The organism is Paenarthrobacter sp. E2MeOHC11 (assembly GCF_058744955.1).
This window is the reverse complement of the sequence record NZ_CP196673.1, coordinates 4,456,174-4,513,244: the sequence shown is the minus strand read 5'-3', so window position 1 is coordinate 4,513,244 and position 57,071 is coordinate 4,456,174. Positions and strand designations below refer to the sequence as shown.

54 protein-coding genes and 1 pseudogene (2 of these 55 only partly in view) are annotated in these 57,071 nt (G+C 61.4%); 26 read left to right on the top strand and 29 right to left on the bottom strand.

Annotation, left to right across the window (positions count from 1 at the left end; all coding sequences use genetic code 11):
- From ACSSVG_RS20925 to ACSSVG_RS20895, 7 genes are all read left to right on the top strand, one after another.
- Positions 1-1,148: the 3' portion of a helix-turn-helix transcriptional regulator gene (locus ACSSVG_RS20925; RefSeq protein ID WP_492416101.1), read on the top strand. 871 nt of this gene lie to the left of the window's left edge; only the last 1,148 of its 2,019 coding nucleotides appear in the window; its start codon lies off the left edge, out of view; it ends in the stop codon at positions 1,146-1,148.
- A 9-nt stretch (positions 1,149-1,157) separates the two neighbouring features.
- The gene (locus ACSSVG_RS20920; protein WP_492416099.1) at positions 1,158-1,508 is read left to right on the top strand and encodes a hypothetical protein; all 351 of its coding nucleotides are present in this window, start codon (positions 1,158-1,160) and stop codon (positions 1,506-1,508) included.
- 36 nt (positions 1,509-1,544) lie between these two features.
- A complete protein-coding gene (gene tatA / locus ACSSVG_RS20915) occupies positions 1,545-1,814 on the top strand; it encodes a Sec-independent protein translocase subunit TatA (protein ID WP_231340135.1) in 270 nt (89 codons plus the stop codon).
- Between the two features lie 6 nt (positions 1,815-1,820).
- Positions 1,821-2,657, top strand: coding sequence for a twin-arginine translocase subunit TatC (gene tatC / locus ACSSVG_RS20910; protein WP_231340134.1), 837 nt, complete (start codon positions 1,821-1,823; stop codon positions 2,655-2,657).
- Positions 2,658-2,681: 24 nt separating this feature from the next.
- On the top strand, positions 2,682-5,657 hold the full coding sequence (locus ACSSVG_RS20905; RefSeq protein ID WP_492416096.1) for a DEAD/DEAH box helicase: 2,976 nt from the start codon (positions 2,682-2,684) through the stop codon (positions 5,655-5,657).
- A gap of 50 nt (positions 5,658-5,707) precedes the next feature.
- Complete coding sequence (locus ACSSVG_RS20900; protein ID WP_492416094.1) at positions 5,708-7,372, top strand: amidohydrolase; 1,665 nt, start codon at positions 5,708-5,710, stop codon at positions 7,370-7,372.
- A 430-nt stretch (positions 7,373-7,802) separates the two neighbouring features.
- Positions 7,803-8,546, top strand: a complete 744-nt coding sequence (locus tag ACSSVG_RS20895) for a polyprenol monophosphomannose synthase (protein WP_231340131.1) — start codon at positions 7,803-7,805, stop codon at positions 8,544-8,546.
- A 71-nt stretch (positions 8,547-8,617) separates the two neighbouring features.
- Here ACSSVG_RS20895 and ACSSVG_RS20890 read toward each other — a convergent pair whose 3' ends face one another.
- The 4 genes from ACSSVG_RS20890 to ACSSVG_RS20875 form a co-directional block, all read right to left on the bottom strand.
- Entirely contained in the window at positions 8,618-8,965 is a 348-nt protein-coding gene (locus ACSSVG_RS20890; protein ID WP_011774875.1) for an RNA polymerase-binding protein RbpA, read from the bottom strand.
- Positions 8,966-9,220: 255 nt separating this feature from the next.
- Positions 9,221-10,198, bottom strand: a complete 978-nt coding sequence (locus ACSSVG_RS20885; RefSeq protein ID WP_231340130.1) for an SPFH domain-containing protein — start codon at positions 10,196-10,198, stop codon at positions 9,221-9,223.
- Between the two features lie 92 nt (positions 10,199-10,290).
- On the bottom strand, positions 10,291-10,752 hold the full coding sequence (locus ACSSVG_RS20880; RefSeq protein ID WP_231340129.1) for an NfeD family protein: 462 nt from the start codon (positions 10,750-10,752) through the stop codon (positions 10,291-10,293).
- 80 nt (positions 10,753-10,832) lie between these two features.
- A complete protein-coding gene (locus tag ACSSVG_RS20875; RefSeq protein ID WP_231340128.1) occupies positions 10,833-11,675 on the bottom strand; it encodes a methyltransferase domain-containing protein in 843 nt (280 codons plus the stop codon).
- Between the two features lie 69 nt (positions 11,676-11,744).
- Between ACSSVG_RS20875 and ACSSVG_RS20870 the strand changes: the two genes are divergently transcribed.
- Positions 11,745-13,766 carry a S9 family peptidase gene (locus ACSSVG_RS20870; protein WP_492416090.1) on the top strand — a complete coding sequence of 674 codons (2,022 nt, stop codon included), beginning with the start codon at positions 11,745-11,747 and terminating at the stop codon, positions 13,764-13,766.
- An 11-nt stretch (positions 13,767-13,777) separates the two neighbouring features.
- On the opposite strand, the gene ACSSVG_RS20865 is transcribed toward ACSSVG_RS20870, so the two are convergent.
- Positions 13,778-14,452 (bottom strand): peptide deformylase, encoded by a 675-nt coding sequence (locus ACSSVG_RS20865; protein ID WP_231340126.1) that lies wholly within the window; start codon positions 14,450-14,452, stop codon positions 13,778-13,780.
- Between the two features lie 51 nt (positions 14,453-14,503).
- Between ACSSVG_RS20865 and ACSSVG_RS20860 the strand changes: the two genes are divergently transcribed.
- Positions 14,504-14,914, top strand: a complete 411-nt coding sequence (locus ACSSVG_RS20860; RefSeq protein ID WP_492416088.1) for a nuclear transport factor 2 family protein — start codon at positions 14,504-14,506, stop codon at positions 14,912-14,914.
- On the opposite strand, the gene ACSSVG_RS20855 is transcribed toward ACSSVG_RS20860, so the two are convergent.
- From ACSSVG_RS20855 to ACSSVG_RS20845, 3 genes are read right to left on the bottom strand one after another with little or no spacing between them, the layout of a single operon-like run.
- Positions 14,911-16,041, bottom strand: coding sequence for an FAD-dependent oxidoreductase (locus ACSSVG_RS20855; protein WP_492416086.1), 1,131 nt, complete (start codon positions 16,039-16,041; stop codon positions 14,911-14,913). The two genes, ACSSVG_RS20860 and ACSSVG_RS20855, sit on opposite strands and share 4 nt — an antisense overlap.
- Positions 16,034-16,771, bottom strand: coding sequence for a class I SAM-dependent methyltransferase (locus ACSSVG_RS20850; RefSeq protein ID WP_492416084.1), 738 nt, complete (start codon positions 16,769-16,771; stop codon positions 16,034-16,036). Before ACSSVG_RS20850 ends, ACSSVG_RS20855 begins: the two co-directional genes overlap by 8 nt.
- Complete coding sequence (locus ACSSVG_RS20845; protein ID WP_231340122.1) at positions 16,768-17,904, bottom strand: type III polyketide synthase; 1,137 nt, start codon at positions 17,902-17,904, stop codon at positions 16,768-16,770. Before ACSSVG_RS20845 ends, ACSSVG_RS20850 begins: the two co-directional genes overlap by 4 nt.
- A gap of 131 nt (positions 17,905-18,035) precedes the next feature.
- On the opposite strand from ACSSVG_RS20845, the gene ACSSVG_RS20840 reads away from it, so the two are divergent.
- Positions 18,036-20,429, top strand: a complete 2,394-nt coding sequence (locus ACSSVG_RS20840; protein ID WP_492416082.1) for an ATP-binding cassette domain-containing protein — start codon at positions 18,036-18,038, stop codon at positions 20,427-20,429.
- 75 nt (positions 20,430-20,504) lie between these two features.
- On the opposite strand, the gene ACSSVG_RS20835 is transcribed toward ACSSVG_RS20840, so the two are convergent.
- Positions 20,505-21,713 carry an FAD-dependent oxidoreductase gene (locus ACSSVG_RS20835; protein WP_492416080.1) on the bottom strand — a complete coding sequence of 403 codons (1,209 nt, stop codon included), beginning with the start codon at positions 21,711-21,713 and terminating at the stop codon, positions 20,505-20,507.
- Positions 21,714-21,817: 104 nt separating this feature from the next.
- Here ACSSVG_RS20835 and ACSSVG_RS20830 point away from each other — a divergent pair, with 104 nt between their 5' ends.
- The 4 genes and pseudogenes from ACSSVG_RS20830 to ACSSVG_RS20815 all read left to right on the top strand — a co-directional run bounded on the left by ACSSVG_RS20830 (position 21,818) and on the right by ACSSVG_RS20815 (position 25,574).
- A complete protein-coding gene (locus ACSSVG_RS20830; protein ID WP_231340119.1) occupies positions 21,818-22,300 on the top strand; it encodes a MarR family transcriptional regulator in 483 nt (160 codons plus the stop codon).
- Between the two features lie 326 nt (positions 22,301-22,626).
- A pseudogene (locus tag ACSSVG_RS20825) lies at positions 22,627-23,724 on the top strand (tyrosine-type recombinase/integrase).
- A gap of 5 nt (positions 23,725-23,729) precedes the next feature.
- Entirely contained in the window at positions 23,730-24,062 is a 333-nt protein-coding gene (locus ACSSVG_RS20820; protein ID WP_492416078.1) for a helix-turn-helix domain-containing protein, read from the top strand.
- Between the two features lie 342 nt (positions 24,063-24,404).
- Positions 24,405-25,574, top strand: a complete 1,170-nt coding sequence (locus ACSSVG_RS20815) for a site-specific integrase (RefSeq protein WP_492416076.1) — start codon at positions 24,405-24,407, stop codon at positions 25,572-25,574.
- Between the two features lie 18 nt (positions 25,575-25,592).
- Here ACSSVG_RS20815 and ACSSVG_RS20810 read toward each other — a convergent pair whose 3' ends face one another.
- From ACSSVG_RS20810 to ACSSVG_RS20795, 4 genes are all read right to left on the bottom strand, one after another.
- Entirely contained in the window at positions 25,593-25,826 is a 234-nt protein-coding gene (locus tag ACSSVG_RS20810) for a hypothetical protein (RefSeq protein WP_492416074.1), read from the bottom strand.
- Positions 25,827-25,984: 158 nt separating this feature from the next.
- Positions 25,985-26,413, bottom strand: coding sequence for a VOC family protein (locus tag ACSSVG_RS20805; RefSeq protein ID WP_492416072.1), 429 nt, complete (start codon positions 26,411-26,413; stop codon positions 25,985-25,987).
- Between the two features lie 74 nt (positions 26,414-26,487).
- The gene (locus ACSSVG_RS20800) at positions 26,488-26,943 is read right to left on the bottom strand and encodes a VOC family protein (protein WP_492416070.1); all 456 of its coding nucleotides are present in this window, start codon (positions 26,941-26,943) and stop codon (positions 26,488-26,490) included.
- A 142-nt stretch (positions 26,944-27,085) separates the two neighbouring features.
- Positions 27,086-27,463, bottom strand: a complete 378-nt coding sequence (locus tag ACSSVG_RS20795) for a VOC family protein (protein ID WP_231340116.1) — start codon at positions 27,461-27,463, stop codon at positions 27,086-27,088.
- Positions 27,464-27,589: 126 nt separating this feature from the next.
- Between ACSSVG_RS20795 and ACSSVG_RS20790 the strand changes: the two genes are divergently transcribed.
- Positions 27,590-27,979 carry a DUF3054 domain-containing protein gene (locus tag ACSSVG_RS20790; protein ID WP_492416068.1) on the top strand — a complete coding sequence of 130 codons (390 nt, stop codon included), beginning with the start codon at positions 27,590-27,592 and terminating at the stop codon, positions 27,977-27,979.
- A gap of 72 nt (positions 27,980-28,051) precedes the next feature.
- Complete coding sequence (locus tag ACSSVG_RS20785; RefSeq protein ID WP_144648325.1) at positions 28,052-28,330, top strand: Lrp/AsnC family transcriptional regulator; 279 nt, start codon at positions 28,052-28,054, stop codon at positions 28,328-28,330.
- 36 nt (positions 28,331-28,366) lie between these two features.
- On the opposite strand, the gene trpD is transcribed toward ACSSVG_RS20785, so the two are convergent.
- On the bottom strand, positions 28,367-29,425 hold the full coding sequence (trpD, locus tag ACSSVG_RS20780) for an anthranilate phosphoribosyltransferase (RefSeq protein ID WP_231340114.1): 1,059 nt from the start codon (positions 29,423-29,425) through the stop codon (positions 28,367-28,369).
- Between the two features lie 148 nt (positions 29,426-29,573).
- On the opposite strand from trpD, the gene ctaE reads away from it, so the two are divergent.
- From ctaE to qcrB, 4 genes are all read left to right on the top strand, one after another.
- Positions 29,574-30,212: an aa3-type cytochrome oxidase subunit III gene (gene ctaE, locus ACSSVG_RS20775; RefSeq protein ID WP_090821562.1), complete on the top strand. Its 639-nt coding sequence runs from the start codon at positions 29,574-29,576 to the stop codon at positions 30,210-30,212.
- An 88-nt stretch (positions 30,213-30,300) separates the two neighbouring features.
- A complete protein-coding gene (gene qcrC, locus ACSSVG_RS20770; protein ID WP_231340113.1) occupies positions 30,301-31,089 on the top strand; it encodes a cytochrome bc1 complex diheme cytochrome c subunit in 789 nt (262 codons plus the stop codon).
- 97 nt (positions 31,090-31,186) lie between these two features.
- The gene (gene qcrA, locus ACSSVG_RS20765) at positions 31,187-32,257 is read left to right on the top strand and encodes a cytochrome bc1 complex Rieske iron-sulfur subunit (protein ID WP_231340112.1); all 1,071 of its coding nucleotides are present in this window, start codon (positions 31,187-31,189) and stop codon (positions 32,255-32,257) included.
- The gene (gene qcrB, locus ACSSVG_RS20760; RefSeq protein ID WP_492416064.1) at positions 32,235-33,908 is read left to right on the top strand and encodes a cytochrome bc1 complex cytochrome b subunit; all 1,674 of its coding nucleotides are present in this window, start codon (positions 32,235-32,237) and stop codon (positions 33,906-33,908) included. The genes qcrA and qcrB overlap by 23 nt, the downstream gene beginning before the upstream one ends.
- Positions 33,909-34,032: 124 nt before the next feature.
- On the opposite strand, the gene ACSSVG_RS20755 is transcribed toward qcrB, so the two are convergent.
- Complete coding sequence (locus tag ACSSVG_RS20755; protein ID WP_231340110.1) at positions 34,033-34,821, bottom strand: GntR family transcriptional regulator; 789 nt, start codon at positions 34,819-34,821, stop codon at positions 34,033-34,035.
- Between the two features lie 155 nt (positions 34,822-34,976).
- On the opposite strand from ACSSVG_RS20755, the gene ACSSVG_RS20750 reads away from it, so the two are divergent.
- Positions 34,977-35,270, top strand: a complete 294-nt coding sequence (locus ACSSVG_RS20750; protein WP_231340109.1) for an HPr family phosphocarrier protein — start codon at positions 34,977-34,979, stop codon at positions 35,268-35,270.
- A gap of 110 nt (positions 35,271-35,380) precedes the next feature.
- Here the strand turns inward: ACSSVG_RS20750 and ACSSVG_RS20745 are convergent, their stop codons facing one another.
- The 5 genes from ACSSVG_RS20745 to ACSSVG_RS20725 all read right to left on the bottom strand — a co-directional run bounded on the left by ACSSVG_RS20745 (position 35,381) and on the right by ACSSVG_RS20725 (position 40,566).
- Positions 35,381-35,782 carry a cytochrome c oxidase subunit 4 gene (locus ACSSVG_RS20745; RefSeq protein ID WP_231342844.1) on the bottom strand — a complete coding sequence of 134 codons (402 nt, stop codon included), beginning with the start codon at positions 35,780-35,782 and terminating at the stop codon, positions 35,381-35,383.
- The gene (ctaD, locus tag ACSSVG_RS20740; RefSeq protein WP_159699372.1) at positions 35,779-37,503 is read right to left on the bottom strand and encodes an aa3-type cytochrome oxidase subunit I; all 1,725 of its coding nucleotides are present in this window, start codon (positions 37,501-37,503) and stop codon (positions 35,779-35,781) included. The genes ACSSVG_RS20745 and ctaD overlap by 4 nt, the downstream gene beginning before the upstream one ends.
- A 10-nt stretch (positions 37,504-37,513) precedes the next feature.
- Positions 37,514-38,386: an aa3-type cytochrome oxidase subunit II gene (ctaC, locus tag ACSSVG_RS20735; RefSeq protein ID WP_159699369.1), complete on the bottom strand. Its 873-nt coding sequence runs from the start codon at positions 38,384-38,386 to the stop codon at positions 37,514-37,516.
- 184 nt (positions 38,387-38,570) lie between these two features.
- Entirely contained in the window at positions 38,571-38,960 is a 390-nt protein-coding gene (locus tag ACSSVG_RS20730) for a HesB/IscA family protein (RefSeq protein WP_090821577.1), read from the bottom strand.
- A gap of 172 nt (positions 38,961-39,132) precedes the next feature.
- Positions 39,133-40,566, bottom strand: coding sequence for a dipeptidase (locus ACSSVG_RS20725; protein WP_231342847.1), 1,434 nt, complete (start codon positions 40,564-40,566; stop codon positions 39,133-39,135).
- Between the two features lie 115 nt (positions 40,567-40,681).
- Here ACSSVG_RS20725 and ACSSVG_RS20720 point away from each other — a divergent pair, with 115 nt between their 5' ends.
- Positions 40,682-41,275: a DUF3043 domain-containing protein gene (locus tag ACSSVG_RS20720; RefSeq protein ID WP_231342849.1), complete on the top strand. Its 594-nt coding sequence runs from the start codon at positions 40,682-40,684 to the stop codon at positions 41,273-41,275.
- A 74-nt stretch (positions 41,276-41,349) separates the two neighbouring features.
- On the opposite strand, the gene ACSSVG_RS20715 is transcribed toward ACSSVG_RS20720, so the two are convergent.
- Complete coding sequence (locus tag ACSSVG_RS20715; protein WP_231342851.1) at positions 41,350-42,429, bottom strand: quinone-dependent dihydroorotate dehydrogenase; 1,080 nt, start codon at positions 42,427-42,429, stop codon at positions 41,350-41,352.
- Positions 42,430-42,497: 68 nt separating this feature from the next.
- Between ACSSVG_RS20715 and ACSSVG_RS20710 the strand changes: the two genes are divergently transcribed.
- From ACSSVG_RS20710 to ACSSVG_RS20700, 3 genes are read left to right on the top strand one after another with little or no spacing between them, the layout of a single operon-like run.
- On the top strand, positions 42,498-44,180 hold the full coding sequence (locus ACSSVG_RS20710; RefSeq protein ID WP_231342852.1) for an FAD-binding dehydrogenase: 1,683 nt from the start codon (positions 42,498-42,500) through the stop codon (positions 44,178-44,180).
- 9 nt (positions 44,181-44,189) lie between these two features.
- Positions 44,190-45,215 (top strand): alpha/beta hydrolase, encoded by a 1,026-nt coding sequence (locus ACSSVG_RS20705; RefSeq protein WP_231342853.1) that lies wholly within the window; start codon positions 44,190-44,192, stop codon positions 45,213-45,215.
- Entirely contained in the window at positions 45,212-46,285 is a 1,074-nt protein-coding gene (locus ACSSVG_RS20700) for an alpha/beta hydrolase (RefSeq protein WP_492416059.1), read from the top strand. Before ACSSVG_RS20705 ends, ACSSVG_RS20700 begins: the two co-directional genes overlap by 4 nt.
- Before the next feature lie 15 nt (positions 46,286-46,300).
- Here the strand turns inward: ACSSVG_RS20700 and ACSSVG_RS20695 are convergent, their stop codons facing one another.
- From ACSSVG_RS20695 to leuA, 3 genes are all read right to left on the bottom strand, one after another.
- Complete coding sequence (locus ACSSVG_RS20695) at positions 46,301-47,125, bottom strand: isoprenyl transferase (RefSeq protein WP_492416057.1); 825 nt, start codon at positions 47,123-47,125, stop codon at positions 46,301-46,303.
- 2 nt (positions 47,126-47,127) lie between these two features.
- The gene (recO, locus tag ACSSVG_RS20690) at positions 47,128-47,880 is read right to left on the bottom strand and encodes a DNA repair protein RecO (protein WP_231342857.1); all 753 of its coding nucleotides are present in this window, start codon (positions 47,878-47,880) and stop codon (positions 47,128-47,130) included.
- Positions 47,881-47,965: 85 nt separating this feature from the next.
- A complete protein-coding gene (gene leuA, locus ACSSVG_RS20685; RefSeq protein WP_231342860.1) occupies positions 47,966-49,705 on the bottom strand; it encodes a 2-isopropylmalate synthase in 1,740 nt (579 codons plus the stop codon).
- Between the two features lie 248 nt (positions 49,706-49,953).
- Between leuA and ACSSVG_RS20680 the strand changes: the two genes are divergently transcribed.
- A complete protein-coding gene (locus tag ACSSVG_RS20680) occupies positions 49,954-51,906 on the top strand; it encodes a M13 family metallopeptidase (RefSeq protein ID WP_492416055.1) in 1,953 nt (650 codons plus the stop codon).
- 68 nt (positions 51,907-51,974) lie between these two features.
- On the opposite strand, the gene ACSSVG_RS20675 is transcribed toward ACSSVG_RS20680, so the two are convergent.
- The 5 genes from ACSSVG_RS20675 to ACSSVG_RS20655 all read right to left on the bottom strand — a co-directional run.
- On the bottom strand, positions 51,975-53,534 hold the full coding sequence (locus ACSSVG_RS20675; RefSeq protein WP_253468289.1) for an LCP family protein: 1,560 nt from the start codon (positions 53,532-53,534) through the stop codon (positions 51,975-51,977).
- A 105-nt stretch (positions 53,535-53,639) separates the two neighbouring features.
- Positions 53,640-54,602, bottom strand: a complete 963-nt coding sequence (gene era, locus ACSSVG_RS20670) for a GTPase Era (protein WP_159699334.1) — start codon at positions 54,600-54,602, stop codon at positions 53,640-53,642.
- Complete coding sequence (locus ACSSVG_RS20665) at positions 54,586-55,917, bottom strand: hemolysin family protein (RefSeq protein ID WP_492416052.1); 1,332 nt, start codon at positions 55,915-55,917, stop codon at positions 54,586-54,588. Before ACSSVG_RS20665 ends, era begins: the two co-directional genes overlap by 17 nt.
- On the bottom strand, positions 55,914-56,387 hold the full coding sequence (gene ybeY / locus ACSSVG_RS20660) for an rRNA maturation RNase YbeY (protein ID WP_089595199.1): 474 nt from the start codon (positions 56,385-56,387) through the stop codon (positions 55,914-55,916). Before ybeY ends, ACSSVG_RS20665 begins: the two co-directional genes overlap by 4 nt.
- Positions 56,384-57,071: the 3' portion of a PhoH family protein gene (locus tag ACSSVG_RS20655; protein WP_492416049.1), read on the bottom strand. Its footprint extends 395 nt past the window's final position; only the last 688 of its 1,083 coding nucleotides appear in the window; the start codon falls outside the window, past its right edge; the stop codon is at positions 56,384-56,386. Before ACSSVG_RS20655 ends, ybeY begins: the two co-directional genes overlap by 4 nt.

The following is a 57,071-nucleotide window of genomic DNA, read 5'->3' as shown; positions in this document are numbered from 1 at the left end:
AGGAACTGGCCTCTTACGGCCCCCACGTGAAGGTGAGCGGTCCGGAGGAGCTGCGCGCCGCCGTCGTGCGTCGACTCCAGGGTGCGGTGAACTTCGACGCCGAACCGTCCGTACCCGTTGGGTTCCCTGACTCTGAGCGGTTGCCACGCGCCCGAAAGCGGACTTCCGAGGATCAGCTGGCCCGGATGCTCCAGTTGGTTCCCTTCCTGGTCCATCACCAGGGCTTGCACATCCAGGAAGTCGCAGACCATTTTGGCATCACCCGCAAGGCCCTGATCGACGACCTCAAGATCCTTATCTGCTCGGGGCTCCCGGAGGGTTATCCCGACGATCTCCTGGACATCCAGTGGGAGAACGACCACGTCTATATCTCTGAGCACCTGGACCTGAACCGGCCGGTGCGCTTCAGCGAGGAGGAGGCCGCGGCGCTGCTGACTGGCTTGGAAATGCTGGGGGACCTGCCCGCCCTGGCCGGCATGTCCGAGGACGGGCCCGGCAGCGCCCTGGAATCGGTGACCATTAAGCTAACCGGCGCAGCGGGACAGGCCGGGCGTTTGGCGGGCTCCGTAGCCGGCCAATCAGTGGCGCCCGAACAGTCCCATGCTTTCGCCACCATTACCCAGGCGATCAGGGACAGCCAACAACTCCGGCTACGGTACTTCTCCCGGCAGCGGGACGAACTGACGGAGCGGGATGTGGATCCCTTGCGGCTCTATTCCCTGGACAACACCTGGTACTTCGAAGCCTACTGCCACAGTAAGGCCGGCATCAGGAACTTCCGGCTGGACAGGGTGGAACTAGTGGAACCCAACGGCCGTCCGGCGTCCGGCACGGCAACGGCCGGACTGGATTTTCCGGCCCGGCTGTTCACGCCCAGCGACGATGACGTCCTGGTCCTCCTGCAGCTCACCCGCCAGGGCGCCGGGCTGGCGGATGACTATTACGCCGAGCGAACAGCACAACTGCCCGACGGCGGGCTTCTGGCCGAAGTGCGGTTTGGCGATGCGGGCTGGCTCCCGATGTTCGTGGCACAGCATGGTGGATCTGCGCGGATTCTCGCCCCGGATTCACTGCGTGGGGAAGCCCGCACGTATCTCGACGCAGCCCTTTCCCAGTACGGCGATCCTTCCGACCGCCCGGCTGGCTAGACTGTTCAGATGCCTTGGTGGTTCTGGATCCTGTTGTGGATCGCGCTCATAGCCCTTTCGTTGCTGCTTCACCTGACACTGGGGTACCGCCTGTTCAGGAAATTCATGTCAACTGTTCATGAATTGGGCGATGCGGGTAAACGTTTCAGCAAACGTGGGCCCGACGCGGAAACCTCCGACGTTGAAACAACGGACGCGCGCGCCGAACCAGGCTCCGCAATTTTTGCCTCCCCGGATCAGATGCGTCATGATTACCTGACGGCCAAAGCCTTCCGCCAGGAAGTTCGTCGCCAGAAGCGCGTCAAGCGCAAAGCAGAGCGGGGTCAGCCCCAATCCCTGCACGACATTGAATTCAGATAGACGTAGGATGTATCCAAAAGGAAAGGACCTCCCCACATGAGGCTCGAAGGCTGGCATCTCATCATCATCATCGTCCTGGCTCTGGTGCTCTTCGCAGCGCCGAAGCTGCCGTCCATGGCGCGCAGTATTGGGCAGTCGATGCGTATTTTCAAGTCTGAAGTCCGGGAAATGAAGAAGGATGGTTCTTCCGAAACGAAAGACTCCCAGGACGCTTCCGACGCCGTCGAAGGCAAGGTAGTAGGCCACCCGGACGCCAAGGCCAAGAACAACGGCGAGACTGACGTTCCGCCCTCCAACCGCGTCTAAAGAGAAGTGGTAGAAACGAAGGGGCGCAAGGCCAACCCCGAAGCCCGGATGGCGCTCCTTGACCACCTCAAGGAGCTTAAGAACCGGCTCTTCAAGGCTGCTATCGGTATCATCCTGGGTACCGTGGTGGGCTTCATTGTCTACCAGCCGCTCTTGGAGGCCTTGATCAAGCCGATCAAGGACCTCAACGAGAAAGAGGGCCGCGCCGCGACCCTGAACTTTGACGGCGTTGCCAGTTCATTCGACCTTATGGTCCAGGTTTCGGTCTTTCTTGGCGTGATCTTGTCAAGCCCTGTATGGATCTACCAGCTCTGGGCCTTTATTGTGCCCGGGCTGCACAAGAAGGAACGGCGCTTGGCATTGTCGTTCGTGGCAGCAGCGGTTCCCCTTTTCGTTGGTGGTGTCCTCCTTGCCTGGCTGGTGCTGCCCAACGCTGTTCGTGTGCTGACCGATTTCACTCCATCGGGTGGGTCAAACTTCATCAGTGCTGAGATCTACCTGGCGTTCGTTCTTCGGCTCCTGCTGGCTTTCGGCATTGCGTTCCTTGTCCCGGTGGTTCTGGTGGGCCTGAACCTTGCTGGAATCGTCAAGGGCAAGCAACTGGTCAAGAGTTGGCGGATCACCATCTTCCTGGTGTGCCTGTTCGCTGCGATGGCTGCTCCCGGCGCCGATGCCATGAGCATGTTCTACCTCGCAGCTCCCATGCTGCTTCTGTTCTTCGCGGCCATCGGCGTCTGCCTCTGGAACGACCGGCGCCGTGAACGTCGGGCCCTCAAACGGGCAGCTGAGACCGAAGCCAACGCAGACATCGCCACCCCGGCAACGGATCTGGAGAATCTCTAGACGTTGGGCCACTAGGCTTGATGTATGTCCTCAATTTCCGGGTCTCAATCTCCATCAGACCGCTATCAAGCGGCAGCCCAGCGGGCAGCTGAGTCGAAAACGTACCTTGGCGCCTTTGCCCGGTCCCTGGACTTCGACCTGGACGACTTCCAGCGTGAGGCGTGCAGGTCGCTCCAGGAGGGCCGCGGCGTCCTGGTAGCAGCCCCGACGGGTGCAGGTAAAACGATAGTTGGCGAGTTTGCCATTTATCTGGCCTTGGAGCGGGGACTTAAGGCCTTCTACACCACCCCCATCAAAGCGTTGAGCAACCAGAAGTTCTCGGAACTGGCGGCCAAGTACGGGGCAGAGAATGTCGGCCTGCTGACAGGCGACACCACCATCAACGGCGAGGCTCCAGTGGTGGTCATGACCACCGAAGTCCTTCGGAACATGCTGTATGCCGATTCAGAGACCCTGGGTGACCTTGGTTTTGTAGTGATGGACGAGGTCCATTACCTGGCCGACCGCTTCCGCGGGGCCGTCTGGGAAGAAGTCATCATTCATTTGCCCAGCGAGGTGCAGGTTGCCTCGCTCAGTGCCACTGTCTCCAACGCCGAAGAGTTCGGAGCCTGGCTGGATACCGTCAGGGGCGACACCGACGTCATCGTTTCGGAGCACCGTCCGGTGCCACTGTGGCAGCACGTCATGGTGGGTCGGGAAATAGTGGATCTCTTCGCTGGCGACACCACCTTTGACGAGATCGCGCCCCAGGCCCCTGGCACACCGGAAACCGAAGTGCCGGACCTTTCCGAGGCTGATGAAGTGGTGGACGAACCAGTGGCCGCTGACCGCAGGAACGCCGTCGCCAACCGCTCGTCTTCCCTCAAGGTCCGCCAGGCAGTCACCGGCCCGGAGTTCGAAGTCAATCCGGACCTGTTGGCCATGGCCCGTTCTGAGAGCCGCATGAACATGGGCGGCCGCTTCGGCCATGGTGGGCGTAGCCGTAGGCGCCAGGACCGCTATCGCGATGAGCGGCAGCAGTCAGAGCAGCGCAGCCCTGTCAGGAAGGCCAGCCGCCCACAGGTCATCGAGAGCCTCAGGCGCCAGGATCTCCTGCCGGCCATCACGTTCATTTTCTCCAGGGCCGGCTGCGACGCCGCAGTGGCGCAGTGTGCTGCATCCGGACTGTGGCTGACAACAGAGCGGGAACAGCAAATCATCGCCCAGCGAGTGGACGAGGCCAGCCACGAAATTCCCGCCGATGATCTCGATGTCCTCGGTTTCTGGGGTTGGCGCGACGGACTTGTCAGGGGCTTTGCCGCCCATCACGCAGGCATGCTTCCGACGTTCAAGGAAGTGGTGGAAAAGCTCTTTGCCGACGGCCTGGTCAAGGCCGTCTTCGCCACCGAAACGCTGGCCCTTGGGGTTAACATGCCGGCCCGTTGCGTGGTCCTGGAAAAACTGGAAAAGTTCAACGGGGAAGCCCACGTCAACATCACCGCGGGGGAGTACACCCAACTTACCGGTCGCGCCGGACGCCGGGGCATCGACGTCGAGGGCCATGCAGTTGTGTTGTGGCAACCGGGAACGGACCCTGCCGCTGTGGCCGGACTGGCCTCACGCCGCACGTACCCCCTGAACTCCAGCTTCAGGCCCACCTACAACATGAGCATCAACCTGATTGCCCAGTTCGGCCGCGGGCGCGCCCGCGAAATCCTGGAGTCCTCCTTCGCGCAATTTCAGGCCGACCGCTCCGTAGTGGGTCTTGCCCGGCAGGTTCGTGGACGTGAAGAGTCGCTGGCGGGTTATGCCAAATCCATGCAGTGCCATCTCGGCGACTTCACCGAATATGCGAAGCTCCGCCGCGAACTCAGTGACGCCGAGAATTTCGCTGCACGCGATCACCAGCGTGCCCGAAAGTCCCATGTTGCCGATTCCCTGGCCCGGTTGATTCCCGGCGACGTCATCAGCATCTACAGCGGCAGGCTGGCCGGGCATGCAGTGGTCCTTGACGTGGACCGAAACGCCCGTGAGCCCCGTCCGTCGGTCCTCACTTCGGACAACCAGCTCCGTCGGATCGGTGTCCACGACCTTGAAGGCCCGGTATCGCCGGTGACCCGGATCCGCATTCCGAAATCCTTCAACGCCAAGGTCCCGAAGGCCCGTCGCGACCTTGCCTCGTCCATGCGCCACGCCATCAGCGAAGACGCACCACACAGTCGCCGCAACAGCAGGCATGAGGACTTCGGCCTCGGAGCCCGCCTGCCGGACCAGGAAAAGAAGATTGCCGATCTGAGGCGCGAGCTCCGGGCCCACCCGTGCCATGGCTGCAGCGAACGTGAAGACCACGCACGGTGGTCGGAGCGGTGGTGGAAACTTCGCAAGGAAACCGACGGGCTTGTCCGCCAAATCCAAGGCCGCACCAACACCATCGCCAAGACGTTCGACCGTGTGTGTGATGTCCTGTCAGCATATGGCTACCTGGAGACGAACGACGCCGGCCAGGTCACCATCAGCCCCGACGGTCAGCGGCTGCGCAGGATCTACGGCGAAAAGGACCTGCTCATCTCCCAGTCGGTCCGCCGCGGTGCCATCAACGATCTCGATGCCGCTGAGCTGGCGTCCCTGGCCAGCACCTTGGTGTACCAAGCCAAACGCGAAGACCGCGGGCTGCGGCCAAAGATGCCCACCATTTCGCTGGAATCGGCTGTGGACATCATCATCCGCGAATGGTCCCAACTGGAGGACACCGAGGAGCACAACAGGCTTCCCTTGACCGGCGAACCGGAGCTCGGCCTGATGTGGCCAATGTATAAATGGGCCAAAGGCCGTCATCTTCAGGACGTCCTCAGCGGGACTGATCTCGCTGCCGGTGATTTCGTCCGTTGGGCCAAGCAGGTGGTGGATCTGCTCGACCAGCTGGCCAAAATCCCGCAGCTGGACCCCCGCGTGGCACGGCTCTGCCGGGAATCCATTGACTTGGTCCGCCGCGGCGTCGTGGCCTACTCCACGGTGGCCTAGCCCACGTCTTTATCTGATTTACTGCTTTCAATGCTCAAGGAGCCCAACCAATGAACCAGCCAGGCGCGCCTGCCGGCGGAAACCGCAACGCAAAGGACCGCCGGGTCACCATGTACCGCAACGGTTCGATCTATACCGCCGCTGATCCGTTCGCCACCGCCATGGTGGTGGACGGCGATACCGTTGCCTGGGTAGGTTCCGAGCAGGCAGCTACCTCCATCGCCGACTCGTCGATGGAGATTATCGATCTCCGAGGCGCCCTCCTGGCTCCGGGTTTTGTTGATTCCCACGCGCACCTGACCGAAACCGGCCTCGCATTGTCGGGCCTGAACCTCACCGCCGCCCGTTCGGCCAAGGAACTCCTCGACGCCGTCGCTGCTGCCGCTGCCGGAGGTTCCGGCAGCGTCCTGGGACACGGCTGGGACGAGACAGCATGGGACGACTCCACTTTGCCTACCCTCGATGAGCTCGAGCGGGCAGCCGGCGGGCGGCTGGTCTACCTCTCACGCATCGATGTCCACTCCGCCTTGGTCTCCCCGTCACTGGCCGTAGCAGCTGACTTGGACGGCATGGACGGGTTCTCCGGCAGCTCACGGGTGGTGCGTGCCGCACATTCTGCCGCACGGCTTGCAGCACGGCACTTCCCTGCGTCGGAACGACGTGCTTACCAGCAACGAGCCCTTCAGGAAGCGGCTTCCCACGGTTATGTCGCATTGGCTGAAATGTCGGCGCCCCACATCTGCGGACCAGATGACCTCCGGATGGCTGCCTCTTGGAATGACGACGGAAGCAGCCCGGAGATCCTCCCGTATTGGGGTGAGCTGGCTTCATCGGCAGAGCACGCCCAAAGCATCATCGACGGTTTGGGTACAAGGGTCCTGGGCCTCGCGGGGGACCTCAACATGGATGGTTCCATTGGCTCCCGAACCGCGGCCCTCATGGACGACTATGCGGATGCGCCAGGGCACCGGGGCAGCTTGTATCTCTCAGTGGATGATGCGGCCCGACACCTTGCCGCTACGTCCCAACTGGGCATCCAGGCAGGCTTCCGTGTCATCGGCGATGCTGGCCTCGATGCAGTCCTTGGAGCGTTGGATGCAGCAGCGGCCGAGGTGGGAGAGCAGCGTATTCGAGCCGCGGGCCACCGACTTGAACACGTTGAGATGGCCGATCAATCGGCCATCGACAGACTGGCCAAGTACTCCATCACCGTCAGCGTCCAGCCGGGTTTTGATGCCGCATGGGGCGCTGCAGGCGGACTCTATGACCAGCGACTGGGCGGCCGGAGCAAAGCCATGAATCCTTTCGCTTCCTTCTATGCAAGCGGAGTGCCGATTGCGTTTGGCAGCGACAGCCCTGTCACGTCCTTGAGGCCGTGGTCCAGTGTTCGGGCGTGCCTGGAGCACAACAACCCGGAGCAGCGGATTTCTGCCAGGGCTGCATTCCTGGGCCACACCCGGGCGGGCTGGCGGGCTGCGAAGCACCGAAACCCCCTGATGGGCCAACTGGTGCCGGGTGCACCTGCCAGCTTTGCCGTGTGGGAAGTCGAAGAACTCATGGTTCAGGTGGCAGACAGCCGCGTACAGTCCTGGAGCACGGACCCCCGGGCGCGGACGCCGCTGCTGCCTGCGCTGGACACCGGCAGCGATCCCCGCTGCTTGCAGACGGTCCGTGAGGGCCAAGAGCTGTTCGCCCACGAAAACCTCCGCGCCTAGCCCGATCATTTTCCTGCCCCGGGAGGGTCACTGAACTGGGCAGACACATGGAACCGCAGGTCACCGGCCGGTTGACAGTGTGGGGGGAGTCCGTAGCATTGAGGCTCAACGGACAATCAACGCAGCGGCAAAAGCCGGGGCTTGGGGGTTCGGCCGTGGCCGGAACACGTTCATGGTGGCGGCAAACAGGTGGGCAGGTCCGCAGCGACCCAGAAAACAGTTCGTCAGGGATTCTATGCCCGGCGCCACTGGTCCTGGGCTTGTGGACCTGCCCGCGGCATTCCGGTCCCTCTCCACGCCAGTGCCTGTGTCCGACACCACAGCCGCTCAAGGAGTGCCCGCCGGCGTCCTATAATGGAGAGTTGCGCCAGAATGCCAGCCGCCAGGCTGGTCCGGCACACTGACCGCTCCATCAAGGAAAGGCCTCTTCTTGCGTGTCCTGACGATCATTCCCACCTACAACGAGCTCGAATCGCTCCCCGTGACACTGGGACGGCTGCGCGCAGCTGTTCCCGAGTCTGATGTTCTGGTGGTTGACGACAACAGCCCTGACGGCACGGGACAGCTTGCCGACGAGTTCGCCGCAGCGGATACCCAGGTGCACGTCCTGCACCGTAAGGGCAAGGAAGGACTCGGCGCCGCCTACATCGCCGGTTTCAAGTGGGGCCTGGCCGCAGGATACGACGTCCTGGTGGAGATGGATGCTGACGGTTCACACAAGCCGGAGCAACTGCCACTGCTTCTCGATGCCGTCAAGGACGGCGCAGACCTCGCAATGGGCTCCCGTTGGGTTACCGGTGGAAGTGTCGTTAACTGGCCGCTGTACCGCCAAGCCATCTCCCGCATCGGCAGCACCTACGCGCGCATCATGTTGGGTGTAAAAATCAAGGACGTAACGGGCGGCTACCGCGCCTTCAAGCGCACCACGCTTGAGGCCCTGAACCTGGACGAAGTCGAGTCGGTTGGCTACGGCTTCCAAGTGGACCTCGCGTGGCGGGTGGCCAAACTTGGCCTCCGTATCGAAGAACGCCCCATCACGTTCGTGGAACGTGAACTTGGTGCCTCCAAGATGAGCGGCAACATCGTGGTGGAAGCCATGATCAACGTCACCAAATGGGGAGTGGCGGCACGCTGGGCTAAGCTCACCCGCAAGTCACCTGCCATCGCAAAGTAGTAGCAGCAGAAGAAAGGCCGGGTCCGGTTCCTTGAGGAACCCGACCCGGCCTTTCGTGTCTGCGTTGCAGGCTATGCGGAACGACGCTCTCCACGGCGTTCACGCAGAATGTTCAAACGATCCTCAAGGATCTGCTCCAGTTCGGGAAGGCTGCGACGTTCAAGGAGCATGTCCCAGTGGGTACGCACAGCTTTCTCATTGGCATCCACAGGACGCTCGCCGTCAACCAGAAGCGCTTCCTTGCCCGTCTTGGAGACCCAAACCGGGGGAATCTCGGCTTCGGAGGAGAAGGTTACGAAGACCTGCTCGCCATCCTCGCAGCGGTACTCGACCCGCTGGCGCGGTGCCGGTTCAACGCCGGACTCGGTTTCCATGCTTTGGGCGCCAAGACGCATACCCCGCAGGCTGCGATCGCTCATGATTACTCCCTCTGTCTGTTCGCGGAGCAGGAACTCCGCGCTAGCCGTAAGCCGTTTTCACGTTCCTTACGGACTACTTCTGCACACCTTGCATCACTAATTGCAACGCCTGGCAAAGCTTTTATGTTCCATCCACACTGAACCAGCCGGACAAATATCCCATTATACGCGGAACAGGTCCTACTACTCAAAAGGCGGTATCGCCAACGAGCGGCCAGCCGGATGGCTGACCGCTCGCAACGCCGTCAATAGTAGTTATTCAGCGGGCTTCGCGTGTTCCCCGGATGCCGTGGGTGCAGAGGCCTTGGGTTCCTCATTGCCACCGAAGAGACCAACAGGGGAGTCCCCGCCGTTCCCACCGAGGGCGCCACCAATGCCCTTGAGCGCTTCGCCGACTTCACTCGGAATGATCCAGAGTTTGTTCGAGCTTCCCTCAGCGATCTTCGGGAGTGTCTGCAAGTACTGGTAGGCAAGGAGCTTCTGGTCCGGGTTTCCCTTGTGGATCGCGTCGAAGACCTTCTGGATGGCTTGGGCTTCACCGTCAGCACGGAGGATGGCTGCTTTCGCGTCGCCCTCAGCAGCGAGGATAGCGGCCTGTCGCTGGCCTTCTGCGGTGAGGATCTGGGACTGCTTGGTGCCTTCAGCGGTCAGGATGGCTGCACGGCGGTCACGCTCTGCGCGCATCTGCTTTTCCATCGAGTCCTGGATGGAGTGGGGCGGATCAATCGCCTTCAGCTCCACGCGGGATACGCGGATGCCCCAGCGGCCCGTCGCTTCGTCGAGGACTCCGCGCAACTGACCGTTGATCTGGTCACGGGACGTGAGGGCTTCTTCAAGGTTAAGCCCACCAACCACGTTACGAAGCGTGGTGGTGGTCAACTGCTCCACGGCCTGGATGTAGTTGGCGATCTCGTACGTTGCTGCCCTTGGATCGGTGACCTGGAAGTAGACCACGGTGTCGATGGAGACCACCAGGTTGTCTTCTGTGATGACCGGCTGCGGCGGGAATGACACTACCTGTTCACGCAGGTCGAGCAGCGGCAACAGCCGGTCGACGAACGGGATCAGGATGGTAAGTCCCGGGTTGAGCGTGCGCTGGTACTTGCCGAGTCGTTCAACGACGCCGGCACGCGCCTGCGGGATGATCCTTACCGAGCGGACCAACACGATGATGACAAAAATGACGAGAACAATCAGCACAATTGCTGCTGCTGTTCCTCCTAAGCCGTCCATACATCTCCTTCGTTCCCCAATTGCGTGGTTTGATGCGGCTATGCGCGGGCGGGCTGCCCAACCCGGCAACCGACTAAATCAATGGGCGCGCTTCAGCGCGGGCTGTTGTCGGCAGACGAGGCGACTACCGCCGTCGCGCCGTCAATTTTGGTGACCTGGACTGTCGCACCGGCGTCGAGGACTCCCGCGGTGCTCCGTGCACTCCAGACGTCACCACCAATTTTGACGAGTCCGCTGGTTCCGCTCACGGCTTCTATGACGAGAGCGGACTGCCCAATCAGGCGGTCGATGTTGGATCGTTGTTCTTCGGGCCCCTTGTGGAGGTGCTTGAGCGCAACGGGCCGCACGAAGGCAATCATGAGGAGGGATACTACGGAGAAGATGACGATCTGCAGCCAAAAATCGGCGCCGGCGAAGTCAGCGATCAGCCCAGCGAGGGCTCCGCCGCCCAGCATGATGAAGAAGAGGTCGAGAGTCAGCATCTCCACCACTGCGAACGCGAGGAAGACCGTGAGCCAGAGGGCCCACCAATTCTCGCCGAGCCATTCAAACATCCGTTCCCCCTTGGTCCCGGATCCCGCGGGCGGGATCACAGTCGCTGTCCTTCCATCCTAGCCCGACGTACCGTCCCACGTCAGGACACGTTGAACACGCTGATCCGGAACTTCGCCGTGGTGGACACCAAACCGTCCAGTTCGGCGAGTTCGGACAGCTGCCCCGGGCGGAGATGGTGGCCGGCCGGGCCCATGACGGCGACGTCGGCCACCTCCGGTCCACTCAACACCAGGGGAATATCCAGGCTGTCGCTGGTCCCTGAACCGAAGTGCCCCCGCATGGTCTCTGCCAGTCGCTCTTCTTTGCCTTCTTCGATACCCAACATGCCTGTCCGGGCAGCGATTTCGGCAAGGTGGCCCGGCCGGGGTGTCACGATGACCAGTTTTCCGCCGGGGCGGAGCACGCGGGCGAATTCTGCGGGGTTCCGCGGGGCAAAAACCACCATGACTGCGTCCACGGAATTATCCGCCACAGGCAACGGGCGCCAAATGTCCCATACCAGGTTGATGGACTGCGGGTTGAGGCGGGCCGCCCTGCGGAGAGCGAACTTGGAGATATCCAAGCCGATGGCAGTGGCTCCGGTTTTCCGGACTACTGCGTGGAGATAATGACCGGTACCGGTGCCCGCGTCCAGAACCACCCCATCGGGTTGTTCAAGCACGCCAGCGGCTATGTCGGCAACTGCATCAGCCAGGGCGGAGTAGTGCCCGCCATCGAGGAACCGGTAACGTGCCGCCACCATGTCCGCCGTATCAGCTTCGAACACGGTGCCCTTACCAGTCAGCATGTTGAAGTAGCCCTGTTTCGCGGCGTCGAAAGTATGTCCGGACCGGCAGGCAAGTGTCCGCTGCGGGTCCGCCGTGAGATTGAACGCCCCTTGGCAAACAGGACAACGGAGGGCAGCGACGGCGTCGGACAACATGGCTTCAATCCTACGGCGGGACGGAGTGTCTGGTGCCGCGCGCGTGGCCGCCGGGCTAGGCTCACCCTCGTGAAACCCGAGCAACTTTCCCTGCTGAACTCTGTGTCCGCCCCGGCCATCCACCCCGATGGGACCAAGGCGGTGGTATCTGTCACAAGGCCGGATTTTGATGCTGACAGTTACGTCGGCCAGTTGTGGAGCATCCCCTTGGACACCACCAAACATCCGCGTCGCATCACCCGGGGCTTCAAGGACACCTCCCCGGCTTTCTCACCTGATGGCCTGGTCCTTGCCTTCCTTCGCAGCGAGCCCGACGGGAAGCCGCAGTTGTTCGTCGTGGAGGCGGCCGGTGGCGAGCCGCAGCGAATCACGGATCAGCATGCCGGAGTGGGTAGTTTCGAATGGGCGCCCGACTCCCACCGAATCGCCTTCGCGGCCCGCGTGCCGGAGCAGGGGCGCTACGGAACGGTCGACGGCGTCACGGCAGGCGGCGAGGACGGCCGCCTCATCACAACCAATCAGTACAGGGCGAACGGCCTGGGATATACCTCCGACCAACGCCAGCAGTTGTTCGTCGTTGAGGTCCCGGAACTGGGTGGCGAGCCGGCAGTCGCCCTCAGGGGGCGGGCCGCACACGAACAACCAGCCCGCGTGGTCTCAGGCGTTCCTGCAGCCAGGCAGATCACCTTTGGCGATGCTGACCATGAGTCTGCGTGCTTCTCTGCTGACGGTTCACAGCTCTATTTCGTGGCAGGCCTGCAGGAAGGACACGACGACGACCTGGTCACCTCGATCTACCGCGTCGATGCTTCCGGAGGCCAGCCCATCGCCGTCGAACCATCAATCGGGAAACTGCAGACCGTCACCGAGGTCCGCACATCAACTGACGGTCGGTGGCTCTTCTACCTTGCCCAGGACCTGGGAGAAACGGGCAAGGATTTCGTGGCACGCAACACCTCGCTCCATGCCATGCCCATCGGCGGGGGAGAGGCCACACGACTGACCGATGTCGAATACCTGGACGTCTCCGGGCCATTGGAGCCGAGCGGTCCCGCGAGCGTGCTGGTCCTGAACACGGCCCTGGGCAGCGTCGAACTGCTGGATGTTCCCGCGGAAGGCGGGATCACACCGCTTGTCCATGGCGCCAGGGTGGTCATTGGGGCAACCGTGGCGGCCAACGGAGAAATTGCGGTCAGCTATTCGGATGCCGCCACCGTGGGCGATGTGGCGTCGCTGGAACGAGGTGAGCTGCGCCTGTTGACGGACTTCTCTGCAGGCCTCAGGAACAACTCACGGGTCAGTGAACCAGTGGACTTCGAGGCATCCGCTGAGGACGGCCACCCCATCCACGGTTGGCTGGTGCTGCCTGACGGGCCCGGCCCACACCCCGTCCTGCTCAATATCCATGGCGGACCGTTCGCGCAGTACACCGGCGCCTACTTCGACGAAGCACAGGTTTACTCTGCTGCCGGATACGCAGTGGTGATGTGTAATCCGCGCGGGTCTTCCGGGTATGGCCAGGCCCACGGGCGGGCCATCAAGGAGCGCATGGGCACAGTGGATATGCAAGACGTCCTTGCGTTCCTGGACTCCGCCCTGGCGGCGGTGGATGCGTTGGGCGGGGACCGCGTAGGCATCATGGGCGGTTCCTATGGCGGCTACTTGACCGCATGGACCATTGCCCATGACCACCGGTTCAAGGCATCGATCGTGGAACGCGGCTTCCTGGACCCCGTCAGCTTCACTGGTTCATCTGACATTGGCTGGTTCTTTGGCGGAGAATACACCGGGGGTACGCCTGAGCAGATGGCAGCCCAGAGCCCTATGGCCGTCGCGGGCTCCGTCAAGACTCCGACCATGGTGGTTCACAGCGAAAATGACTTACGCTGCCCCATTGAACAGGGACAGCGCTACTATTCACAGTTGAAGGCCCAAGGCGTGGAAACTGCCCTGCTGGTGTTCCCCGGCGAGGACCACGAACTGTCCCGATCCGGGACTCCGCATCATCGCAGGCAACGCTTCGAACACATCCTTCGCTGGTGGGCGAAGTTCCTCCCCACGGCGTCAAACCAGCCTCACGCCCAGCAATGACGTCCCGGGTTTCAGCGCTGGAACCCGAGAGCCCGGGCGGCATCCTCAATCTCCGGAGCAGACCAACGCGCCGAGTGCTCTTCGTTGCTGGACAGCGACCGGATTTCGGCTCGGTCCAAGTACAGGCAGCCGTGGAGGTGGTCGGTTTCGTGCTGGACGATACGGGCCTGCCATCCTGAAAACCACTCTTCCATGGGCTCGCCGGCGGTATTGGTAAAGCGCAACTCGACGTTGCGGTGGCGTTTCACAACAGCCTGGTAGCCGGCGACCGAGAGGCATCCTTCGTAGAACGAGGCTGTCTCAATCCCGAGCGGCCTGTACTCCGGGTTGATGATGGCGAAGAATTCCAGGTGTTCCCGGTGGCGCACGGCCGCAGATGCCGGGTCAACCTCGTACTTGTCCTCAAGCACGGCCACTTGCAAGGGGATCCCCAGCTGCGGAGCAGCGAGGCCAACCCCCGGAGCATCGTGCATGACATCGCGCATCCGATCCACCAGGGCCATCAACTCTACGTCGTCGATCTGGCCATCGAACGGGGCGGCCATCTGGCGCAGGACCGGGTGCCCCGCCTGGACAATGACCGGGAGCTCTTCCGAATCAAGCAGTCGGCGGACAGTGTCCCTGATCTGCGTGGGATTGAAGTCAGTGGCAGGGCTCTTGGCCTCGGGATGAGGTTGGTGCGTCATGTGTTGAGCCTAACGCGGCAGTTGCCCGCGCCGGTGGACTAGGCTCGACGGATGAGCGATTCCACCCCTTTGGACCGTGTACTGGGCTTCGTCAAAACAGTTGAAGCCGGCGGCGGAGCTGCTGAGCTGCGGCCCTTCCTTGCCGAGGACTTCAAACTCACCGAGTGGCCGCATGCCTTGTCCAAGACAGGCTCCACCAGGACCCTCGCGGAAACGTTGGCCGGCGCCGACCACAGCAAGGAAATTGTTGCCAATCAGCGGTTTGACGTTGTCCGCACCACCAGCCAGGAAAATCGGGTAGTGCTGGAAATGAACTGGTCTGCCACGCTGCTCCTTGACCTGCCCCATTGGGATCGCGGCGACACCATCCGTGCCCGGAGCACCGCCGTTTTCGAGCTTCGCGAAGGCTTGATCATCAGCCAGGACACCTACGATTGCTACTACACAACGCGGAATAGCTAGCGCATGGTGAAGCGTCGCTCCACCAAGCCTGCGACGGCGGGAACCTGAAGAGCACTGGCGAAGAGCTTGTTTCTGGCGACCATGACATGAGGTGCCAGCGGTCGGCCGAGAGCCATGTTCAACCCGGCCTGTCTGGATGCCCGCAGAGCTGCACTCCGGCGTGACTTTTCGAAGTTCTTCAGAATTCGCCCCACATCGTCCCCCCGGAACGAAGTGCCCATGATGGGCGCGAGTGCAGCGGCGTCCAGCCATCCCAGGTTCATGCCCTGCCCTCCGATAGGGCTTATTTCGTGCGCAGCGTCCCCGAGAAGGACCAGACGGCCGTGAACCATCCGCTTCGCCAGCCGTGAACGCACTTCGAAGGCGCTCACCATCGTGTTGGTGCCGGCATCCAGTACCTCGCCCGTCCTGACCCCAACCAACTCAGCCAGCCCGGCCGCCGTCGAGCCATTGTCCGGCGCTCCCAGCCTTACCACCCACCTGCGCACGCCACCTGGCAGCGGAAACGACTCCACAATCCCCGCAGGCTCCAGAAACAGGACGGCGTCGCTCCCATGCCCGGTTGTATCCGCGAAGTCGCCCATGATGTAAGAGTCCGGATAGCTCCGGGACGGAAGGTGCGGCAGGACCCGCTGACGGAATAACGAATGCGCTCCATCAGCAGCCACCGCCAGGCTGGCACGGAGTTCACGTCTCCCTGAAGATGAGTCCGCCACGATGTGGACGGACCTGAAATCGTCCACTACCTCCTGAACATCGGCGCCGCGGATAATGGCCCCCGGGTCCAATGCCATCACCGTCTTCTCGAGGATGTTCTCCGTGATTGCTTGCGGCACTGCAAGGATGAACGGATATACGGGGTCGCCGTCGAACGCCAAGGTGGCAACCTTCTGCCGTTGGCTGTAGGCCACGCCCTGGCGGATATGGACCCCGGCCGCAATCAGCTCGTCGGCGACCCCGGCTCGCGCCAACTCCGCCAGCGCTGGAGGGTGGATGCCGATGGCCCGTGAACGGCCACTCCTGGTGATGCGGCGCTCGAGGATGCGGACCTGGTGCCCGCCCTGGAGCAACAACGCACCCATGAAGAGTCCCACCGGACCGGCACCGACAATCACAACGTCAAGCATGTTCTTGCCTTTGGTCCTGGGTCACGGCAAGGCGCCGCTCATGGACGAGCAAGTTATGCCACGGGCCGTTCCTTTCGACCCGCCATTCGTCGGGCACCGCTGATGCCAGTTCCGCCGCTGTATAGCTGCGCTTGATGGACGTCAGGCCATCACCCCAAATGTAGGAACCCAGGCCCAAGGGCCAAAAGCCTGCAGCGAACAACAGGTAAGCGACATTGCTGCGATTGAGGTCATTGTGGAGGACAAGGCTTTTACTGAGCGACTCAGAGTCGCGCAGTACGCCTTCGAATTGCCCGGAGTCGAGGTGGTGGAGGATATGGTTCGAGATCACGATGTCGTAGGTCCGTGCCTCCCGAACGAGCTCGGAGCTATGGGCCTGACGATAGGTAACTCCATCCACGCCTCGCGCCTGTGACGCGAATGCATACGCCCTGGCGTCGGGATCGATGGCTGTCACCTCGAGGGTGAAGCCATCCTGCCGAGCCCACAGCGCAAGGCTCCGGGCAACGTCTCCGCTGCCGCATCCGATGTCCAGCAGCGATCCTTTCGTGCCTGCCGTCAGCAGGGGCCGGATCCGTTGGTGGTAGGTGCCCCGCCACCCCGAAAGTAGGCTGTTGACCACCGGAAACCTGGCGTAGGTCCTATTGAGGCGTTCGGAGTCGCAGTCGGCCCTGTCCATCTCCTCAATTGCGTGCAGATCCCTGTCCTGCAGGGATCCCCATGGACTCACAGGGCAGGGGAGACCAGAGTAAAGAGGCCAGTCTCCACCGTCAGGCCCGGACCGAAAGCCATGGAACAGATGCGCTCCTCACGGTCCGTGGCTGGCTTCTCCATCATGTACTTCAGGACAAACAACACCGTGGCGCTGCTCATGTTGCCGTACTCGCGCAGTGTCTCCCGGGCAGGCACCAACTGTTCCTGTGTCAGCTCCAGCTTGGATTCCACCTTGTCCAGGATGCTGCGGCCACCGGGGTGGATGGCCCAATGTGTGATGTCCCTATAAGGGAGCCCGGCCAGCTGAGGCTCCTTCGCGAGAAGCGGCTCCAAGGCTCCGGTGATGTGTTCTTCGATGATGTGCGGAACGTACGAGCCCAGCACCATTTCGAATCCTTCGTCGCCGATGTTCCAGGCCATGGCTTCCTCGCCCACCGGGGTGAGGACAGTTTCGAAATGGTCCAGCCTGATCACCGGATCCGGCCCCTCCGGTTCACGGGCGGTGACGATTGCTGCCGCCGCGCCGTCGCCGAAAATGGCTGAGCCCATGATCGTGTCTGGATCATTCGAGGTCCTGACGTGAAGGGAACAGAGCTCAACACAGATCACCAGAACCACAGCCTTGGGATCGGCCATGCAGAACTGCTTGGCTGCCTTGAGTGCCGGGAAGGCGGCATAGCAGCCCATGAATCCGAGGTGGTACCGCTGCACAGCAGGGTTGAGCCCAAGGGCCCGGACCACCTTGTAGTCGGGTCCTGGATTGAAGAAGCCAGTGCAGGAGACCGTAATGACGTGGGTGATGTCGTCCAGGTCGATGCCGGACGCTTGAGCCACAGCCGTCTTTCCTGCCTCCACGAAAAGCTTGGTGGCTTCGGTGGCGAAGATTTCGTTCCGGACCTTGGTGCTGGGGCTCAGGACCCTGTTGGTTTCGGGATCGAAGAACCTTGGATTCTCGGGATGGGCGTCAAGGCTGAGCTCTTCGACCGCGGTGTAGCGGGTGTCGATGGCTGCTGAATCAAAACAGGTGGTGACCAGACGCGTTCCCAGCCGGGTCAGGCCTGGCTGGGACGCAAAAACTTCGCGTGCTTGTTGCTGGACGAGGATGGTTGGCGGAACTGCGGTTTCAAGGGACCTCACGTATACCGGCATGCTTCATTCTTAGTGAGTGAACCTGTGAAGACAATGGCAGAATCAAACGTACTGACCGAGGTTGGTCAAGGTGAGCCAGGCGACGCCGACGGGGAACTGTTGGGCAGCGCCGCCGAACAGATGGAGAAATCATGACTTTTGCCGCGGGCGCTGACACGCAATCTCCCGATTCGCACGTTGCTGACACCCACGACCTGATCCGGGTTCAAGGTGCGCGTGAAAACAACCTGAAAGACGTCAGCATCGAGATTCCGAAGCGTCGGCTCACAGTGTTCACGGGCGTTTCCGGGTCCGGGAAGAGTTCGCTGGTATTCGCCACGATCGCTGCAGAATCGCAGCGCATGATCAACGAAACGTACAGCGCGTTCGTGCAAGGCTTCATGCCGTCCCTGGCCCGACCGGACGTTGACATGCTCGAAGGCCTGACGACGGCGATCATCGTGGACCAGGAGCGAATGGGGTCCAACCCGCGGTCAACGGTGGGTACGGCCACCGACGCCAACGCGATGTTGCGGATCCTGTTCAGCCGCCTGGGACACCCCCACATCGGCTCACCCAACGCCTACTCCTTCAACGTCCCGACAGTGAAGGCCAGCGGTGCCATCACTGTGGAGCGTGGCGAGGGCAAGACCAAGACTGAGAAGGCCTCCTTCAACCGCTTGGGTGGAATGTGTTCGCGCTGTGAGGGCATGGGTTCGGTCAACGACTTCGATCTGACCGCACTGTACGACGACAGCAAGTCGCTCAGTGAAGGCGCACTTACCATCCCGGGCTACACCATGGATGGCTGGTACGGACGCATCTTCAGCGGTTCGGGTTTCTTCAACATGGACAAGCCCATCGCCAAGTTCACCAAGAAAGAACTCCACGATCTCCTGTACCGTGAGCCCACCAAAATCAAGGTAGAGGGCATCAACCTTACTTACGAAGGCGTGATCCCCAAGATCCAGAAGTCCATGCTGAGCAAGGACATCGACGCGCTCCAGCCGCACATCCGGGCGTTCGTTGAGCGGGCCATCACGTTCACCACGTGCCCTGAGTGCGAAGGAACGCGCCTGAGCCCCGAGGCAAGATCGTCGAAGATCAAGGGCAAGAGCATCGCAGACGTGTGCACCATGCAGATCAGCGACCTTGCCGCTTGGATCCGCGACCTCGACGAGCCTTCCGTTGCTCCGCTCCTGAAGGGACTGCAGCACCTCCTGGATTCCTTCGCCGAAATCGGACTGGGCTACCTTTCCCTTGATCGGCCCGCCGGCACGTTGTCCGGGGGAGAGGCACAGCGGACCAAAATGATCCGGCACCTTGGCTCGTCCCTGACAGACATTACGTACGTCTTCGACGAACCCACCATTGGGCTGCACCCGCACGACATCGAGCGAATGAACCAGCTCCTGCTGCAGTTGCGGGACAAAGGAAACACCGTCCTGGTGGTGGAACACAAACCCGAGACGATCGCGATTGCTGATCACGTTGTGGACCTGGGACCGGGCGCCGGTACCGGTGGCGGCACCGTCTGCTTTGAGGGCGATCTTGACGGTTTGCGGGGGAGCGACACCATCACCGGACGCCACCTCGACGATCGCGCCTCCATCAAGGAGGACGTCCGTTCGGCTGCCGGCAAACTTGAAGTCCGCGGCGCATCAACGAACAACTTGAAGGACGTCGACGTCGACATCCCCCTCGGCGTTCTCTGCGTGCTGACCGGCGTGGCAGGCTCCGGAAAAAGTTCCTTGATTCATGGATCGGTCGCAGCCCGCGACGGCGTCCTCGTGATCGACCAGGGCGCCATCCGCGGGTCCCGCAGGAGCAATCCTGCCACCTACACAGGACTCTTGGAGCCGATCCGCAAAGCCTTCGCCAAGGCCAATGGCGTGAAGCCGGCGCTGTTCAGCTCTAACTCCGAAGGCGCCTGCCCCACCTGTAATGGCGCCGGCGTTATCTACACGGACCTCGGCGTCATGGCGACCGTTGAATCCACCTGTGAAGAGTGTGACGGAAAGCGCTTTCAGGCGTCAGTTCTGGAGTACAAACTGGGGGACCGAAATATTGCAGAGGTGCTTGCAATGTCTGTCAATGACGCAGAGGGCTTCTTCAGCGAGGGGGAGGCACGCACCCCTGCCGCCCACAAGATCCTTGACCGCCTTGCCGATGTTGGCTTGGGCTACCTGACCCTCGGCCAGCCACTCACAACATTGTCCGGCGGTGAGCGCCAGCGCCTCAAGCTGGCAACGCAGATGTCCGAAAAGGGCGATATCTACATTCTGGACGAACCGACCACCGGCCTGCACTTGGCCGATGTCCAGAACTTGCTGGGAATGCTGGACCGATTGGTGGAGTCCGGCAAGTCAGTCATCGTCATCGAACATCACCAGGCTGTCATGGCTCACGCCGACTGGATCATTGACCTTGGTCCGGGCGCAGGACACGACGGCGGCAAGATTGTTTTCGCTGGCACGCCCGCCGAGCTTGTGGCTGGCAAGTCGACGCTCACCGGCAAGCACCTGGCCGCCTATGTGAGCGCCTGAGACCTTCTCGCGTGGCGGGCCGGCAGAGTCCATGCCGGCCCGGCTCCTTCCTGATCCCTTGCATCAGTAGGAGCCTCAATTCGCAGTGTCCCACTGAATGTGATGCCGATACACCCAATCAAAGTTGTCCGTGGACTTCCGTGCGATCCCACGGAAGACCACGGGCAGCACCAGGTCCTCGAAAACGCGCTTGAACTGGCCGCGGATCTTCGGCGCCGCATTTCTGCGCCCCCATTCGACCACCGATTCCGCCCGGGTCCTGCGTTCGTTCTCATAACGCGCCAGCGCCTCCGGAATTGCGTCCGGCTCCAGGCCCTGGAGCGAACGACCCAACGTGACCGCATCTTCGATTGCCATGGAAGCTCCCTGACCGGACGACGGCGACGCTGCATGGGCGGCATCGCCCACCAGAACAAGCCTCTCGCGGTGCCAGCGGGGAATGCTTGGAAAATCCGAGGTCGTGTATGGCCTGATGATGTCATCCGTAGCGGCGATAATGGCCGCCATTATCGTACGGTCCCCGGCGACGAGCCTGGTCAACCAAGCTTTGCGGGCGCCGGCGTCCAAGGTGGCGGGATCTTCAGAGGACCGTTGCAGGGGATTGGCAAACCACCAGATCCGGCCGTCGGGATCCTGCATGTAGCAGTAGAAGCAGCGCTTACCGAAAACCATCTTCATGCGCCCGGCTTCGACGTCCATCGGCCCGGGCTCCAGAACCCCGGCAGGGACTATGCCGCCCGTGTTGAGCAACGGAATGATCCTGGGCGCCGGCGACGTGGGGTCTATCAACGTTCTGACGCGTGAATGAAGGCCATCGGCACCAACCACAATGTCCCCACGTTCTGTGGTTCCGTCGTGGAACACTGCCCTCACGCCGTCGCGGTCTTCTTCCACCATGGTCAGCCGCTTGTTGTAAACGATGCGGATACCGAGCCGACCGACTTCTTCCCTGAGCAAGCTGTACAGCTCGGAACGGGTCATCGTGCGGGCAGTGGTTCCGTCGGGCAGGGACCCGCCGAAGTCGAAGTCCATGAGGTGTTTGCCGTTACTTCCCAAGTACATGGACATGAGTGGAGTACTGAAACCCAAGTTGTCTGCTGCCGCTTTGAGTCCGAGGGTTTCCAAGGCATCGAAACCGTTGACGGCCACTGTCAGGAAGCCGCCGATACCATCCGACGGCGCTCCGTAGGCTTCGAAAATGACAGGTCGATGACCGGCCTTGTGCAGCGCTATGCCGCTGGAGAGTCCGCCAATACCAGCACCCACAACCATGCAATTCAACATCAGAGCCTCCAGTTATTATTTCGTTCGGTCGAACGAAATATATCGCTGAGACTCGGGTGCGTCAATCCTTTCGGAATCGCGAAATACCTTGCTAGCCTCTGAGGATGCACTCAGACGGCGACGCGGACGCTCGAAAGGCCCTGCTGGAAGCTGTTTTCGCTTCCGGCCGGGAACTATCGACGGCGGCCGTGATGTTCCACACGAAACTCTCCGAACTCCGAGGGTTGTCCGCAACCGAAGGTAAAGCCATAGATATCCTGCTGCGGTTCGGGCCCATGACGGCAGGAGAATTCGGCCAGCATTCAGGCTTGGCGCCAGCCTCGGTGACCGGGCTGATGCAGCGGCTGGAAGGCAAGGGCATAGCCCGCAGGGTCAGGCATGACGAGGATAAACGGAAGGTATTGATAGAGCTGATCGGCGACCAGGTAACTGCCGCTACGCCATACTTCGTCGATTTCATGAGTGGATTGACGGGCTTACTTGAGGGCTACAGCAACGACGACCTGCGTGTCATCGCCGATTACTCCGCCAAGGCCGCGGAAATCCAGAAGAACGCAGCAGCGCGCTTGGGAAACGAAGCAGGCTGACGCTCAGCCCGACACCCCTCCTGAGCACTCGTTCATAACGCCGATAATCTACATTATGTAAAGTAGAACAGTGATTATTGCATCTGATGCATGATCGCCTCTCCTCCGCCCGACGCCACCCGTATCGCTTCCATTGAAGCCGAAAAATGCACCCGACCTGCGGAAACTCCGCACTAATGGGCGGCCCAAGCTACTCGAAAGTGCATCGCACAGGCCTCAAAAGCTGGGTTGCATCAAACTGGAATGGCCCTCGGATCCGCGGATTTGCGCCGGTTCTGCATTAATTGCATGATGCTTGCATCCAATGCAATGCAACAGGAGGCTTCGTGGCGGTCGATTCAGCGGGACGGGTGCTCGACTTCGGCGCTGTGAGTTTCCTTCACCCGGAAGACTACGTGTTCACCCAGATGCTCACTGGCTGGCGTAACCAGCAGTTGAGCCGGAACCTGGCGTTTGGCACCATCGAGGGCCGGGAACGGCTAGTGACGCGGTTCCAGGAGTCCACCAACGAGTATCCATGGCAATGGACGCCGGCCCTCGTGGACGAGTTCTTCGGGGATCTTCGCAGCGTGAAGCACGCCGCGCAATCCACCATCCGGAGCTACCAGGCAGCGCTGAGGGCGTTCTGCTCCTACGCGGCGTCGCCTGAGTATGGCTGGGACCGGGTCTGCGAACAGTACTTCGGAACACACCCTTCGCAGGTCTGCTTTGACTGGAACACCGCGGTCCATGCGCAGGCGACAGAATCCACTCCTGTCCGGCGCCCATTTACCAGGCAGGAGTTACAGGCCTTCTTTGACCGAGCCGATGACGAGGTGGACCGGATCGCGACTCTGGGCCGCAAGGGCTGGCTGCCGGCCTACCGCGACGCTGTCCTGTTCAAGGTGGCCTACAGCTGGGGCCTGCGACGCAATGAGGTCAGACACCTGCAGACCGTGGATTTTGCCCGGAACCCGCACGCCCGGGAATTCGGCAAGTAAGGAGTGCTGCAGGTCCGCTATGGCAAAGCCATGAAAGGGGCTCCCCCGAAACGGCGCAGCGTCCTGACGGTGTTTGACTGGTCGGCGGAGATCATCGCAGACTGGCTGGAACGCGGCCACCCCTACATGACCGACGGGCTGGACCTGTTCCCCTCCGAACGCGGCACTTTGGTTTCCGAGACTGCGCTGAATCGCAGGTTCAACCGGTACTGCCAAGATCTGGGGCTCTCCCCCGGCCTGGACATCCACTCGCTGCGCCGCTCCTACGTCACCCACCTCATCGAAGCCGGCTTGGACCCCCTATTCGTCCAGCACCAGGCTGGACACGAGCACGCCTCGACCACGGCCCTCTACACGTCGGTTTCCAGTGATTACCGGGTCAAGACACTGCGCCGGGCCCTGGACTCCACCGTCCGGGACGCCCTTGCCGGAATGGAAGACTGAACCCCATGAAAAGAGAGATCGACTACCGGTGGCGACTCGCCGAACTCATGGCAGCCCGCGGACTGCACAACAGCACCGACCTGGGCCCGCTGCTAAAAGAACGCGGCATCGAACTTTCGGCCTCCCAGGTATACCGGCTGGTCACGCAACGCCCGGAACGCGTCTCACTCATGATGGTCGCCGCCCTCTGCGACATCTTCTCCTGCGGACCCGAAGACCTGGTCACCGTCACGGCAACAGACGCCAAAGTCCGCAAGGTCGCCTCCGACACCAACGTCGTGGACCTGAACAAGACCATCCGCCCCAAACGCGCCCGCGTGATCCGCGATGACGGCTGAGACCACCCCCGGCCTGGCGTCCGTGGCCGACCCCGCACCGCAGGCAACTTCACCTGCGACAGATGCTCACGAACAGCCGGCAAACACCGCACCAGCTGGCCTGAAGGCAGGATCTGCGGAACCTGCTTCACGATCGCCATGCGCACGCACGGACCCTGCCCCGGCTGCCAAACGGCGCGTTTGCTTCCCGGGCGGTCTGCTGCCCACGGCGACCAACCTGTCTGCGTCGATTGAGCGGGCATCACCCAGGATTACCACTGCTCACACTGCGGCACGGAAACCGAGCACTATCGCCAGAACACCTGCGCACGCTGCTCGCTTCGGGATGACCTCACCGTCCTGTTGCGCGTCGACGAGGCCCCGGGATCGGAAACAACGGCGACGAGACTGCTCGGCGCGCTCTGCGGAGCCCAGCGTCCCGAAAGCATCCTGACTTGGCTGCGCAGGGCCAGCGTTCGCGACCTGCTTACACGATTGGCCACCGGAGGCATCCACCTCAGCCACGAAGCGCTAGACAAGGAACCCAACAGCCTGCGCGTGGAACACCTGCGCAGCCTACTCACCCACCACCAGCTACTCCCTGCCCGGGACCACTATCTTGCTCTCTTCGAGCGGTGGCTACCCACCAAGCTCGACGCTATCGATGATCCCGAGATTCGGCGGCCCATCGAGTCCTTCGCCCGCTGGCACCACCTGCGACGCATCAGGAACATATCCGTGAACGGGAAGCCCACCCGAGGCCCGGTGCACAGTGCGAAGCAGGAAATCACCGAAACCATCAAGTTCCTCACTTGGCTCAAACTCACCCACGGTCGGACCGCAGCCTCGTGCGTTCAAGCTGACGTCGACGCGTGGCTGGCGGACGGCCCGACCACCAGGCACGCCATCAGAACCTTCTTCGTCTGGGCTGTCGAGAACCGGACCTGCGCCAACATCACGATCGGTTTTCGGCAGGCCAAGACCACGCCGCTGCTCACCCAGGGGCAACGGCTCTCCATGCTCAAAGCCTGCCTCGCGGACGACATCGACACGTTGCCCTATCGGGTCGCCGCAATTCTCCTGCTGCTCTACGCCCAGCCAGTAGTGAAGATCGCCGCGATGAAGAGCACCGACGTGATCCTCACGCCCGAGGGCCTGCGCCTGTCACTCGGCGACGAACACGCAGCGCCAGTACCCGAACCCTTCGCCGCCCTCCTCGCACAGCATCTGGCCTCCCGCCCCAACATGCGCACAGGGAGCAGTTCTGGCAGCCAGTGGCTGTTCCCCGGCTACCGGCCCGGGCAACACATCCACCCCAACACCCTCATGGAAAGGCTCCGGGAAAACGGCATCAACCTCCTCGGCGCACGCAACGCATCCCTGCGCGCGCTCGTCAAGGAAGTGCCCGCCCCGCTCGTCGCAGAAATGCTTGGCTACAGCTACCAAGTCACACAAAAACACGCTGCAGCAGCGGCGGGCCAATGGCAGCTCTATGCGCCAGGCCGAGCGCCTGCCCGACAGACTGCCACTTGAATTCCGGCAGCCTGGGACTCACCATCCCATGTCACGGGCAACCTCTGTGCGTGCGTCGTCGATCTGCGTCTGGGTGACACCAGGTATGTCCGTCTCAGATTCAATGCGAGCCAAGAGATCCGCCAGGGCCTGTTTCTCCGCCGGGTGCGTTATCGGCACCGAGTTCAGATCAACCGACATGAGCCAGTCGTACAGAACAACAACGTCCGCGCGCCAGAGATTGACGCTAACAGTTGGTATCGAAGGATCCATTTACCAAACTCCCCACCTCTAGTCCGCCCCAAATGGAGGACGCTAGAACAGAATAGTTTGGAATCGAATACGCACGGTTACCAGTAAAGGGAATGAGTCTCCCCTGAGCCCGACCAATTAACCGATGCTTCGGCAGTGGCCAGTCCTGTCGGAAGTCCTTATTGACCTTGTTGGTCCCCGGCGATGTTGACAAGCCACCCGATTCCGAACTTGTCGACGCACATCCCGAAGGTGTCGCCCCAGGGTGCCATTTCCAGCGGCACCGTCACGGTTCCGCCGTCGACCAGTTTGTCCCAGTAGCCACGGAGCTCGGCTTCATCGGCGGATTCCCCACTCAAGGAGACGGACATATTGTCGCCGGGGTTGTACTGCATGCCATTGGGGGTATCAGCGGCCATCAGCGTCAACCCGCCCGGTGTCTCCAGCATGGCGTGCATGACCTTGTTGGCCTCGGCCGGGTCTTCACTGGCCTGATAGTCGCCGAATGTGCTGATGTTCAGTTCGCCGCCGAAGACTGATTCGTAGAAGGTAATGGCATCGCGGGCGTCGTCCTGGAAAGAGATGTATGGATTGAGGCGGGTTGTCATTGGTCGGTTCTCCTCATGGTTGTGATGTGTGCGGCCGTGCTAGCAGCGCCGCGAGGCGCCTGTCCTACAAAGTTTCAGTCGCCGTCGTACGCCTTTTGCAAGGCGTTGATGTCCAGTTTTCGCATCTTCAGCATTGCCTCCATTGCACGCCGTGAGCCTTCAGGATCCGGGCCGTTCAGCAGTCCGGTCATTGCTGTCGGGACAATCTGCCACGACAGGCCAAACTTGTCCTTCAGCCAGCCGCACATGCTCTCCTCACCCCCGGCAAGGAGGGCGCCCCAATACCGGTCGACTTCTTCCTGGGAGTCGCAGTTGACTACGAGGGAAACTGCCTCGTTGAATGTGAAAGCCGGTCCCCCGTTGAGGCCCATGAACTGCCTGCCCTCAATCTCGAACTCGACGGTCAGGGCACTGCCATCAGGCCCCGGCATAACCTGCCCCATGGATGAGTTTCCGAAGGTCGACGTGTAGAACTCCGCGGCCTCGACCGCCTGGCCGTCGAACCATAAACACGTGGAAATCTTTTGCATCAACCACTCCTCAAGGATCTCGGGAAACGCTGGTCCCCCGACCGAGGCTAGTACCGCCGGTCACCGCGCACAATGCACGACGGCGAATCCACCCGACGTCGGTTGTCCCACCGAACCACCGGGCTGCTGACAGTGAAAACCGCTAGTCCCCCGCGGTCCGGACCCGGCTGACCAGCCCCACGGTGTTGGCCTCACTGTCCTCAATGAACGCCATCCACTCTTCTGAATCCCGGGGTCCCAAGGTGTCGTCGTCATGGGTAAAAATCATGTGTGGCTCCGCGATGATCCTCACGCCCCGGTTCCGAAGTGCTGCCACGGTTCCGTGAAGGTCGCCCACCTCCAAATAGATCAGTGCCGAAGGCGCTCCCCTCTCCAGCAAGAGCCGGACACCGCCAACATCAAAGAACAGGAGTCCAGGGGGTTCGAACAGGGCACTCGGTTGGGCGTCCAGCAGCGCAGAGTAGAAAGCTGCCGCGCGCTGCAGATCCTCGGCGTGCTGGGCCACTTGAATAAGTCTCAAGGCGTCCTCCTACGCTGGTTTGGTCCTTTGGCTCCTGTCATCATGGCTGTCACGCCCGTCAACAGGCAAGGAGGCGCCGCAGCCCGGACTTCGCCCCTTTGGCCCATGCCGGATAGTGTCAGGAGCATGCTTTCATCATCCAGATCGTGGATCCCGGCAGTACTCGCCGACGTCGTGTTGATTCTTGTTTTCGCTGCTATCGGCCGGGACGCGCACGCACGGGGCGACATAGTCTCCGGCGCCTTCTCCACGGCGTGGCCATTCCTCGCCGGAGCAGTCATCGCCTGGACAGTCTCACGCGCGTGGCGGGCGCCGTTTGCGTTGTGGCCGTCCGGCGTAGCCATCTGGATCGGCGCGGTGCTTGTTGGGATGCTGCTGAGGGCCGCCACTGGCCAGACGGTAGTGTTGCCCTTCGTCATTGTGGCGACGATCAGCCTCGCGGTTTTCCTGCTCGGGTACCGTGCACTGGTTGCAGTGTTGGTGCGTGCAGCGCAGGGACGGCAACGCGGTGTTTGATCAAGTCGCGTCGCCGGAGAATGCACTACGCTGGAAACAGTCCGCAACGATGCTTTTCCGGAAAGGCCCCACGTGATCACCGCTTTCGTCCTGATCAAGACCGATGCCTCACGCATCCCGGAGACAGCTGAGCAAATCTCTGCCATTCAAGGCATCAGCGAGGTCTATTCCGTCACAGGCGAGTGGGACCTCATTGCGGTAGCCAGGGTCACTAAGCACGACGAGCTTGCGGACGTGATCGCCGACCGCCTTTCGAAGGTTGACTCGGTGGTCCACACCACCACCCACATTGCCTTCCGCGCCTACTCGCAACACGACCTTGACGCAGCCTTCGCACTGGGGTTCGAGTAACAGTTCGCGTTCTGGAACCAGGAGGAATGCCCGAACTCAGCTCCGGCTGAGTTCGGTCCACTTCGCCAGCACGTGGGCAGCCTTGCCCGAATCAACGGATTCTGCTGCGCGGGCAAACGCATGACGCATACGCGAGATCAGGCTGCCGTCGGCGTGCAGATCAAAAGACACCAGTCCGGCTGCGGCATTGAGGAGGACTGCATCCCGTACCGGGCCGGTCTTCCCGTCAAGGACGTCCCGGACCACGCCTGCGTTTGCGGCGGCATCGCCGCCTCGAAGGTCGGCCACCGTTGATGGCACGATTCCGAGTTCCGACGGCGAGAACACCTGCTCAGTGACCGTTCCGTCCCTGATTTCCCAAACTGTCGATGGCCCGGTGGGCGTGAGTTCATCAAGGCCGTCATCACCCCGGAAAACCAGTCCACGACTGCCGCGGCGCGCCAGGACTCCAGCCACGAGCGGTGCCATCCGGGCATTGGCTACACCGACGGCGGAAGCCTGTACGTGCGCCGGATTTGTCATAGGACCGAGGAAATTGAATGCCGTTGGAACGGCGAGTTCCCGGCGCGGGACAGCAGTGTGCCGGAAGGAGGGATGGAAGACCTGCGCGAAACAGAACGTGATTCCGGCCTCCTCCGCATTTCGGGCCACCTGTTCGATCGAAAGGTCCAAGCGGACGCCCAAGGCCTCCAGCACGTCCGCTGAGCCAGAGGTCGAAGAAGCGGCCCTGTTGCCATGCTTAACCACCTTGGCCCCGGCCCCGGCAGCCACAAGCGCTGCCATGGTGGAGATGTTCACGGTGTTCAACCGGTCTCCCCCGGTTCCCACGATGTCCAACTTCTGCCCGGAGATATCGATCGGGTTGGCGTGCTGCACCATCGCTTCAACCAAACCGGCCAACTCTTCGACAGTTTCGCCCTTAGCCCGCAGAGCGACCAGGAAGCCCGCGATCTGCGCCGGAGTCGCTTCGCCGGCCATGATGGTGTTCATGGCCCACTCTGTGTTGCCCACTGCAAGGTCGTCGCCGTTGATCAGTGCTGAGATGAGCCCTGGCCAGGTATTGCTGGCTGCAGGTGCCGATGCCGGAGAAGTCACTCCCTGATGCTATCGAGCCAGCCACGCCGATGACCAATGTGAACGCGGCCGGGAACTTTTCCGCGCGAATTCGCGTCTTTGTAGAAAAAGTCTCCCGAATCGGTGGTTTGCATTGGGAAGTCTGGACTTTTACAGACATAATGTCCTTGTGACATCTGCGACCCATGCCCCCAGTACCCCGGCGCACCCGACGCTGAACCGCCCCAACCTGGTTTCTGTTGGAACCGTTGTTTGGCTGTCCAGTGAGTTGATGTTCTTCGCCGGCCTCTTTGCCATGTACTTCACCCTGCGCTCCACATCCGGATTGATGTGGGCCGAGGAGACGGCCAAGCTCAACTTCCCGTTTGCGCTCGTCAACACCATCGTCCTTGTGGCAAGTTCGTTTACTTGCCAGATGGGCGTCTTTGCCGCCGAGCGGCTCGAACCCCGCCGCACGGGCGGCCCGCTCCAATTCACCCGCTGGGGCATGACTGAATGGTTTGTCCTTACCTTCATCATGGGTGCCTTCTTCGTAGCCGGGCAGACCACGGAATACGCCATGCTCGTCTCGGAGCACGTGTCCCTGTCGTCCAACGCCTACGGCTCCGCCTTCTACATGACAACAGGCTTCCACGGCCTGCACGTCATTGGCGGCCTGATCGCGTTCCTGTTCATCATCGGCCGTGCGTTTGCGGCTAAGAAGTTCGGGCACTTTGAAGCTACGTCGGCGATCGTCACCTCGTACTACTGGCACTTCGTTGACGTTGTGTGGATCGGCCTCTTCCTGGTCATCTACGTCCTCAAGTAAGCCCGGCTTTGACTCTTTTTCTACAAGAGGCAGAATTTCAAGAAGCGGCTCGCGGAGCCGACGCAGGATCGAATAAAGGAACCACCACGTGAAGGCACTCTCGCAGAAGCGACGTCACCCACTGGCAGCCATAGCGCTGTTGTTGATGGGCCTCCTCCTCACTGGTGGGCTCTACGCCGTTGCCACAACTGTCAACCAGGCCAAGGCCGACACCACAAGCTTCAGCGCAAGTGACGTAGAAGAAGGCGGCAAGCTCTTTGCCGCCAACTGCGCCACCTGCCACGGCATGGGTGCGTCCGGAACCCAGGACGGCCCCTCGCTGGTCGGCGTGGGTGCTGCTGCAGTTGACTTCCAAGTTGGTACCGGTCGTATGCCCATGCAGATGAGCGGACCGCAGGCCCAGCAGAAGCCCGCCCAGTTCAACGAGGAGCAGACCAAGCAGCTCTCTGCTTACGTTGCTTCCCTCGGCGCAGGCCCGGCCATCCCCGAGGAACACCTCCTGGACGGCAAGGGAGATGCAGCCAACGGTGGCGAACTCTTCCGAGTCAACTGCGCCATGTGCCACAACGCTGCCGCTGCCGGCGGCGCCCTGACCCGCGGTAAGTTTGCCCCCGCGTTGGCAGGTGTCAGCGCAGAGCACATCTACGAAGCCATGGCGACCGGCCCGCAGAACATGCCCGTCTTCAATGATTCCAATATCACGCCTGAAGACAAGCGCGACATCATCACCTTCCTGAAGACCATCGAAGCCGACGGTTCACCCGGTGGCGCCGACCTGGGTTCACTTGGACCCGTATCCGAAGGCCTCTTCGTTTGGGTTGCCGGCTTGGGTGTCATCATCGCATTCACGATCTGGCTGACGTCCCGTACGTCCTGATCCGGACACCACAAAAACTTCTGCTGCATGGTCAGCAGTTTGAAACTGAAAATAACTCGGCTCCGGCCGGGACAACGAGAGAAGGATGAGGCGAATTATGGGCAACCATAGTGACGGCAGTCCGAACCACTCGGGCACCGTAGCTACGGCTGGTCAGAATGAGGTGGAGAAGTTCCAGGATCCTGGACTCCCTCCGCATCGTTTGCGCCTGGCTGACACGGACCCGGTAGCCGCAAAGCGCGCCGAGCGTCAGGTAGCCATTCTGTTTGGCACCTCCGTCATCGGAACGCTGGTCTTCCTGGTGGCATACTTTGCCATCGACCTTGGCGACGACACCACCATTGCGACCATCCGTACCCAGAACCTTCTTCTGGGACTCGGTACGGCCTTCGCGATGCTTGGTATCGGCACCGGCATCGTGCACTGGGCCAAGGCCCTGATGCCCGATCACGAAGTGTCTGAAGAGCGCCACGCTATCCGTACCGAAGAAGATCGGCAGGCAGCAGTCCGGATCGTCGACGACATCGTCGATGAGACCGGCATCAAGCGCCGCCCGCTGATCCGCAACACCCTTCTTGGTGCCGTTGCGCTTGCCCCGCTGCCCGCTCTCGCCATCTTCGGCGACCTGGGACCGCGTCCTGACGATGCCTTGGCACACACCATGTGGGCTCCCCAGGACGGAAAACTCAAGCGCCTGACCCGCGACCCCGATGGCACCCCCATCAAGGCCTCGGACGTCACCATCGGCTCGGCCTTCCACGTCATCCCCGAAGGCCTCAACGAGCTCCACGAAGGCAAGCTGAACGAGAAGGCAAAAGCCGTCGTTCTGCTGATGCGCCTGGATCCCAACTCTTTGAACCCCTCCGAGGGCCGAGAAAGCTGGAGCTACAACGGAATCGTTGCCTACTCCAAGATCTGCACGCACGTCGGTTGCCCGGTTGCTCTCTATGAGCAGCAGACGCACCACCTTCTGTGCCCCTGCCACCAGTCCACTTTTGACCTTACGCAGGAATGCAAGGTCATCTTCGGACCGGCAAGCCGTCCGCTCCCCCAGCTGCCCATCGCAGTTGACGCAGAGGGCTACCTCGTCGCCACGAGCGACTTCAGAGAACCTGTAGGACCGAGTTACTGGGAGCGTGACGAGCATGAGCGCCTCATCAACAGCTGAAGCCCCCTTCGTTCCGAAGACCAAGGTTGGTAGTTTCACCAACTTCGTGGACGAGCGTGTGGGCGGCTCCGGCATCCTGCGTGAGTTCGGCCGGAAGGTGTTCCCCGACCACTGGTCGTTCATGTTCGGTGAGGTGGCGCTGTACTCCTTCGTCATCCTGCTGATGTCAGGTACATTCCTGACGTTCTTCTTCGATCCGTCGATGGCGGAAACCCATTACCAGGGTTCATACACTCCGCTGTATAACGTCGAAATGTCCGTTGCTTACAGCTCTTCGCTGAATATCTCGTTCGACGTCCGTGGCGGCCTGTTCATGCGCCAGGTACACCACTGGGCAGCCCTGCTGTTCGTGGCATCCCTTGGTGTTCACATGCTGCGCGTCTTCTTCACGGGTGCGTTCCGTAAGCCCCGCGAAATGAACTGGGTGGTGGGCGGCGTCCTGCTCATACTGGCAATGGCAGCAGGCTTCACCGGCTACTCGCTCCCCGATGACCTGCTCTCCGGTAACGGTCTGCGCATCATCGACGGCGTGATCAAGTCGATCCCGGTCATCGGCACGTACACCTCGTTCTTCCTCTTCGGGGGAGAATTCCCGGGTACCGCCATCATTGGCCGCCTTTATGTCCTGCACATCCTGCTGGTCCCCGCGCTCATCCTGCTGATGATCGTGATCCACCTCTTCATGGTGGTTGTGCACAAGCACACCCAGTACCCCGGCCCCGGTCGCAACGACGGCAACGTCGTCGGCTACCCCCTCGGCCCGGTCTACGCAGCCAAGGCCGGTGGATTCTTCTTCATCGTCTTCGGCGTCCTGGCGCTCATGGCAGCTGCTTTCACGATCAACCCGATCTGGAACTACGGGCCCTACGACCCCTCTCCGGTTTCCGCTGGTACCCAGCCCGACTGGTACATCGGCTTTGTCGATGGTGCGCTGCGCCTCATGCCCGGCGTCATCAACGACTTCCACTTCGAGTGGGTCATCTTCGGACGTACCTTGACGTTGAACGTATTGCTTCCGGCACTTGTACCCGCCGGAATCATCTTCACTGTGCTGTTCATGTACCCGTGGATCGAACGCTGGATCACCAAGGACAACCGCGAACACCACGTTCTCGATCGTCCGCGCAATGCTCCTACCCGCACGGCGATCGGTGTTGCAGGGTTCACCTGGTACTGCGTGATGTGGGCTGCAGCTGGATCCGACCTTATTGCGACGCACTTCCACGTATCGCTGAACGATGTGACCTACTGGCTCCGGACGCTGTTCTTCATCGGCCCGATCCTTGCTTTCATCGTGACCAAGCGAATCGCTCTCGCGCTCCAGCGCAAGGACCGCGAAATTGCCTTGCACGGCCGTGAAACCGGACGAATTGTCCGGCTCCCCCACGGTGAGTTCATTGAGGTCCACGCTCCGCTTGACGAGTACAAGCGGTACAAGCTCGTTGGGTTCGAATCGCCGACTCCCCTGCCGGCCGAACCGAACGAACATGGCGTTGTCACCCGTAAGGAAAAGCGCCGCGCGGCACTTTCCAAGTGGTTCTTCGAGGACCGCGTTGCCCCGGCAACTCCGGCAGAGCTCGAAGCCGCCCACGCACACGGCCACCACGAGGCCATTGCAGCTGGCGAAGACCAGAAGAGCCTGAGCCACTAGGGCTTAGCACTCGACAAAAAAGCAGGGCCCGGTCCATCCGACCGGGCCCTGCTTTTTTTGTCTTCTTTAATGGACTGTCCGCGCCAAGCCCATGGTGTTTGGCCCGGGAGCTACCCTTGGAGTGCTACTGGGTTCGGTATCCCGACGAATAGTTTCTCGTAGGCCGTACCCCTGGTCGCTGCAGGGGAACCCAAAGTTTATAGCGGTCTGCCCGATAGTAGGAAACTGAATAGTCCACCATGGCGCGGGCGACGAAGGCGTGGCGCTGAATCTTGAGCAAGGGGGCACCGACGTCGACGTTAAGGAGTCTCGCCGTGGAGGGAGAGGCAGCTGTGGCCTCAATCATGTCCTCACCCCACTCCATGACCAAGCCGAAGCGTTCGCTCAAAACGTTGTACAGCGAGGTAGGTGGTGCCTCATCCAGCAGTCCCGGAACCCTGTGCGCCGGGATAAAGTTCTCGTCAACGCTCATTGGCTCGTTGTCGGCCAGCAGAAGTCGTCGGAAGCGAACCAACGGGGTACCCTCCTCCAACTGGAGCTCCCGGGCGAGGAACGCACTGGCACCAATCTGTTCGAAACTCAGCACCTTGGCCGCAGGAACCATGCCTCGCCGCTGCATTTCCTCGCTGTAGGAAGTGAGCTTGACTTGGAGATCAAGCTTTGGCTTTCTGACGAACGTTCCAAGCCCTACTACGCGCTCGATCACCTCTTCACCCACCAAGGCGTCGATGGCCTGACGAACGGTCATACGCGCCAGACCGAAGCGTTCCGAAAGATCCCTCTCGGACGGAAGCGCTGATCCAGGCGGGCAGGATTGCGCAATGAAGGCCCGGAGGATTTCACGCAATTGAACATAGATTGGCGTGCCGCTGCTGCGGTCGATCTCGCCGGCAATGTTTGCCGCCTCAGGCACGGCAGCTGTCCAGCAAATGAGTCATGTATCAAGGATAATTCAGTGAGGCTTCAGGTCTAGACCACTGAACCGCGATGTGGAGCAGGCACTCCCCCTGAGGCTACGCTGGTATGGATCATTTTCTGACGGGACACCGTCATAACAAAGGAGTTGGGTTGCCGGAGCAGAAGGCCTTCGTTGCCGCCGAAATCGGATTGCACGCCCGGGCGGCCGCGGTATTCGTCCGCGCCGTCACCGAAACCGGTATGCCGGTCACCATTCGAAAGCAGGGTGGTCAACCAGTCGACGCCCGCTCCCTACTTGAGGTCATGACCGAAGACTTCGGTCACGGCTGTGAAGTCTATCTAGAGGTGCAACCAGGTGCCCTCAGCGCCGAACAGACGCTGTCGGGAGCCGAGAATGCGCTGATAGCCCTCTCGGCCGTTCTTGAGGCCATAGAGGCCCGCTGAGAGGTACTACCCGCCCCAGGCTGAACGACCTCGTGCCGGATCCTCGGCATGAGCTTAAAGAGAATGGGCCCCACCGTGAGGTGGGGCCCATTCTTCTGTCTTGCTGACTACTAGTGTGCGTGGTCGCCGCGGCTGTATTCGAAAACCCAACCGACCAATGCCACCAGGGCGAGGCCACCGGCGACGTAGGTTACCCAGAAGCCAATCGCGAGGCCGAGGAATCCGCCGGCACATGCCAGGCCGAGGACCAGGGGCCACCAGCTCCAAGGGCTGAAGTGGCCCTGTTCGCCTGCACCCTCATGAACTTCAGCATCCGGACGATCCTCCGGACGAAGGCCAATCCGCTTGCCGGTGAAGCCAAGGTAGGCGCCGATCATGCCCGCGAGACCGCCAACCAGGAGGATGCCCAGGACACCTACCCACTCAGACCATTCGGTCAGGAAGCCATAAGCAATGGCTACGGGGACGAAGAAGAAGACTCCGGCTCCGAAGAGCCACGATTCAATTTTCATTTGTTGACGTCCCTTTGGTCGGCGTTACCCAAGACAGCTGCTGCGGGCGACGGGGCCTCGGCAGTGTGAACCTGGGCCAACTCCGGGTGGTGAAGGTCCAGAGCCGGGCGCTCGGAGCGGATACGGGGCAAGGAGGTGAAGTTGTGGCGCGGCGGCGGGCAGGACGTTGCCCATTCCAGCGAAGCACCAAAGCCCCAGGGGTCATCGACTTCAACCTTCTTGTTGCTGCGCCACGTGATGTAGACGTTCCAGAAGAACGGCAGCAGCGATGCGCCCAGTACGAAGGAGGAAATAGTGGAGAACTGGTTCATCCACGTGAAGTTATCCTGCGGCATGTAGTCGGCGTATCGACGCGGCATGCCTTCCACACCCAGCCAGTGCTGGATAAGGAACGTGCCGTGGAAGCCCAGGAACAGCAGCCAGAAGTGAATCTTGCCGAGACGTTCGTTGAGCATCTTGCCGGTCCACTTGGGCCACCAGAAGTAGAACCCTGCGAACATCGCGAACACGACCGTACCGAAGACCACGTAGTGGAAGTGGGCAACCACGAAGTAGGAGTCCGAGACGTGGAAGTCCAGCGGCGGGGAGGCCAGGATGATACCCGTCAGTCCACCGAAGAGGAACGTCACCAGGAAGCCGATGCTCCAGAGCATGGGCGTCTCGAAGGTGATGGAGCCCTGCCACAACGTACCGATCCAGTTGAAGAACTTCACACCGGTTGGGACTGCAATCAGCATGGTCATGAACGCGAAGAACGGCAGCAGCACCGATCCGGTCACATACATGTGGTGTGCCCACACCGTGACGGAGAGCGCAGCAATGGCGATGGTCGCATAGACCAGGCCCTTGTAGCCAAAGATGGGCTTGCGGCTGAAGACGGGGAAGATCTCGGAGACGATGCCGAAGAACGGCAACGCGATGATGTACACCTCAGGGTGTCCGAAGAACCAGAACAGGTGCTGCCAGAGGACGGCACCGCCGTTTTCGGGATCAAAGATGTGGGCGCCGAAGCGGCGGTCGGCACCGAGAGCAAACAGTGCTGCTGCCAGCGGCGGGAAGGCCATCAGGACCAGGATCGCAGTGACGAGGGTGTTCCAGGTGAAGATCGGCATACGCCACATGGTCATGCCCGGTGCGCGCATGCAGATGATGGTGGTGATGAAGTTGACGGCACCAAGGATGGTTCCGAAACCGGAGAGTGCAAGTCCAAAGACCCACAAGTCACCACCGACGCCCGGACTGAATGTCGTGTTGGACAACGGAGCATAGGCGAACCAGCCAAAGGACGCAGCACCCTGCGGGGTGATGAAGCCGGAGACCGCGATGGTGGAGCCGAACAGGAAGAACCAGAAAGCCAAGGCGTTCAAGCGCGGGAAGGCGACGTCGGGGGCGCCAATCTGCAACGGCATAATGACGTTCGCGAAGCCGGCAAAGAGCGGCGTTGCGAACATCAGGAGCATCACAGTGCCGTGCATCGTGAACATCTGGTTGTACTGCTCTTTGGTCTGCAGGATCTGCATTCCGGGTTCGAACAGTTCAGCGCGGATCAACAGCGCCATGACGCCACCGAGGCAGAAGAACACGAAGGACGCTATCAGGTACATGTACCCGATGGTTTTGTGGTCGGTGGAGGTGATCCAGTTGACGACGATGCGCCCCTTGGATTTAGGAACTACGGGAGCGTCTAGGACCCCCGCGGCGGATTGAGTGTACGTAGCCACGTCGCTCCCCTTACTTGGTTTCGTTCAGGTTCGGGTTGCGGTCGTATTCCGCACCGAGGAGGCCCGTGTTGCCTTCCTGGCGAAGCTTGTCCATGTGTGCCTGGAACTCAGACTCGGAGACAACCTTGACGCGGAAAAGCATTTCGGAGTGGTATTCACCGCAGAGTTCGGCACACTTACCGTCGAAGGTGCCTTCCTTGGTGGGCGTGAACCTGATGTAGTTCGTCTTGCCAGGGATCATGTCGCGCTTCTGGAGGAACGCGGGGACCCAGAATGAGTGGATGACGTCGCGGGAGTTCAGCTCCAGGTCCACGGACTTGCCAACGGGCAAGTAGAGAGTGGGGAGAAGTTCCTTGTTGACATCGTTTCCGGTCAGGTGCGCCTGGACGCCGGCCTCGTGGAGGTCTTCATTGATGACCTCGCCCTTTTTGTAGTTGAAGTCCCAGGCCCACTGCTTGCCGCGGACGTCGACAACGACGTCGGCAGGCTGCGAGCGGTCATCGATCGCGCGCTGGTCCTGGTCGGTGAAGTAGAAGAACACCAGCACCATGAACAGCGGGATGGTCAAGTAGAAGACCTCGAGCGGCAGGTTGTAGCTGAGCTGCTTCGGGAAACCCGTGGTGCCCTTGCGGCGGCGGTAAGCGATGATGCACCAGACCAGAAGGCCCCACGTGATGATACCGACTGCCAAGGCGGCGATCCATGAGTTGACCCAGAGGTCCATGATCCGGTCAGTGTGGTTGGTCGTGCCGCGCTCTGTAGGCAGCCAACCCTTCTCTACCTCTGGTGAACATCCGGTCAAAACCAACGCGCCGGCGAGTGCCAAGCCAGTGATCGATGTGATCTTTATGCGTCGGCTGCCGGTTCGGTTCTGCGAACTCACAGACGGCCCTTCCTCTTGTTGCTGTCTCCCGGCAGGCCGAAGGCTCACCGGGCACACTAAAAAGTTTTACTACCCGATGTAGAGCTTACCGCTATCAAGCGGATTTCGCGCACATGTCAGCGCCGTGGCTCCGAACGGTTTCAAACCAGTCCGAAGGGGCGCCGACATGCGGCGATGGCTCACATCAGTGGAACGAATCGCCGCAGGCGCATGACCCGCCGGCATTCGGGTTATCGATGGTGAAACCCTGCTTCGAAATGGTGTCCTCGAAGTCGATGCTGGCGCCGCTGAGGTAGGGAACGCTCATCTTGTCTACTACGACCTCAACGCCGTCGTAGTCGCGCACAGCGTCTCCGTCGAGCATGCGCTCATCGAAGTAAAGCTGGTAGATCAGGCCGGAGCATCCTCCAGGCTGGACTGCAACGCGCAGCCGAAGGTCGGTGCGCCCTTCCTGCTCGAGGAGGCTGCGGACCTTGCCTGCGGCGACGTCGGTCAGATTGACCTCGTGCGTGGGCAGTTCGTCGTTGGAGACGACCTGCGCTCCGGTGCTGTTTTCGTTGGTTGCAGTGCTCATTGGCCTACCTTCTTATGAAGCTCTTGGAGGCCGCGCCGGGACGCTGCCTGCCCTTACCCAATTACGTACGGGTTATAGCTAATGCTACGTCGCACAGACGCTTAGCTATAACTCCTGACGTAACCACAGACAGCATTTCGTTGTTCCCGGCGCGCCGCGCAGCCTTCCTAGGCTAGTCCCCGAGCCCGTCGGCATTAAGCCGGGCGAGCATCAGTGCCTCAGCCAACACTGCATGGCGGAAATCGCCGATGTGCAGCGATTCGTTAGCACTGTGCGCCCGGGAATCGGGGTCTTCCACTCCGGTCACCAGGATCTGGGCTTCCGGATACAAGTCCAGGAGATCGGCAATGAACGGTATGGAACCGCCGATTCCCGTTTCCACGGGCTGTACTCCCCACGACTCACCCAGCGCCCAGAGCGCCACGCGCGCGGCAGCCGAGGAAGTGTCTGTGGAGAAAGCGTTGCCCCGCTCCCCCGGGCTGAAAGTCACCTTGGCCCCAAAGGGCGCATGCGCTTCCACATGCCGCTTCAAAGCATCCATCGCGGCTTCCGGGTCCTGCCCAGGGGCCAGCCTCATGCTGAACTTCGCACGGGCAGCGGGAATAAGGGTGTTGGAGGCAACGTCAACTGAGGGGACGTCCATGCCAATGATGGACAGTGCCGGTTTGGTCCACAGACGTGAGGCGATTGTCCCGCTGCCGGCGAGCTTCACGCCGTCGAGCACTGATGCATCAGCACGGTAGTCCGCCTCGGCAAGATCGACCGCCACGTCATCGCGTGCCACCAGGCCTTCGACAGCAACGTTGCCGTCGTCGTCGTGAAGGGTCGCAATGAGGCGCGACAAAAGCGTGGGGGCATCGAGTACCGGACCACCAAACATGCCGGAATGGACCGCATGGTCCAGGACGCGCACCTCGAACGTTCCGTCCACCAGACCCCGGAGGCTGGTGGTCAGGGCGGGAACACCCACCTTCCAGTTACTGGAGTCGGCGACCACAATGACGTCGGCCCGCAGGAGCTCCTGGTGTTCCTCGAGGAACGTACGGAAGGTAGGCGACCCTGCCTCTTCCTCACCTTCGAAGAAGAACGTCACGCCAAGTCCAAACTCTTCACCCAGAACCTTGGTCACGGCACTGTAGGCGGCCAAGTGGGCCATGATTCCGGCTTTGTCGTCGGCAGCACCACGGCCATAGAGCCGGCCGTCGCGTTCTTCGGCGACGAAGGGCTCCGAGTTCCACAGGCTCCTGTCCCCCGGGGGTTGGACATCGTGGTGGGCGTACAGCAGGATTGTTGGCTTGCCGTCGGCGGCTGGACGACGCGCGACGACGGCAGGGCCACCGGGGGTTCCGTCGGCTTTGCTGCTGCGCAGAATGTGCACTTCTTCCATCCCCGAGGCCTCGACCATGGCAGCCACTGCTTCGGCGCTTCGATCGAGTTCGATCGGGTCAAAACTGGCCCATGCAATGCCCGGAATGCCGACGAGTTCCTTAAGGGATTCCATCGTGCTTTCGAAGGAATCGTTAACCGCTGCTGTGAGTGCTTCGACCGGAGTTTCGCCGGAGTGCCCTTGCTTGTTCTGCGGGATCTCCGCATGTGCTGAAGTCATGGCCACACTTTACCGCCGGGGATTCGTCCGCCAGGGCAGGCGCGGCCCGGCGCGATCAAGGCCGGGCATACGGAGGCGTAACCTACGCCACCTCCGTGAGGGGTATTCTGTATGGGTGTTCGGACGCAAAAAGGAAGAGCCCAGCGCTCAATCAGTAGTAGACCAGGCCTACGCCACCGCCCCGGAGCCCGGCGGCGCGAAGGGCGCCCCCACGCCCAAGCGGAAGGACCAGGAAGCTGCCCGCAAGCGCCCCCTGGTGCCCAACGACCGCAAGGCTTCCAAGGCAGCGGAACGGGTAGCCATCCAGGACCAGCGGCAGAAGATGCGGCAGGCGCTCGATACGGGCGACGAGAAGTTCCTTCCCCTCCGCGACAAGGGTCCCCAAAAGCGCTACACACGGGACTATGTGGACGCTCGCTTCAGCCTCGGTGAGTACCTCATGTTCGGTGCTTTGCTGTTCGTGGTGATCTCCCTGATCATTCCGCCCACAAGCGCCGGCATCAGCTATGTGTTGATTGGGTTCTGGATCATGTTCCTGGCCGTCTTCGTTGACGTCTTCATCCTGTCCCGCAAGCTTCGGAAGCGCCTTACCGAGAAGTTCGGCGAGGTGGAACGCGGCTCTGTTTGGTACGGCTGCATGCGGGCCCTTCAGTTCCGCAAGCTCCGCCTCCCCAAGCCGCAGGTCAAGCGTGGGCAGTACCCGGCCTAAGCGCCCAAGCCTCAGACATCTGACAAAGGAAGACCCCGGACCAACGGTCCGGGGTCTTCCTTTTCGTGGCCTGATTAACGCGCCGTCCTCTTGCGGATCTTTACCAGTCCCTTGTTAATACGTGAGGCCCAGAATGGACCTTCATAAAGGAATGCTGTGTAGCCCTGGACCAAAGTTGCGCCGGCATCCATTCGCTCCTGCACATCCGTTGCGGTTTCCACACCACCGACGGCGATGAGTACCAACTCGTCCCCTACAGCGTCCTTGAGCCTCCGTAGAACCTCCAAAGACCGATGCTTGAGGGGCGCCCCCGACAATCCGCCTGCTCCCAGTGACTCAACCTTCGCAGCATCGGACAGCAGTCCGTCACGGGAGATCGTGGTGTTGGTGGCGATGATTCCATCAAGTTTCAGGTCCAAGGCCAGTCGAGCGACGTCGTCGATGTCGTCATTGGACAAATCCGGCGCAATCTTGACCAGCAGGGGCACGTGGCGTCCGGCAGCTTCATCAGCAGCGTCCCCAACTGCCCGCAACAGCGGGCGCAGCGTTTCCACATTCTGGAGCAGGCGAAGACCTGGTGTGTTGGGAGAGCTGACGTTGACTACGAGGTAGTCAGCCGCGGGAGCCAGGCTGCGTGCACTCACCAGGTAATCCTCGGTGGCATCGTCGAGTTCCACCACCTTGGTCTTGCCGATGTTAACCCCGATAACCGGGCGGACGTCCGGGTGCTGCCTTTGCAAAGCAGCCCGCGCAGACTTGAGCCTTGGCGCGACTGAAGCGGCGCCGTCGTTATTGAACCCCATCCGGTTAATCACCGCGCGGTCCTCAACCAAGCGGAACAGCCTGGGCTTCTCATTGCCTGGCTGCGCCTGGCCCGTGATGGTTCCCACCTCCACATGCCCGAATCCAAGCTCAGCCAACGCTTCGATGCCGTGACCTTCTTTGTCGAAACCTGCCGCCAGGCCGAAAGGTGACGGGAACGTCAGTCCCAGCGCCTCCGTGCGAAGTGAAGCGTCGGGAGCTGTCAGCCGGGCAAGGATCCGGCCGGCACCGGAGCGATGGGCTGCCCGGATTCCCTGGAAGCCGATCTTGTGTGCCTTCTCGGCATCCATCCAGGAAAAGGCCAGCTTGAAAAATGTGGGGTAAACACGCATGGTCCTAGTTTTCCGCCTCATGGACAACTCACCAAACCCATGACCACCAATCCCGCTAGCATGTACGCATGCCTGGGGATTATGGTGACGCAAATCATGGACGCTGCAGGATCGATGCCGACGTCGTAGTGGTCGGCGCAGGCCTGTCCGGACTGGTTGCGGCCGCCACAGCCTATGCCGCGGGCAAGACGGTGGCTGTGCTGGATCAGGAGCCGGAAGCTTCCGTGGGTGGACAAGCCCATTGGTCTTTTGGCGGGCTTTTCATGGTGAATACCCCTGAGCAGCGGCGTCTGGGCGTCAGGGACAGCGCTGATCTCGCCCTGCATGACTGGCTCGCCTCCGCAGCTTTCGACCGGTCCGAAGACGGGACGGCCCGTCAGTGGGCCGAGGCGTACGTCGACTTCGCCGCCGGAGAGAAGCGGGCGTGGCTTAGGAGCCTTGGCGTTGGCATCTTCCCGTTGGTGCAATGGGCGGAACGCGGCGGCTATGGGCCGGAAGGCCATGGCAACACCGTCCCCCGCTTCCACGTCACATGGGGTACGGGGCCTGCCTTGGTGGAGCCGTTTCTCGCCAAGGTCCTGGAAGGCGTAAGGAGCGGCCGGGTCAGTTTGCACTTCAGGCACCGCGCCCTGTTGCTGACAACGACGACGGGCAGGATCACGGGCGTTTCGGGCGAGGTTCTTGAACCGTCGACGGCGATGCGGGGCCAAGCGTCCGCGCGGGTCGCCGTCAGTGGTTTCGAGGCCACGGCAGGCGCTGTTGTGGTGACCACGGGTGGCATCGGCGGCGATCACGCCGCCGTCCGCAGCCAGTGGCCCGGGGGAAAGGCGCCCGAGCACATGCTGAGTGGCGTGCCGGCTTCCGTGGACGGCAGTTTCCTTCCCGTCGTGGCAAGCGCTGGTGCTGCTTTGGTCAACGGCGACCGCATGTGGCACTACCCGGAAGGAATCCGCAATTACGATCCTGTATGGCCCAATCATGGAATAAGGATCCTGCCCGGGCCCTCCTCGTTGTGGCTCGATGCCAAGGGCCGCCAGTTGCCCCCGCCGCTGTTCCCCGGTTTTGATTCCTTGGGGGCATTGCGCCACATCGTCGGAACGGGACACGACTACTCATGGTTTGTCCTCAACCGCACCATTGCCCTCAAGGAACTTGCCCTGTCCGGTTCCGAGCAGAACCCCGACCTCACCGGCAAGGACGTCCGACTGCTTGCATCACGCCTGCGCCCAACCGGCGACACACCTATCCAGCGTTTCCTGGACCGGGGCGTGGACTTTCTGCAGGCGTCATCACCCGGGGAACTGGCCTCAAGAATGAACCAGCTCGCAGGCAACTCCCTCATCGGAACCCGCGCGCTTGAAGAACTGATCAGCGCCCGGGACCGTCAAGTGGCAAGCGGCCTTGGGAAGGACCCACAGCTCGCCGCCATCAGGGCAGCACGTCGATTTGCCACGGACAAACTGATGCGGGTGGCACCACCGCATCGGCTGACTGACCCGGCGCATGGCCCGCTGATTGCCATCCGGCTCTCCGTATTGACAAGGAAAAGCCTGGGCGGCCTCGCAACGGACCTTCGTTCAAGGGTCCTGGACCGTGACGGGCAAGCCATCCCGGGTCTCTACGCAGCCGGCGAAGCAGCGGGATTCGGCGGTGGCGGCATCCATGGATACCGGGCATTGGAAGGAACATTCCTGGGCGGTTGCCTCTTCTCCGGGAGGGCGGCTGGCAGGGAAGCCACCGCCAGTGTCTAAGCTAAGGCCATGGAGTGGACGGAAGACTTCCTGGGAGCGGACTTCCAATCCTGTGGCCTTGATGCCACGGGAACCGATGGCGTGGTCCGCCACGCCACGCTGATCCGCCACCGCGTGGAGCCGAAGAACGGGGATACCGGTCGCAGTGAGGGCGCTCCGAAGCGGTTTGGTGCCGTTTTGTTCCTGCACGGATGGAGCGACTACTTCTTCAATACCGAGCTTGCCAGATTCTGGGCGGGGCAAGGATATGACTTCTACGCCCTGGACATGCACAACCATGGACGGAGCCTCCAGGCCGATAAACCGGGCGGCTACGTTGCAAACCTGACGGACTACGATGCCGAGATCAATCGGGCCGTCAGCGTGATTCAGGCCGATCGCTCAGCATCACCGCGCGGCACGCTGACACTTATGGGGCACTCAACAGGGGGTTTGGTGGCCGCTTTGTGGGCCAGCCGCCATCCAGGAGAGATCCATTTCCTCGTCCTGGACAGTCCTTGGCTCGAAATGCACGGCAGCTCACTGGTTCGCCGGGCTGCACAGGCCATGGTGGCACCGCTTGCAAAGCTGCGACCCGAGACCATCTTGAAGTTGCCTGAGCGAGGATTCTACTTCCGCAGCATCAGTAGTACCGCAGAAGGGGAATGGGCCTTGGACGAGAATTACAGGCCCCCTTTGGCGTTCCCTGTGCGTGCCGGTTGGCTTCGCGCCGTATTTGCCGGACATTCGCAGGTTGCGCGGGGCCTGAAACTGGACATCCCTGTCCTTGTGTTGACCTCCACCGCCAGCGCCAATGGAATGGTTTGGCACGAATCCATGCGCCGTTCCGATGCGGTCCTGGATGTAGGTGTGATCGCGCTCAGGGCCATGGCATTGGGCCGCAGCGTCACCTTGGAACGCATCGACGGCGGTCTGCACGACGTCTTCCTGTCGGCGCCTGCGGTGCGAAAGGATGCATATGCGCGGCTGGCCAGGTGGATCAACGGGTTCATGCACGACGCCGTGCCGGAGGGCCAGCAGGAAGGGGAAACATGACCACAACGGAGGGGTCGGTATCAGTGTGGGAGCGCGACATTCTTGGCCACGGCTACGAATGCCTCGAGCTGCCGCTCAAGGCCGATGATGAAGGGCCCGTCAAAGCGACGCTCGTCAGGCACGCCCCACCGGTTGAGCAGGCCTCGCCTCAAGGCATCCTCGACTTCCTGACGTCGTTCACGAAACGCAAGCGCCGCGCATCCCCGGCCGATCCTGGCGGAGCGCCGCGGGTGGTTCTCTACTTGCATGGATGGGCAGACTACTTCCTGCAAACCGAGCTTGCCGAGTACCTCACGGCGTCGGGCTTTCATTTCTATGCGTTGGACCTCCGCAAGTTCGGCCGTAGCTTGTTGCCGGGCCAGACGCCCGGCTACACCTCGGACCTGAGCGTCTACGACGAGGATCTTGCAGCTGCCTTAGTGGAGATCGAACGCGACGTGGCGGCACGGACCAGCAACGGTGCGTCCCCCACTATCCATATGCTTGGCCATTCCCTTGGGGGCTTGATCGCTGCGCTTTGGGCCGACCGAAATCCGGGCAGGTTGGGAACCCTGGTCCTGAATTCCCCCTGGCTTGAGCTTCAAGGCAGCAGCCTCGTCCGCAGTATCGCCATGCACCTGGTGGAGCCTTTTGCCCGCACGGACCCCAAACGCCCCTTCCGTTTTCCGGAGATGCCTGCCTATTGGGAGAGTGTCAGCAATGAAGCCCATGGCGAGTGGATCCTCGACCCAATCTGGCGTCCGAGGGTTTCCTTCCCCATCCGGGCTGGTTGGACGAAGGCCGTACTGGCTGGCCATGCGGCGGTAGAGCGCAAGCTCAACATTGACGCCCCCGTACTGGTGCTCCTCTCCGGGCGGACCAGGATCCAAGCAGAGTGGACGGCTGACCTGATGCGGGCGGACGCGGTCATTGACGTTGAGGAAACCTCGCGACGGGCGCTTGGCCTTGCCCGCCGGACGGCTGTGTTCCGCTACCCGGGCGCCCTTCATGACATCTTTCTGTCGAGACGCACCGTCCGGCAACAGGCCTACCGCGACGTCGCCGTCTGGCTGGCCGCATACCCGTACTGATTCAGCAAGCGTGTGCTAGTTCTTGGCGGGCGCAGCGTCCACTGCTCCCCCGTAGCGCCTATCACGCTTGGCATAGATCTCGACGGCGTCCCATAGTGTCCTTCTGTCGACATCCGGCCACAGAGTGTCCATGAAAACGAATTCCGCATAGGCCGATTGCCACAGCAGGAAGTTTGAGAGCCGCTGCTCCCCCGAACTACGCAGGAATAGGTCCACGTCCGGGAGGTCGGGCTCGTCGAGGTACTTCTGGATGGTCTTCTCGGACACCGCCCCGGGCTTTAATCTTCCTGCGGCGACGTCGTGGGCAATAGCCGAAACAGCGTCGGCGATCTCAGCCCGGCCACCGTAATTAACACACATGGTCAACGTGCATGTGTCGTTGGCCCGCGTGTAGTCCTCGGCCTCCTCTAATTCCTTGATGACCGAACCCCACAAGCGGGGCCGACGACCAGCCCACCTGATACGGACGCCCCACTCATCCAACTGGTTGCGTTGACGGCGTAGCACATCCTTGTTAAAACCCATGAGGAATCGGACTTCCTCAGGCGAACGTCGCCAGTTCTCCGTTGAAAACGCGTAGACACTGACGTATTTGATGCCGAGCTCGATAGCTCCTGCCATCACGTCCAGCAGGGCAGGCTCGCCGGCTTTGTGACCTTCAACGCGAGGGAGGCCACGCTGATTGGCCCAACGCCCGTTGCCATCCATGACGATGGCAACGTGCTGCGGAATGAGCTCACTTGGGATATTCGGCGGCAATGCCCCGGAGGGGTGTCCGTAAGGGGCAACTACTGGTGCCGTCCTGGCCGTTATCGCCTTGCTCTTCTTACCAAGTGCCACTGTCAGCTTCGCTCCACGTGTTTGAGTGATTTCAAGGCCCGCTCCAGATGCCATTGCAGGTAGCTGGCCACCAGCCCCGCCGCTTCGCGCCGATGCCTCGGGTCGGATGAATCGGCTACGACCCAATCGCCGGTCAGCAACGCACCGAGCAGCACTACCGTCTCCGGTGCCGGCGCAGGCGAACCGGGCGGTCGGCAATCACTGCAAACCATTCCGCCAATCGGAGCGGCAAAGGCTGTATGTGGTCCCGGGCGACCACAGCGGGCACAAGCTGTGAAACTCGGCGCCCACCCGCCTGTAGCCAAAGCGCGCAGCAGGTAGGAGTCCAGGATGAGTTCTGGTGGATGGTCGGAGCGGCTGAGGGCGGCCAGCGCACCAACCAACAGATTATATTGGGCCGTCCCGGATTCGGTATCAGCATCCGTCAGTTTCTCGGCGGTCTCGGTCATGGCCGCAGCCACGGTAAACCGCCCATAGTCGGCAGCGATACTGCTCCCGTAAGCACCCTTGGCTACGGCCTGCGTCACGATGTCGAGCGTCCGCCCGGAAACCAACTGCAAGTCCGCAACCATGAATGGCTCCAGGCGTGCCCCAAACCGGCTGGTGGTCCTCCGTACGCCCTTTGCCACGGCACGGACTTGCCCATGGTGTTTGGTCAATAAAGTGATGATGCGATCCGCCTCGCCCAACTTGTGGGTACGGAGCACCACGGCATCGTCCCTGTAGGACCGTGCTGCAAACGACGGATTGGCCACAACTAATCTTCGCACTATGCCTGGATCCAGCGGTGACCGCCGGACCGTTTGGTGACGGTATTTCCCGTCACCAAACGGTAGGCGCCTAGGCTCGGGCGTCCCGAACGGCCCGGTTGACTGCGGAAATCAGTGCCTTGAGGGACGACGTCGTGGTGCTGGGATCAATGCCCACGCCCCACAGGACCCGCTCACCTACGGCGCACTCAACGTAAGCCGCCGCGCTGGCGCTGCCGCCTTCAGACAGGGCATGCTCACTGTAGTCCAGCACACGGACATCAACGCCGTCGTGGTGCAGGATATCCAACAGTGCAGCGATGGGACCATTGCCATGGCCCGTCCGCCGAACTTCCACGCCATCGATCCGCAGGTTCGCGTTCATAGTCATGGCACCGGCTTCATCGGTCTCTGTGCTTACGCTGCCCAGCGCGTAACGCCCCCACTGTGCCTGCTCTTCGTCGGACGGCAGGTACTCGTCCTGGAAGACCTGCCACAGTTGCGCGCCGCTGACCTCGCCACCCACGGCATCGGTCCGGCGCTGGATGACGCCGGAGAATTCGATCTGGGCGCGACGGGGCAGGTCCAGGTTGTGCTCGTTCTTCAGCAGGTAGGCAACCCCACCCTTGCCCGATTGCGAGTTGACGCGGATGACGGCTTCGTAGCTGCGGCCGAGGTCCTTGGGATCGACAGGCAGGTAAGGAACCTGCCAGGTGAAGTCGTCCACAGACCTGCCGGCTGCTGCGGCGTCCTTCTCCAGCGCTTCGAAGCCCTTCTTGATGGCGTCCTGGTGGGAACCGGAAAAAGCCGTGAAGACGAGGTCGCCGCCGTACGGGGAACGCTCGGGGACCGGCAGCTGGTTGCAGTACTCCACAGTGCGGCGGACTTCATCGATGTCCGAAAAATCGATCATGGGGTCAACACCCTGCACGAACATGTTCAATCCCAGAGTCACGAGATCCACGTTGCCCGTACGCTCACCGTTGCCGAACAAGCAGCCTTCGATCCGATCGGCGCCCGCCAGGTATCCCAGCTCGGCGGCAGCGACGCCCGTGCCGCGGTCGTTGTGCGGGTGCAGGGAGATGATGATGCCCTCCCGGGGGTGCAGATTACGGTGCATCCATTCAATCGAGTCGGCGTAGACGTTCGGGGTTGCCATCTCTACGGTTGCCGGCAGGTTGATAATGACCTGCTTGTCGGCGGAGGCTTCAAAGACGTCGGCAATGGCGTTGCAAACACGGGCGGCATACTCAAGTTCGGTTCCCGTGAAGGACTCCGGCGAGTACTCGTACGTGATGTGCGTATCTTCCAGCGTCTCTTCGTACTTCTTGCACAGGCGGGCACCCTGCAGGGCGATGTCGAGGATACCGTCTTCATCCTGGTTGAAGACCACGCGCCTTTGCAGGACGGACGTCGAGTTGTACAAGTGGACGATTGCCTGCTTCGCACCCACCAAGGACTCGTAAGTCCTCTCAATGAGGTGTTCACGTGCCTGGGTCAGCACCTGGATGCTGACGTCATCGGGAATATGGCCGCCCTCGATGAGCTGGCGTACGAAGTCGAAATCGGTCTGCGAGGCCGAAGGAAAACCGACTTCAATCTCCTTGTACCCCATCTTGACCAGCAGCTGGAACATCTTCAGCTTGCGGGCCGGGCTCATGGGGTCGATCAGTGCTTGGTTGCCGTCGCGCAGGTCCACTGCGCACCAACGCGGGGCTTTGGTGATGACTTTATCCGGCCAAGTGCGGTCAGGAACGTCGACGGTGATCTGGTCCTGGAACGGCAGGTAGCGGTGAATAGGCATACCGGAGGGCTTTTGTGCATTACGCATGACGTGTGGCCTTTTCTCTAAGAACTAACTGAAAGCTTAGCCGGACACAACGGAACTCCGCGGCGAGGATGGCCCAGCTTCAGATAGCTTTCAGGCCTCGCCGCGGCAGCTAAGAAGAAGCATCGCCGTACGCACAATTTCACAGTAACACGATGCGTATGATGACAGTGCAACACCTCATGCAACGTCCACTATGCAGACGCCGCCACGGTGGAAACGCCGGCGCAGTGTCCACACAAGGAGCCACAGTGCCACAGTCGGGGATCACTCTTTCGAACATCGATCACAGCGTCCGGCCCCAGGACGACCTCTACCAGCACGTCAATGGCGCGTGGCTCAACAGCACGACGATCCCGGATGACAGGCCGTTGGAAGGTACCTTTACGGCACTGCGGGATGGCGCCGAGCTGGCCGTTCAGGCGATTATCGAAGAAGCTGCCGGCAAGGGCGAGTCCGCAACCGGCGTCGAGCAGCAAGTAGGCGGCCTGTACGCCAGCTTCATGGACCAGGCCGCGGCCGAGGAAAAGGGGCTCGACCCAGTCCGGGGTCGTCTCGAAGCAGTTCGTTCCGTAGGGTCCGCAGATGAACTGGCTGCCCTGATCGGCCGTTTGTTCCGGTCGGACGTCACGGGCTTGTTCTCCATCTACCCGGCGCCGGATGCCGGGAACCCGGAGCGCATCCTTCTGTACATCGGGCAAGGTGGCCTGGGACTGCCGGACGAGTCCTATTATCGGGAGGAAAAGTTTACGGGCATTGTGGCCGCCTACGGCGAGTACATTGCCAGGTTGTTCACCCTCGCAGGCATCCCCGACGCACAGGCGGCCTCCACGCGCATTCTCGGCCTCGAAACTGCCCTGGCGTCGCATCACTGGGACAATGTGACGCTGAGGGATCCCCAGAAAACCTACAACCTCAAGTCGGCCGATGAAGCCGCGAATATCTTCCCGTTGCTGGACACCTGGTTCGAAGCCGCGCGGGTTGAGCGGGATAAGCGTCATGAGATAGTTGTCAGCACCCCGGACTTCTTCGCCGGCGCCGCGGGATTGTTGGAGTCCGAGCCGCTGGAAACGTGGAAGGAATGGCTGACGCTCAGGGTTCTTAGCTCGGCTGCCCCCTACCTTTCCTCAGAGTTCGTCGACACCAACTTCGACTTCTACGGCACCAAACTCAGCGGCACGCCCCAAAACAAGGAGCGTTGGAAGCGAGGAGTTGCCGTTGTCGAGGCTGCGCTTGGCGAAGCCGTCGGACAAATCTACGTGGAGCGGCACTTCCCCGCCGGCCACAAAGCAAGGATGGAGACCCTCGTCGCCAACCTGATCGAGGCTTACCGCGAGAGCATCTCCTCCCTGGACTGGATGGGCGAAGAAACCAAGAAGGAAGCCCTCAGGAAGCTGGAAGCCTTCCGGCCAAAGATCGGTTTCCCGGAAAAATGGATCGACTATTCCGCCGTGGAAATCGATCCCAAAGACCTGCTGGGCAACGTGGAACGCGCCCATGATGCTGACGTCGACCGGCATCTGGACGAGATCGGCAAGCCCGTTGACCTGACCAAATGGCTCATGACACCTCAAACAGTCAACGCCTACTACCACCCCATGCTGAACGAGATCGTTTTTCCGGCCGCGATCCTCCAGCCGCCCTTCTTCAACGCAGACGCTGACGATGCTGTGAACTACGGCGGCATCGGGGCTGTGATCGGACACGAAATCGGACACGGGTTCGACGACCAGGGTTCCCAGTTCGATGGAAGCGGGGCACTGCGCAACTGGTGGACTGAGGAGGACCGGTCCGCATTCGAAGCTCTCACGGCCAAGTTGGTGGCCCAGTACGACGCCCTCTCCCCCTACGCTGCACCCGACCATAAGGTCAACGGCAAACTGACCCTGGGCGAAAACATCGGCGACCTGGGCGGCCTGACGATTGCGTATAAGGCCTACCTCCTTAGCTTGGGCGACGCCGAGCCCGAGGTCATCGACGGCTTCACAGGCCAGCAGCGCTTCTTCATGTCGTGGGCAGCCGGCTGGCGCCAAGTGATCCGCACAGAGGAAGCAATCCGACGGTTGGCCACGGATCCGCACTCCCCGAACGAGTTCCGCACCAATGCCATCGCCCGCAACCTCGACGCTTTCCATGCAGCATTCGGTGTCAGTGCGACGGATGGTATGTGGATGGAATCGGAAGACCGCGTGAGCATCTGGTAGGACAGGGATGAGAGAGGCCGGGCCATGTGGCCCGGCCTCTCTCATGCTCCAATGTTTTCCACGATCAGCTATTGATCGATGTACAGCGGATTTACCTGCTGGCAAACGGCCTCACTGGCTGTCTGATTCACCACGTCCGACGGAACCGACGCTGCGCCGTAGGCAGTACCCGTCCCGAAGTCCGTACCAACGTAAAGCTGGACTCCCGCTACTCCCGGCGCTTCTTGCACCTGGGCCGCCGGGATACCGTACAGAGTGGCGACGTCAGCTGCCACGTCGGCAAAGCCAGCCCCGTAGTAGAGCACTGTCTGGTCCACGGGGTTCGCCAGATATGACACCGCCTGGGTAAATCCATTGCCCGTCAGCACAGCCATCAGTTCCTGGGCCCTCGCGGCAATGCCACTGCCGTTGGCAACTGCGACAGGCTGGATCGCCTTATCGTAGGCGGGGGCCGCGGGCGTGGTGGCTGTGGGCTGGGCCGCAGGGGTTTCCGTCGCGGCCGGTGAAGAGGTAGCACCGGGTGTCGTCAGGTCAAGGTCAGCGCGCAAAGCGGCGAAGAGTTGGGAAGCCTGGGGCTCAATGAGCTCGAGCCTGTTCGGATCAACTGCTGCTGCTTGAGTCGGCACGGCGACGAACGCGACCTTGGACACATCAATGTCCTTCAACCGCCCACCGATGGTCAACAACGACGGCACGGACGCCAGCCCCTCATCCACGGTGAGGTTCTGCGTTACCACGTCTGCTATCTGCAGGAGTCTCTGGGGGTTGCCCAGGGTTCCTTCATCCTTGAGCTTCCTTGTCAGGGACGAAAGGAACGCCTGCTGTCCCTTGATGCGTCCAAGGTCGCCTCCGTCACCAAATGCGTGTCGGGTCCGCAGGAAGGCGAGGGCTTGTTCTCCCTCCACCAGCGAGTCACCTTTGGGCAGGCGAAGCCGGGAGTCCGGGTCAAAGACGGGGTCGCTGACACACACATTGACGCCGCCGATAGCGTGGGACAACTCCTTGACGGCGTTGAAGTCCGCCATCATGAAGTGGTCGATTTCAAGGCCAGTCAGCTTGTTGATGGTATCCACCGCACAACCGATGCCGGCTTCTGCCATGGCCTCGTTGATCATAACGCCGCTGCGGGCGGGGAACGTCTGGTTGTTGGTGTGGTCCGTACATTGGGGCACGTTCACCAAGAGGTCACGCGGGAAACTCATGACGCTGACGCGCTTGTTGTCGGCTGAGATGTCCAGGAGCATCATCACATCGGAGTGACCGTAGCCCGTGGAATCCTCGGAGGTTCCGTACTCCGAGTTCTTTCCGTCACGGGTGTCAGAACCAAGGATAAGGATTTGCAGGCGGTCGGATTTGTCATTGGCCAGGGCCTCCCCGGAATCCCGGGACTCCCCGGCGCTCAAGGGTGCCTTGGTAATGTTGCTCTGCAGCCGGATGAACCAAAAAGCCGCAAAGGCAACACCGGCAACCAGGGCCACGGAAACCACGCCGGTAACAATCTTCAGCCAGAGCGGAAGTCCTTTGCGGACCTTCATATGGCGGGGAGTGCCCTCGGCATCCTCGCCATGGCGGGCCGCAACGGAGCCAGCGGTGCCGGTGCCCTGCGGGCGGGCGTCACGACGTCGCACTATTCGGTTTACCTTTCCTCAAACACGTGGATTCCCGCCATCATAGTTGCCGATTCTGGGAAGTTCCTTATCGGGCCGAAGCCACGCCGGGACGTGTGACGCCGTTTAGAATCCGAGTTTGACCAATTGCTTGGGATCGCGCTGCCAGTCCTTGGCTACCTTGACGTGCAAATCAAGATAGATCCTGGTACCCAGCAGTGTCTCGATTCCCTTGCGCGCGTTGGTCCCCACTTCACGCAGCCGGCTTCCGCCCTTGCCGATGATGATGGCTTTCTGGGAAGGACGCTCAACGTACAGATTTACCCGCACATCCAATAGCGGGTTGTCTTCGGTTCGACCTTCGCGGGGAACGATCTCGTCCACCACCACGGCCAGGGAATGCGGAAGTTCGTCCCGGACACCCTCCAGGGCGGCCTCACGGATGAGTTCGGCAATCATGACCGCCTCGGGCTCGTCCGTCAATTCCCCATCGGGATAAAGCGGCGGCGACGACGGCATATGGCTGATGAGTACGTCAGCGACCGTGGAGACCTGGAAGCCGTCGGCCGCGGAAACGGGAACGATGTCGGCCCACCCCTGCTCGCCGAGGACCTCCCGCCCCAAAGCTGCCACGGCAAGCAACTGCTCAGTCAGCGCTTGACGGTCCACGAGGTCGGTTTTGGTCACCAGGGCCACGATCGGCTTACGCCCCACGGCGGCCAGTTGCGCCGCAATGTATTTGTCGCCGGGGCCGATCTTTTCGTTCGCCGGCAGGCAGAATCCAATGGCGTCCACTTCGGCCAAGGTATCGGCCACGAGTTCGTTGAGGCGCTTACCCAACAGCGTACGGGGCCTGTGCAGGCCAGGGGTGTCTACCAGAATCAACTGCGCATCGTCGCGATGGACAATACCTCGGATGGTGTGACGAGTGGTCTGGGGCTTGGCTGAGGTGATGGCCACTTTCTGGCCGACCAAGGCGTTGGTCAGCGTCGACTTACCGGCGTTCGGCCGGCCCACCAACACCGAGAAGCCTGCGTGGAAGCCGCCGAAATCATCATCGGCATCGAATTTCTTATTTTGCTTGCTCACGTGGAACTCCCTGTTGCGTTGAGTCGGCGTCTTCGAGTAGGTCTTCAAAGTCAGTGTCTTCCTTTGGCATGGCTGCCGCAATGATATGGCTGACCCTGTTTCGGCGACCCTCAAGCCTATCCGCCCTGAGTGATATTCCGTTCACCTCAACGGAGCTTCCTACAATCGGAACCTGGCCGAGGGCCTTGGCCAGGAGGCCACCCACGGTATCGACCTCGTCGTCGTCGAGGTCGATGTCGAACAATTCACCCAGGTCATCAATGCTCATGCGGGCGCTGACCCGGAACGTGCCGTCGCCAAGGTCCAGGGCTTCTTCCGCGGCGGCATCGTATTCATCAACGATTTCGCCCACGATTTCCTCGATAAGGTCTTCCAGGGTGACCAGCCCGGCGGTTCCGCCGTATTCGTCAATGACGATCGCCACGTGGGTTGATTCCTGCTGCAGTTCCCTGAGGAGGTCGCTCACGAGCTTGGATTCAGGGACGTAGCGGACGTCCCTGGCGAGGGAATCAACGTCATGCGCCTGCAGCCCGGGTTCGCCGCGATGCATGGCCGCGGCTACATCCTTCAGGTAGAGAATTCCCCGGATTTGGTCCGTGTTCTCGCCAATAACCGGAATCCTCGAATATCCGGAACGTAGAAAAAGACCCATGGCCGCCTCAAGGTCCGAGCCGGTACCGATGCTGACGATATCCGTGCGAGGGACCATGACCGAACGCACCAACGTGTCGCCGAAGTCAAAGACCGAATGGATGAGCTCTGCTTCGTTGTCCTCGATCATGTCCGACTCAGCGGCACGATCCACGAATTCCCGGAATTCTTCTTCGCTCACAAACGCGTCGTCGCCACTCGGGGCACCGGGAGCCACAGCTTGGCCAAGCGCCACGAGCCAGCCGGGGATGGGACCAAGAATCCAGCAGAGGAACCTGATCAACGGAGCTGTGAAACGTACGACGGGTCCGGAATGTGCACGGCCCAACTGCCTGGGCGAAACACCAACCAGGACAAAGCCGATCACGGCCATGATTCCGGTGGCCGCAAGGCCGGCGAGCCACACGTTGTCCAACAAGCTGTGCAGGACCACCGCAACGGCCACGGCAGCGGCCATTTCGAACCACACACGCCAGAAGCGCAAGGCGCGCATATGCGCGATGGGGGCTTTGAGGATGCCACTTAGGGCTTTGCCCTTGCTGCGGACGATGGATTGTTCGGCCTCATGCCGGGGCAGGAAGTTGAAGGCGGCCTCGGCAGCAGTCAGCAAAGCGACGAAACTGAGGAATACCAGTGCCATGCCGACCAGGATGATCCAGGTCACTGCATGGTCTCCATGGGGGCATCCTTGCCCAGGAATTCAGACAGCAGTTCGCGCTGCAAACCGAACATCTCTTCTTTTTCTTCCGGCTCAGCATGGTCGAACCCGAGAAGGTGAAGGATGCCATGGGTGGTCAGCAGCAGCATCTCGTCCTGGGTAGGATGTCCGGCGTTGCGTGCCTGAACCTCGGCCACTTGGGGGCAGATGGCGATGTCGCCCAACATGCCTTGCGGCGTGGGTTTGTCAGGGGTGCCCGGCGTCAGCTCGTCCATGGGCACCGACAAAACGTCTGTGGCCCCAGGCTCGTCCATGAGTTCGATATGCAGCTTCTCCATGGCGGGTTCATCAACCAGCAGAATTGAAAGCTCGGCCTGCGGATGGATGTACAGCCGCTCAAAGATGAACCGGGACAACGTCACCAGCTGGGCCTCGTCCACCGCCACGCCGGATTCGTTGTTGACTTCAATGCTCATTTGCGTTCTCCACGTTTGTACTGTGTGCCGGCGGCGTCGGTGCGGTGCGCGTCATCCCATGTGCTGTAAGCGGAGACGATATCTGCGACCAGGCGGTGCCGTACCACGTCAGCCGCCTCAAGAATGGAAAAGTTGACGTCATCGATACCGTTGAGGATTTCGCGGACAATCCGCAGGCCCGACGTAGCACCCAGCGGAAGGTCGATCTGGGTGACGTCCCCGGTGACCACCATTTTGGAGCCGAACCCAAGACGCGTCAGGAACATCTTCATTTGTTCCGGAGTGGTGTTCTGGGCTTCATCGAGAATGATGAAGGCATCGTTCAGAGTTCGTCCGCGCATGTAGGCCAAAGGAGCCACCTCGATGGTCCCTGCAGCCATCAGCCGCGGAATGGACTCCGGATCCATCATGTCGTGCAAGGCATCGTAAAGCGGGCGAAGATAGGGATCGATCTTGTCGCTCAACGTGCCGGGCAGGAACCCCAGCCGCTCCCCCGCTTCCACGGCAGGCCGCGTCAGGATAATCCGGCTGACCTCCTTCATCTGGAGCGCCTGGACAGCCTTGGCCATGGCCAAGTACGTCTTACCCGTACCAGCTGGACCGATACCGAAAATCACGGTGTTTGCGTCGATGGCATCCACGTAGTTCTTCTGGTTCAGCGTCTTGGGCCGGATGGTCTTGCCC

What these genes read in the sequence shown, in the direction of transcription:
- ACSSVG_RS20905 (WP_492416096.1), top strand. Translation starts at nt 2,682, where the DNA reads ATGTCCTCAATTTCCGGGTCTCAATCTCCATCAGACCGCTATCAAGCG.
- ACSSVG_RS20745 (WP_231342844.1), bottom strand. Translation starts at nt 35,782, where the DNA reads ATGAAAATTGAATCGTGGCTCTTCGGAGCCGGAGTCTTCTTCTTCGTC.
- tatA (WP_231340135.1), top strand. Translation starts at nt 1,545, where the DNA reads ATGAGGCTCGAAGGCTGGCATCTCATCATCATCATCGTCCTGGCTCTG.
- ACSSVG_RS20705 (WP_231342853.1), top strand. Translation starts at nt 44,190, where the DNA reads ATGGAGTGGACGGAAGACTTCCTGGGAGCGGACTTCCAATCCTGTGGC.
- ACSSVG_RS20710 (WP_231342852.1), top strand. Translation starts at nt 42,498, where the DNA reads ATGCCTGGGGATTATGGTGACGCAAATCATGGACGCTGCAGGATCGAT.
- ACSSVG_RS20700 (WP_492416059.1), top strand. Translation starts at nt 45,212, where the DNA reads ATGACCACAACGGAGGGGTCGGTATCAGTGTGGGAGCGCGACATTCTT.
- ACSSVG_RS20725 (WP_231342847.1), bottom strand. Translation starts at nt 40,566, where the DNA reads ATGACTTCAGCACATGCGGAGATCCCGCAGAACAAGCAAGGGCACTCC.
- ACSSVG_RS20845 (WP_231340122.1), bottom strand. Translation starts at nt 17,904, where the DNA reads ATGCCGGTATACGTGAGGTCCCTTGAAACCGCAGTTCCGCCAACCATC.
- ACSSVG_RS20885 (WP_231340130.1), bottom strand. Translation starts at nt 10,198, where the DNA reads ATGGACGGCTTAGGAGGAACAGCAGCAGCAATTGTGCTGATTGTTCTC.
- ACSSVG_RS20830 (WP_231340119.1), top strand. Translation starts at nt 21,818, where the DNA reads ATGCACTCAGACGGCGACGCGGACGCTCGAAAGGCCCTGCTGGAAGCT.
- ACSSVG_RS20730 (WP_090821577.1), bottom strand. Translation starts at nt 38,960, where the DNA reads ATGAGCACTGCAACCAACGAAAACAGCACCGGAGCGCAGGTCGTCTCC.
- ACSSVG_RS20900 (WP_492416094.1), top strand. Translation starts at nt 5,708, where the DNA reads ATGAACCAGCCAGGCGCGCCTGCCGGCGGAAACCGCAACGCAAAGGAC.
- ACSSVG_RS20835 (WP_492416080.1), bottom strand. Translation starts at nt 21,713, where the DNA reads ATGTTGAATTGCATGGTTGTGGGTGCTGGTATTGGCGGACTCTCCAGC.
- qcrB (WP_492416064.1), top strand. Translation starts at nt 32,235, where the DNA reads ATGAGCGCCTCATCAACAGCTGAAGCCCCCTTCGTTCCGAAGACCAAG.
- qcrA (WP_231340112.1), top strand. Translation starts at nt 31,187, where the DNA reads ATGGGCAACCATAGTGACGGCAGTCCGAACCACTCGGGCACCGTAGCT.
- ACSSVG_RS20880 (WP_231340129.1), bottom strand. Translation starts at nt 10,752, where the DNA reads ATGTTTGAATGGCTCGGCGAGAATTGGTGGGCCCTCTGGCTCACGGTC.
- leuA (WP_231342860.1), bottom strand. Translation starts at nt 49,705, where the DNA reads ATGCGTAATGCACAAAAGCCCTCCGGTATGCCTATTCACCGCTACCTG.
- ACSSVG_RS20715 (WP_231342851.1), bottom strand. Translation starts at nt 42,429, where the DNA reads ATGCGTGTTTACCCCACATTTTTCAAGCTGGCCTTTTCCTGGATGGAT.
- ACSSVG_RS20920 (WP_492416099.1), top strand. Translation starts at nt 1,158, where the DNA reads ATGCCTTGGTGGTTCTGGATCCTGTTGTGGATCGCGCTCATAGCCCTT.
- ACSSVG_RS20855 (WP_492416086.1), bottom strand. Translation starts at nt 16,041, where the DNA reads ATGCTTGACGTTGTGATTGTCGGTGCCGGTCCGGTGGGACTCTTCATG.
- ACSSVG_RS20890 (WP_011774875.1), bottom strand. Translation starts at nt 8,965, where the DNA reads ATGAGCGATCGCAGCCTGCGGGGTATGCGTCTTGGCGCCCAAAGCATG.
- ACSSVG_RS20810 (WP_492416074.1), bottom strand. Translation starts at nt 25,826, where the DNA reads ATGGATCCTTCGATACCAACTGTTAGCGTCAATCTCTGGCGCGCGGAC.
- ACSSVG_RS20865 (WP_231340126.1), bottom strand. Translation starts at nt 14,452, where the DNA reads ATGACGCACCAACCTCATCCCGAGGCCAAGAGCCCTGCCACTGACTTC.
- ACSSVG_RS20860 (WP_492416088.1), top strand. Translation starts at nt 14,504, where the DNA reads ATGAGCGATTCCACCCCTTTGGACCGTGTACTGGGCTTCGTCAAAACA.
- ybeY (WP_089595199.1), bottom strand. Translation starts at nt 56,387, where the DNA reads ATGAGCATTGAAGTCAACAACGAATCCGGCGTGGCGGTGGACGAGGCC.
- ACSSVG_RS20790 (WP_492416068.1), top strand. Translation starts at nt 27,590, where the DNA reads ATGCTTTCATCATCCAGATCGTGGATCCCGGCAGTACTCGCCGACGTC.
- ACSSVG_RS20875 (WP_231340128.1), bottom strand. Translation starts at nt 11,675, where the DNA reads ATGTTGTCCGACGCCGTCGCTGCCCTCCGTTGTCCTGTTTGCCAAGGG.
- ACSSVG_RS20800 (WP_492416070.1), bottom strand. Translation starts at nt 26,943, where the DNA reads ATGCAAAAGATTTCCACGTGTTTATGGTTCGACGGCCAGGCGGTCGAG.
- ACSSVG_RS20840 (WP_492416082.1), top strand. Translation starts at nt 18,036, where the DNA reads ATGACTTTTGCCGCGGGCGCTGACACGCAATCTCCCGATTCGCACGTT.
- ACSSVG_RS20820 (WP_492416078.1), top strand. Translation starts at nt 23,730, where the DNA reads ATGAAAAGAGAGATCGACTACCGGTGGCGACTCGCCGAACTCATGGCA.
- ACSSVG_RS20805 (WP_492416072.1), bottom strand. Translation starts at nt 26,413, where the DNA reads ATGACAACCCGCCTCAATCCATACATCTCTTTCCAGGACGACGCCCGC.